The organism is Niastella populi (assembly GCF_002078015.1).
GTDB classification, from domain to species: domain Bacteria; phylum Bacteroidota; class Bacteroidia; order Chitinophagales; family Chitinophagaceae; genus Niastella; species Niastella populi.
In genome coordinates this window covers 57,672-112,567 of record NZ_LWBP01000189.1, presented here as the reverse complement: position 1 = coordinate 112,567, position 54,896 = coordinate 57,672, and the positions used below count along the sequence as shown (strand labels likewise).

The following is a 54,896-nucleotide window of genomic DNA, read 5'->3' as shown; positions in this document are numbered from 1 at the left end:
TGGCTACTGCTCATTAAGCACAATTTGTACTTATGGCAAAAAATTTAAAAGCACTGTACGACACTAAAAATTATTGATTATCTAAAAAAAATAAACTCTCCCGTTTCTTGATTAATTTTAACCAAGTCCTTTTTAAAAGAAAACAACTCTGTTAAACATTTAACTGTTATGTAAAAAACAATAGACGGCGTTGAATCACCTATCATAGTATGCAAATTTCTCACTAACACTGCAAACCCCTTATTTTCATTTTCTAAATAATGAAAATGAAAATATTTTATTCCAAAATCAATCGAAGATTTCCATTTAGGATCAACTCGAGAATCATCATATTCAATTATTAATTCTTTATCAAAATTCTCATCCACTTCTAATTCAATTAATGCATAATAATTATATCCATTAATTCTTTGTCTTATCTTAAAAGATTGATGCATCATCTGTTTTGTTTTTTTGCGGCTTCTTTATATTCATTCCGAACTTGTGTTTTTTCACTTTCACTTAGAATTTTATTATTGCGATAGAGGTCGGTTTTCTCCCAATATGCTTTATTATCCACTAATTGACCGAATTCCCAATCTGTATAACCTTCCGCATCCATTAGGCTTTTGCCTGCTGATTTTGCAGCACGATCTATTTCAAAAAATTCTAAATTAAACTTTATCCTACCGCCTCCATTAACCACGTGATCCATAACTGCTGTAAAAATCTGATCAAATCCCGTTTTGCCTGCTTCGGAAGCGATACCTCCGAACGGATTAGACCAGACATCATGAGGATAGGCCTTTTGCTCTGAAGCAAACTGTTGCAAGGCATTTGGCTTAGCCCTACCAGTTACAGGATCCCGCCCCATATATTCCGACACTCCTAAAGCAACATCAGGCACTGAACCTTTAAGTGTAGGTCTAAACTTAACAAAAGCCCCTATCATAAATGCAGCCTCTCCCCATAACAGCTCGTTTCCTGGGTCCTTTTTTAGTTCCATTGCTAGTGCAACAGGAGAAATTATTATACCCATTGCTACATGCCCAATATTGTTATTGGTCAGAGGGAATTGTACCTGATTTACATATTTATTTTCAAGATGCCCTGCCAATGCCGCTTCAGAAAAAGCACCAAACGTCATACAAGCCGCATTCAAAATACCCACTGCAACTTTCGCAGCGCCTTCAGGTTCAACCTTAGGTCTATGTAAGTTTACGTTCTTATATTTAGGATCAACATTAGGAGCATCTGAATTAATATATTTATTTGGATCAAACGGTTCTAAGCCATCGAGGTCAATAAACTTTATGGGATTATTTCCCGTAAATTGGTATGGTGTATACCATGGATAAGTCTTCGTCAACGGATCCAAACTCAAAAACTTACCCACTCTCGGATCATAGACCCTCATCCCATAATCCTGCTGATTTCCCTCTCCCTTCACTTCATTATCATATTCTTTTCCATTAAACCCATACCTATATCCACCCGAATTAAACACCCTTCCTACCTGTAACATCCCAAATGGATAATAATCCTGCGCACTCACCACCTGCGGATTGAAATAATCAACAGTATTATTATTTGATGACACGCCGAGCTTTTTATCGTTCAATGTCGCCAACACGTTGCCCAGGTGATTGCTTAACTCAAAGAGCTTATTTCCCCGGCCAAAGTTATGACCAAGACCAGTACCCAGCAAGGGCATGGTGGTATCGGCTGGATTGTACTCTTCAGCCACATCAAAACTCCGGCGTAATAACCCAATCCTGCTGCTGCCATACAAGTGCAGCTCCGATTGCGTTAAATGACCTTCATTTACCGATGGCTTACCAGCCTCATATACACTCATTACATTCCCCTGTGCATCCCGCACGTACCATGTCCTGGCAGTATCAGTGGAACCTGACTTAATTATCGCTTTACTAATCCTGTTACCACTGGGATCATAGGTATATGAAATCACAACACTATCACCTTTTACAATCTGCCTGATCTTTCCATATACCGTCCAGCTAATGCTCGTAATGCCTTCTGCATTATCTTTTACCAGGTTACCAATAGCATCATAATCATAATTACCCGCTGTCTGGTTATCGATATCCTCGGTATAATTTCCTGCAGGCACATTATCACTCACATGATCAAGCCTATTGGTCCCCATTACATAACTATAATTCAGGCTGTCCATACCCAACGGTTTACCGGCAAACGTGTTGTTACCATTCCGTTTATATCCTAAAATATTTCCATTGGCATCATAACTGATCCGTTCCTGGAAGTCATTTCGTGGTGTTAAACTTCCCCAGTTAGCGCCTTTTTGCCACGCATCCATTGCCACAATGCGGTTCAACTGGTCATATTGGTAATTATACAACAACGGATTACCTAACTTCTCAATATTCACCGCCATACTGCTTATATTACCATTGAACAACGGACGGTATGCGCCTCCCAACGCCAAATCTAACCCATTATCCATCGGTGTGACCCCGCTGATTGCCTTGTAGTCGCCATTGAAATAATTCAACATTACCTGGTAAGCCGGCTTGCCTACAACACTTCCTGTACTTCCGTCAGCCTTCAATGTGTAGCCGCCGCCAGTTTGCACATCGGGATTAAAGGTTTTTATCCAACCCTGCAAATTATAAGCATGATTAATACCCTGAACCTGCTGCTCTCCCAATATCGTTCTTGCCAATGGTCCATGATCATAATACTGGTAGAATGCATCATTATCCCAGTTGATACTATCGGCACTGGTAAGCACATTTGTAATACGGTTCTCTGCATCATACACATACCTGTGATAGAACGCATCGGATTGCCCGGGCTGATAACTTACCTGGTTTACTTTACCGCTTACCAGATCAAAATCATAAGCGATCTTCTTAAAGCGGTTGCCATTGGCGGCCATCACACCGAACCGGTAATCCTGCACCAGGGTGTCCACATTGCCTAAAATATCATAGGTGTAGTAGGTAGCAGTCGCCGCTTCATTATTACCCAGATCGGTAGCCGTGTTATATAATGCCGTCCACGATACCCGGTTGCGCAGGTTGCGCGTTTTCAGCACCGGTTGTAATGGCGTGTATTCAACATCGTACGTCGTCTTCGTTACCTGCTCTGCCGTTCCCGCGGCATTCGTGAGCCAGGTCTCCAATGAACCCTGGTCCCTGCTGGTGGCATCAACCATAGCCGTACTGCTGGCCAACTGTCCTACTTCGGTGATCCGGCCAATAATATCATATTTCGTATAACTATATTGTATACTGTCTTTTTGCTTCGCATTCTGAGATATGCTCAACCTTCCCAACCTATCGTACCAGAAAGCACTTGTTCCACCGTCAGGGGAATGTTGCGCCACTACCTGGTTCAGCGTATTGTAGCGGTAATCGGTGTAGAGCGTATGTACCGGTACTTTTTCTGTACCTGCAGACCTATACGCCTTTACCTGTTCCAACTCCAATGAATCGGTTATTGGGTTTACACCAGCCGGCGATACCGTACGAATAAGATTACCTGCCTGGTCGTAGTAATATAATGTGTAATGATATTCTTTTTTAGTATAAGTAACCGTAAACGATTCGTAGCGGTAAGCCTGTAAACACTTCTCTATATAGTTCCGTTCAAAAGCGCCGGAAAGTGAATCGGTATACTCCTTGTACAACTCTGTGCCCTTGCTTATCGCAAAGAAAGTACTGTCTGAACAAGCGGTAAACTCTTCTTTATACGGCGGCAATACGGGTTGCGATTTACCGCATAACCTGGGCCCTTCGTAATAATCACGGCATGGCCCCTCGCTCGAACATACCAGCATGGAATCTGTAAGCGTATAAGCAAACCCTGTCAATGTGGTATCAGTATACAGGGGCATTACCTGCTCATCTACTCCTGTGGCCCAGGGCACCCGGTTTACCGGTTCGTCGGTTGCCCCCAGCGTTACATCCTGGTCAAAACAACTGTTGCCGGGATGCAGCGCCAGCATTAACATCTGTTGGTTGTTATCTCCGGCCAAAGTAAACCTGCCTTTATCGTTCTGTGCAATGCGGCCAACGGTTTGCGTTCCTGCCAGATTGGTTTCGCTCGACCACAGCAGCGATCCTGCCGCATCTACCCGCTGCCAGGTAATATGCTGGCTGTTATTACCGGTTTGGGCCACCATATAACCGCCGCCGGCTGCCGGGAATACAGAGGATGTAACCATTCTGTCGCTGCCGGCCGGAATATTGAATCGCTTGTAGGATACTACTTCTCCTGCTTTTGTTAAATGGATAACTCCTGCCTGCGCATTGGTGGTTCCCAATTGCTGCGCACTGTTCACCATGATCATATACCCGTTTTCGGTAGAATATATATCCCTGAACCAGCAACTGCGGGTCGTATCCGCTCCATCGGCATAATGCCAGGATCCCAACAGGCTGCCATTGTCTTTATCCAGGCGGTGCACCACGCCAAAATACCGGTCGCCGAGGTTAGGATCATAAGCAGCCCCACTTACCAGTAAAGTATCAGCCTGTTCTAACAATCCATAGGAAGAAGCTGCATTGTAATTAATGGAATCTGTCATACCGGGCAAACATGCTGTGCTGTTTACCTGTAAACGGCTGGTGCCGAAACGCCGCACCCAGCTAATGTTTCCATCGGGTTGCAGCCTGCTCAACAAAAACTCTCCATGCCCCGCATGCTGGTTATAAATGCCGAGGGCCGCATAACCGCCATCGCTGGTTTGAATAATATCGTAGCCATGTTCGCCAAACGGTGTTCCAAAACCGATCCTTTTTGTCCAGCTTACTTCACCGGCTGCATTTGTTTTTATCACCCACATAGCCCCGGTAGTATAATGGCCCGAATGCGTTGTGCCGATCGCTATATACCCATTGTCGCTGGTACGGCGAACCCGTAATAAAGTATCACTGTTGAGGCCGCCATATTTTTTGGCCCATTGTACATTCCCCAGGCTATCGGTTTTAACCAGCGTTCCATCCCTGGAGGTTATGCCAACACTGCCCGCCATAATATAACCGCCATCCGGCGTTGGTTGAATATCCTGCAATTTACCGGGCTCATTGCCTATGGTATAATACAGGTTCCCGATATGTTGGTCGTCGCAATAAGTTACATTCCCGATAATGGCGGCCGAATCGGCACACTGTTTCAGGAACTGCAGGTACTCCTCCGTCTGCAGGGAATAACCGAGGCGGTTATTCATATAATTCCGGAAGAGATTATTCCGCTTTAGCTGCATAGTATCAGCTGCTTCGGCTATGCGTGGGGTATCGTTAGGGTACTGTTGTTTAAAGTTCTGATATAATTCCTGTACTACCGTGCAGGTGGTACATACTTCTCCCACATTACACTGAAGCGCCGGTGGTAAATAAATGGGACTGGGCAGAAAGGTACAGGTCACTTCGGCATCCGTAGGAATGCCCGGATCGTTACACAGGCTCCTCAAGGTTTGCAGATCGCTCTCGGTCATGGTTACGCCCTGCGTTCTTTGTATATAGGCGGCAAAGTTGGCATCGCCGCTTCCCTGCAATCTACCCACTTTATACATTGAATAGTGATCATTGATCAGCTTACATTCACATTCACGAGGTTTGCTAATTACCGGTTCATAATAATAAGCCGGGCGTTTGTCATACGGCGCCGGCATCGTGATCAGTTCGGCATTACAGTCTACCCCAACGGTAATATTATTATTGGTGTTATAAGTATCCAATATCTCCTGAAAACTGTGGTAGCCCTGGTAGTCAGTTCCGGCTGGCAGGGTGCTCGCCCCGAAAATATGATCGCCATCGCAAGCCTGGCGGCACAAACCTTTTAATAAGGGGAGGATCGTATTTAAAGCAGTTTCGTTATAACAGCCTGACAATTGCGCTCTCCATTGCTCTACCAACGCCGAACAATTGTCATCATACATTTTATTCAGCGCCTGTTGCCCGCCGGCTTTGGCTTCATTCACTTTTTCGGGATCATTGACAAAATCAAGTTTATTTTCAGCGATCGCCTCTTTAATTTCCTTGGTAAAATGTGGCTGGTGGCCTTCATCCATTAGTTCCTTACGCGTAGGTATGCTGGTATAGGCCGGGCTTACAGGGGTACAATCAACCGGATTATTGACCACCTCGTTCACCAGTTCCTGTTTGGCGTTCAGATACATTTGCCGGAATGTTTGCCAGGCCTGGTCAAGGTCGCCATCGCACCAGGTGGTATCAAAATTATGGGCGTGCGTATTGTTGTAATAATTTACACAGGTAGCATTACCCGAATCGCATTTTACCACGGCATTGGCCATGCTCCACATGTTCACCTTAGTTGTCAAAAATCCCTTTTTTAAGGTGATATACTCTTTCAGTTTATTCTCCAGGGCAACCTTCAGTTCCGGACGTAAAGATATTAATGGATCAAGGTTAGCGGCATTAATGCGGTAATGGCTGCTATAGCCGGCAAAGGTGGCATTGCCTGTTGGGTTCAGGTATCCCGAATCACGGGCGTCATAAAAATTTTCCACCTTCTCCATTCTGCGGTCCCACACATTGCTGGCCTTTAACGACTCCAGTAGCTGAAGTTTACAGTACTCAGGGTGATAGGGTAACAATGCTTCTGCCCAGCTGGTGCGGAAGTTTTGGGTGAACTCCGTTTTGTTTAACGTGTTTGGCGCTACCATCATGTCAAACTCGAGGTCATACACTTTGTCAGGCTGACCGTTCGCATCGCGGTAGACTAAATTGCCCAATTTAAATACAGGTACATACAACTCGTCGTTGGGTTTGATATAAAAGATCGAAAACTTATCATCATCGGAACGTATTAACGTATCTGCATACTGTCCATAAGGCGGCGTAAGGTCCTGCAGCATCGCAGCCCGGATGTCATTGTCGGTAGATGCGCTGTCGCCACAGAGGGCATTACAGGCTTCCAGTGCATTTTTATAGGATTGCGCTATTTGCGGTTCATAAAACGCTACCTCTTCCGGGGCAATACCCGTTTGGCTAATAAACTGGTTCCTGTACTGTTCCAGCGTGCCTACACTGGCCCGGCAGCTTTCGCAATCGGGTGCACATTCAGTGTTCTGCTGTGCAATGAGTGTGCGCTGTTCGCTGATAAAATCCTGCAGTGATCTGCAGGTATTATTTGGCAGGTACACACTGTCGCGGTAATAGTTAAAGGCATCCCGGCTTATGGTAAGCCGTTTGGTTACCTGGTAACTGCCGGGGAGGAGGTTTAAAGTAAAATCGAAGTTCACCGGCGAGGGGGTGCAGTTGGGTGTAATAGCTCCCAGTGAAAAATTATGCAGCACCGTATCGAAAGCCTTGTTGCCTGGCAGTAACTGGTTGTTGCAATTATCGGTGATCGTTATCTGCAGATCGTACAGGCAGGAGTAACAAATATTCTGCGTATCGCAGTTTTGCTCTATCAGCGACGCCGGATCTAATTTATATTTAAAGGTATGGTCGCCCGCTTTTGACACCACCAGGGACTTCTGGCTTAACAGGTCCCAGTTCTGAATGAACCTTCCTGCGGAATCGACCAGGTTTTCGGTGACCTGCCGGCTGGTGTTTGACGCTAATGGCGTCATACCGGCCGGTTCTTCGCCGGCCAGTCCGGTAGCAATGGTGCGGCCATGCATATCTACATAACTGATGCTGAACTGTCCATTGGCATCCTGCACCATATTTTTAAAATAATGTGACGCATCGCCAACATCGGTTCCAAACAAGGCATCCAGCTCTTTTTGATCGGGTGTACCATAAAAATATTTTGTTTCGTGTCCGTTACCCAGTTGATGAGCAGCCCCCACCCCGCCCTGGCGGCTGATGCGGCCGGTATTATCGGGGGTATATTCGGTTTCGGTAAAGGGATAATTTTCCGCATCGGGAATGAACTGGTTCATGCCGATGGTTTTCTTTGGGTTGTTGGGTGAATAATACAGGCTCGCCCCTGAGGTTGAACTCAAGGGACCGGCATGGGCATTACAATACAGATCGGGGCTGATCAGCGTATCAAAATTACTTTGAGTATATTCCGGATTATTGATGCTCACATTAAACCCGGCCGTATATTGAATTACGCTACTGAGCGAAGGCGCCGGCATCACCTGGATGGCCGGCCGGCCCTGGTAGTCATAAAAGGTTTCTGCAACAATTACATTATTATTGGTATTGTCTTTTGTCACGGTCTGGCGGCTGCGCAATCCGCCGTCAAAATACTGCACCACCACTTTGCGTTTTCCTTCTTCGGCAAAACTGATGTTCGATTGCCAGTTCAGCGGCCGTTCATGGCCGGTAAACGCGTACTGCCCCATTACTGAACTCCAGTTGGCAGCCAGTACCGAATTAGATTCACCGATCTGAACCGGACGCACGCGAATGAACAATGTTCCATTATTATCATACATCAATGGAATATTGTAGGTATTACCAGAGGTACTAACGCGGGTGGCATTGTGATAGAAGATCAATGCCTGATCAAATGTGCCACCGGTCTTATAGCGCTCATAAGCAGATGCATCTACATAGGTCCACTCCAGGTCATACTGATCGGCGCCGCGTATGGCTGTCCAGCTTACCGGCAATTCATCGGCAGTATCGGCAACAGGCGTAACCGTGATACTGGTTACGGTATTGGTGCAGGAGAAAATATATTTAGGTTTAGCGGTCAACTGATTCTCGACCATGAGCACAGACGATACATTCCAGGTAGCGCCGTTTGAATCAACCTCCAGTATCTTAACCGTTACTTTTCGCCCGCCGTAAAACACAAAGTTATTCCGGGCGTTATACACATTTCCCGTATCATAGGTAACTGTAAAATCCTTTATAACGGAAGCCGTATCGGAACCGTTACTATAAGAAATTAGCAGCTTCACTCTTACCTCAAAAGCCGTACGCATATATACGTTCGAAGCTTCATTTATTTTCAGGGTAATTACGTTTTGTACCGAATACCCGGTATCAACCCCAATAGCGGCGGCATTGAAGAAAGCGGAATCTTCCACAGTGACCGAGGAATCTTTATGCACCTGGTTTTTACTGCCGTCGAGTATAGCTTTTGCCACTACGCCGCCGCCATCGCCGGCGCGGGCAATAGCAGCCATACAAACAAAGCCTATAAGTAATAATATGCGGTAAAAGGAATGGGTCTGCATTTGGTTGTCTTTTGTATTCTATGTACTTCTTCCAATTCTTGTATGGCTCTTCATTGATTCTCTTGCCACACGGGTAAGGCTACAGTTTCGATGACGCCAGAAATACCTGGTAATCTTTATACTTTTCCGATGGCTCATATTGTCCCTGCCCAAGCCGGGTAAAATACCCGCCTTCATTGAACAGCGCATCGGAAAATTGTCCCTGCCGGTAATCAGTGAACAGTATCTCTATACGGCCTTCGGCCTGGTAAATTCCATTTCCGCCCTGCCCTATCACCTGGTCTTTTTCAACAAGGCCATCGGTATACAACTCATACAACACCCTTTGCACAAAGCCTGTTTTCTCGTCTATGACCATTGTTATATTCTTATAAGGTTGACCGGGCGGAAAATTCAATACCAGTGTAGACTGCGATTTGTTATGCGTCACCTGTGCTTTGATGCCTTCAAAATGAGCCAGGGCACTGTCAAGCATCGCTAATGGATCGGCCATTTGCGCAGGCTGCGGTGTAGACAAATAGATCAGTTTCTCATCATGGTCAACCCGTATCGTATACTTATCGTTGGTTACCGTCTCCACCTCTTCTATTATAAACCGCATGCGGTTCTTATCCATTGCCACTTCGCCCTGAATGGTATCGATATAACGCTGCGGATTATCTTTATTCGCATACCGGTACTTTACATGAAAACTCAGGTATGCGGCCGACTTGTACGCCTGTTGCACTTTCTGCATAAACTGTTTTACCGCACCGGCGGTATCTCTCTCATAGCGCGGCGCTGCTCCTCCCGCTCTGCCTGACAGTAGAAAAACTGCTATCGTTAATAATGCACAAAGCTGTTTCATATAATGAGTTTATATAGTCAATTAATTCTTACGCATTGCCAATTGCCCATTGCCTATTGTTCTTCCTTCAACAATGCGCTCCTGCTTTCCTTAATAGTTTGCACACCCCGCTCTGTTTCCTTCTTCACGCGCACCAGGGTACCATCGTCATCATATTCATACATGGTGGCGTAATTGTTCTCATCCAGTTCTGCCATCAGCCGCAGGTTCACCGCGTTGTATACAAACGATTTCATTTGTGCATTGTAGGGATGAATACGGATATCGTCGAAATAAGTAGTGGCCGAATCCGATGCCTGTAACGTCAGGGTCATTTGGGTGGCATTCACCGGAATATCTACAACTGCTTCATACCGTTGCCAGCCTTCAACCAGGTTGCCCGAGGGACTTAACTGAATGGTATTGATATTACCTCCTACCATAAAGCCAACCAGAATATGATTGCGGGTATAGCTTTTACACTGGCAGCTATTCTCTTCTTTTACCCAACCGCCAACGATCACTTTTTTGCCGGCTATCGGGGCAAAGTTTGGCAGGATCGTACTCTTTGAAGCCAGCATACCTTTGAGCTTGCCGCCGCAGGCGCCTGATTCTACAGAAGACGCCAGCGTGGCAATCACTCCATCGGCTGCCGGTTGCAGACCGGCTGAAATACTCACCAGGTTATCCTCTTCTACTTTCAAACTATACAGTCCCGTATGCGACTGTACTGTAGTGAAATCTGCCTTGTGGGCCGACCAGTCGAACGACCTGGCAACCGGACAGGCATTATCACAATTATTTGTTTCAAAGTCATAATCTTCAAACCCCTCGTATGCGCCTTCCTGGAAATGGCTGTTCTGTAATACCGCTACCGGCAATGTTAAACCGTAACCATAGATACCGGCATTGTAACGGCCGAGCGGATCTTTGTTTTCCAGCTCAAAACCTTTTCGGTTAAAGAGCGTGGTTTGCGCATTCCATACCCAGCGGGTGGTGTCATATGAAGGCTGCCAGTTATTGTTTTGCAGTATCCAGAAGGGTGAAAAATCTTTTATCACTCCATTAGTACGGGTATTTATTGGTTGTAATGGATCAGATTCCATGCGGCGGCTGTAATACACAAAACTGCGCAGTGGGCGGTAATTACCCAATATACCGTATTGATAGGGGTTAACCGTAGTATCTGTAACAGCACTGTAACACAAACTGCTGCTGATATTCGTACATTGTAACGTAGCATTATAAACAAGTTTCGCACCCATGGTATCTACGTCTGGCGGATACACCACATAAGTCACTTCCATCACCGGCCATTTCGATTGATCGGGATACCGTTGCGAATAAAGGGTTGAATAATAATTTCCATAACCGCTTTGCATGTATCCCGGCGCTTCTTCGTAGCCTTCACCGTAACCGGAAACATTTGTATGAAAGTCCTTCGATCCCTGCGCCAATATGAATGAGGTGGATGAATAGAGATAATCCCGGTAGCCTTCGAGATACTCTTTTACATCTATAGTATCATTTTGAAATGGCACCATCCTTCTTACCTCTCTATGCCAGGGACTGGTGGTCAATTGATCGTGGAACGATTCCAGTGATACCGTGGGGAACCAGCCTGAAGCGGAAAGCGACACACTCAGGGAATCAACCGGGTTTACCGAGTTGGCATTGGGCCATGACGAATGATGCCCGCGCTGATCGGCCTGTAAAATAAGCCGGGCGGCTAAAATTTCGGCGGTTTCCGGGATCTGTCTTACATTGTTGAACCGCATAATTGAAATGGCATTGCGCTCAAGCCCGCCAATGTTGAGATTGGTTTCAACCAACAACCGGTCAGATGTTGAGTCGATCGTCGTAAGCGAATCCCTGAACGTTGGACAGTTCTGGTTCGACAACAGGCTGGCAGAAAAATCAGGCGCTATACGAACAGTTATCGTATCAGGTTCGGGGATCACTACATTGGGCTTTTTAAATACAACTCCTTCCGAAGTACAGGCACTGGCCGTCATTTCATTGAATGATGTATTGGTATATGGGTTACGGCGTTCCAGTGTTATCAGCACGTCGCCGATCAAACATTTATACTCCGGGCCGTTAGGATCATCCGTAACCGGTTTGAACACCCTGTTCAGGTTATCCTTTAAGATGGGACAATTGTCTACGTTAATAGATGTTCCGTTTAATAACTGGCTTATCGTTCGCCTTTTTACAAATAGCTGGTTCGTAGAAATTAAATGTGCAAAGAAAGGCTGCAGGCAGGAGCAGGCCTCATTGGCAAACCTGGCGCTGTCTGCCGATGTGGGGAAACAGTCCTTCACAAGATCCATTTTTCTTCTATCGGCCACCTTCCAGTATTGCGCCATTTCACTGGCGCCTGCATTTACAACACGGGTAGCGGTATCGAATACCAGCCTGTATTTTCCGTCACCCCCCCGCACCAGCGGACTGCGCAATGACATTACCGAACCTACGGCCCCATTCATATTACGCCGGCCCGAACGGGTTACTTTTATGGTTACATCGTTGCCGGAAAATGGTGTTCCATTCCTGTCAACCAAATACAGCTGCGGCGCTCCGCCATGAACCGTATTCGTATCGACTACCCACAACCTGTAACTATCGGGGAAACTGGCGGTATCACCTACATTACACCCGGTTGCGCCAATGGATTCTTTACTGTACACCAGTAATTCATCGCCACCGGTAAGGATCGTATCCTGGCCCACGCTCTGGGTTATTTTACCATTCTTTATTTCCAGGTTCTTTAAAATAGCGCCGATATTGCGGTAGGCAGGCCCCATGCCATTGTACACCCAATGCGCAGGATATGTAAAATTGTAAACCGGATCATTGAACTCGTTTTGTGTTCGCGTAAGTAATGGATCACCGGTTTCTGCATCGTACATCATATTTTTTGTGGAGATCTTGCTGCCTTTGTCAATGACCACCACGCTATCGATAATTCCATACCGGTAGATCACTTTTGTCATGGCTGCAGAGCGGAACTGGTTGGTCTCTTTCTGGAAGAGATTCAACAGCGCAGGAACGATAGCAGGGAAATTCCCCACGGTGAACATGTCGGTATTCACATTGACGTTGGCGCCGATGGCAACAGAGGTCTGGTCGCGCATATCGGCCATCAGTTCAACGTCCTTCCCAATAGTAGCCGTTGTATCAATATTTCCGAATGGATCGATGGTTGTAACCACATTGTTCAAACGCTTCGAGGTTACAGCTCCATTGTCGACCCGGTAAAAATTCTCGGTATAGGACACCGGGTTTTTGGGATCGTTCTCGGCATAGCTGGCTTCCGAGCGCAGCTTTCCATTCATATCGTTCAGCTCCACTTTAAAGCCCTGTGAAATGGAGAGAAAACTTTTTGAATCTATACGCAGGAAATTCCTAAGCAAAGGTTTATATCGCTTCTTGGTATCGTTATCGAATACCGTCCAGTCCCAGCGGGTTGGAAAATCATATGTCGTATAGAACCTGGTTTCTGCATACCCATTGGCTGAGCGGGTTTTATCGGTGTGAATACTTCTTACGCGCACTTTGCTATACCCTACGGATGCACCCGGGAAAAACGCCTCACCCAACGGCTCTTCACTATACTGGGCTGCTGTAGGAGCCAGTACCGACATCCGCTCCTGGTACTCGATGGGCAGGTGGAAAGGATTTTCTTCCGCCCCGATCACAGGTTCCCAGGAAGCTACCCCACTGCTTACCCGTGTTTCTTTTCCGTTTATGGTTTGTACTGTTGTGTAATCATAGTTTTGTCCGTATACTGTTTCTTTCTTCTTCGTCATGGCATTCCAGTGGTCATAGATCAGGACGGTCTTAACGCGTAACCCGCCGCCTAACTTCTTACCGGTGGGGCAATTCAACCGTACGTATGAACGTTCGGGTGAGGTATGAGCAGCTACGTTCTTCAATCGCACTGTTTTATTGAAGCCGAGCAGCATATTTGATATTTCGGATAAAGAGGGAACCAATGCCCGCACGGCATCCAGGGGATTCAGTTTATCGCCGGGTTCTGAACGGTAATATGCTTTGGAAGGCAGGTTCAACCGCAGGTAATTAATAGCAGCCTGGGCCAGCGGGCTCAGGGAACCGCCACCATCGCCGTCATTGTTCACACCGGTCACTTTGATCCAGATAATGTTCGGATCGTCGGTAAACCCGTACCATTCGCCGGAAGCAACATCAGGTTCCGCATAGCAAGGCACATATTCAGAACCGGAGCCATAACCATCATTGGCCGGCATGGTCACAAATAACCTGAAGTATAATTTGGTCAATCCTTCCAGGTACCGCGCATACAGCTCCTGTTTGGTGTTTACGGCTACGGGGATCTTTACATACACAAACTTATGATCATGGATACTTAAGTCGGCATCCACTGAATATAACCTATCGCTTATATGACCAGGGCCTGTTCTTCCAAACCCTGCCAGTTGCATCATCTGCGTTGCACGCCTGTTCTGTACAAAGGCATAATCATCACTTTCGTATTTCACTTTTATGCGCCCGCCGGAAGGCATTTTTATAGAGTCCAGCATCCAGGCGGCAGCATTAAAGGCAGCCTGAGCACTGTCTTGTATGGCATATGGATAATCGGCATTGCTTAACGGTCTTTGTGCCGTAGCATTCGGATTTTGTGCCGGATCTTTATAGGTCCCCCATTTATCGGTAGCATTGGAAATGTACCGGGGATTGTTATTATGATAGTAAAATACGTATGGGTTCAGCTTTCCTTTATCATTACCATTATAGGTAAACCAGATCTTTTTCAGGGTCAATTTTCCCGAGTCGTTGCCCGCGCCGTTACCATATTTATTAATGCCCCGGCACAACTCATAACTATATTCAAAATGAACAGTCTTAACGGGCGTGGGATTGAGCGGATTTTTTAAGAAATCTGCTTTTGAATACAGATCGATCTGTTTAAGACAAAAAGCTTTTCCACTGTTCGATTTTACGCCTTTTTCACTGATCGCCTGCAGGTCTTCGCGGTGTTGGAGGGTAAAAGTGGCGATCATGGTCTTCGATTCAATGGAATGCAGGTACCACATTTCTTTTTTGCCACTGATATAATGCGCTTTATCATCGCGGTTATAGGTCTTCAGCCCTTCACTGTAATTGGCACTGTCGTTATAAGGGGCCCGCCATTCGTAGGGATTTGCAATACCGGCGCTTTTTGCGTAATTGAATTTAACCGCATCTCCCTGGTCATCATCGCTTATGCCATTACCGGTTATGTCAACATAATCGGGCGATAATATACCTGTTAGTAAAAAAGAATGCGCATAGGCCGGTGTTTCGGTTCTGCTATAATAACCCGATTTGGGAACGTCGTTTTTGACGCTATTTTCCTCGTCAGAGAACGCCGTCATGCCGGTAAGGTCGTTCTGCCGCTCATCTTTTTTAACAGAGAAGCTTACTTCCTTCTGTTGAATATTATATACCGGGATGCCATATACATACCGGCGGCCATCAGGATTCAATACATCTATCTCAGAGATATGACTGCTTTTACGGAAATTATTCACCCGGTCTTCCCGCGTAATAACCTCGTCAACAACGGCCGTATCGACAAATATGGGTGGATACAGGTATTTCGTTGGCACCGGATCATGATGTTCATAACTAAAAGGTCGATTGGGCACATCGGGTCTTCTCCATGCGAGGTGCATGATCGCCTTTCCGCCAATCTCAATGAAGTCTATCCGGATCTTATAAAAATGGCCTTTTACCAGGTTGAGCTGAACACCCTTCCAGCCGTCTGAAGGGCGCTTCCACTCGTCGATCACCAGAGTATCATTTACCCACAAGCGATAATAATCATCGCCCCTGATGCCAATATCGTATGTGCCGGATACCGGAGCCTTCAGGCGTCCCAGCCAGCGGGTTGAGAAATTATCACCCGGAAAATTTTTAAACGGAGTTTTTTTATTCTCTACATAAAAAAAGACATCCTTGTCCAAACCTGATTTCCAGGCTGGTCCTTTAAACTGGTTATTGTCATAAAAATAAGCCATCAAACCGGTACCAATGCCCCCGGTATCTTCAACAGAAATATCGTCGCAATGGCGGGAACCAAACTTGTTTATGGTATGATGATAAATGTATTTATCCAACCCGGCCACACTTGCTTCCTGTGCCGTGAGGTATGAAATAACCTGTGTTCGTTTATCGCGGGTATTCCGTACCGCATTTGCCGCATTGAGGTCAACACTACCCACTTCTTTTTTTCCGCTGTAGCGGTTAAGGGTATTGGATGCAACGATCGTGGGTGTGTTTCTGCCGCTTTGCGCCAGCGCGGGCGCCACTACATCATCGCCGCCAATGGCATCATAAAAAGCGGTTGTATTGATCGCTTTTTCTGCCGGATTACGGAAATAAGCCGCTTCAAAAAGCCGGTTGCTGCTTTTAAAATTGATCGTATTCCCCAGCGTATTTTCCGCTTCCCAGGGGCCTGTTTGCGTGTAAGAATAGTTTAAATTCAAATCAAACCCGGCATGAACGGTTTGGCCTATCCCAACATCAACACTCATTCTATCTGAACGGGTTTTACTGCGGATCCTGTGGTCAGCAATAAATCCGATATCGCCACGATAAGGCCTGAAGCTACCCCCCGTACCTTCACCTGCTATAGAGAACACATCGTAAGTGTAAGAAGGAACTGCAATATGTGGAATGGCAGGTTTTTCCCGGTAGATCAATTCTTTTTCCCGGTTGAAATCGGTTAACGCGTCGCGGTTACCCACCATATTCTGGTAATTGAGATAACCAAATACCGGAATTGACACAGAGGTATCGGCAGATGCTACATATTCGCTCCCCCAGTATCCGCTTACGAATACAGATTTATTCAGCCCATTAAATTCCTTGCCAACTTTTATAGTTACACTTTGATTATAATTGGTCATGGGCATGGTGATCGTTGGCGAATAGGTTGGCCAGGCAAACGTTATTCCCCCCGGTATTTCTTCACCATGTCTTTTGATCCTGGCATTTGCACCAAGTCCTAATTGAATAGCTTTAAGACCAGTCCTTGAATTATATGGAGCAGATAACGAGATGCCACCACCGGCCATGATATTCTCATTTTTGGTATGCGCCAGATATTGGTACGACAAACTGGGGTTTATAGAAACGCCATCCTGGGTATTATTGGTCATTGAAAGCCCGCCGGCCAGGGTACCGAATGATTTTGTACCCGCATTTATAGAAGCATTCAATGCCCGTTCAAATCCCCAACCTTTGTAAGTGTTATGGAAAATCCCGAAACTGGCGCCAAGGCCTATTTTAACAGTATCGCCGCTTTTCATCTGGTCTTTCGACAACCCGAATAATTCAATATCTCCTCCCACCGTTACCCCCCAATTCTCATTGGCCCTTATATGCGACACTTTCTTCATAGTATCACTCCCCCCATTAAAATCATCCGGCACCCCGCGCATATTACGGGTAATGGAACCCGGGTTAATATTCCAGCCCAGCCCTACCCAGCTTGCTTCCTCATCCATGGTAATACCACTGTGGTAAGCAATATTCACCGGGTAACCGCCTACATCGAGCAATGGTATGTTATAACTGAAGTCGCCGGTGAACAGGTCAACCATATTGTTGCTGTTGACCGAACTGAACGACTGGCTCTCGGGTTGGGTTGGGCCGCCGATGAAGGCAGCCTCCCCCCGCCGGCCTCCCCCATGCCCTCCCGACAAGTCGGGACAAGCTCTCCGGTGGAGGGGGAATTGGGCATCCCTCTGATTAATCTTGTCAGATTTCACTAAAGCATTAGTCCATAGCTGTCCGTAATTACCACTATACATTTTAAGCGTTGGCATATTTGTATTAGCTCCACGCTTATAAAAAGAGATTCGCTCTGCTATCGTCAGTTGAACAAATGAAATGCTCAACAGGAATAAGGCTATGTGCTTCTGGTACCTTAATGCTAAACTCAATATCATAGTTCGGGGAATATTATAGTTCTACTATTGTTATGCAAGTTCTTTATTTCAAATCCGCTCGCACTGTTTTCAATCGCCTACTTGTTCACTGTGAATTTTACCGTCCAGGTTTCATTTCGGCTGTTCGTAAACTTTAACAGGTAAACTTTACCTGATTGTATTTTCCTGTTATTACGCAACGGCACCTGTAATTGATTGGGACCAAACCGCAAAGCGAGGTCACCTTCCTGTACCACCGGGTTACCGGCTTCCTCAATACCGGTGATGGTATATTTTACCGCAGAATCAGCCGCTGCATTATCATAAGTTATACGCAGCACATTACCTGCTGTCGCGATCACGGCATCCTGTGCACGCTTTACTTCTACAAATGGCGTTTCTATTACTTTGCCGGGCTCCGGTATTGTTTTCGTTACGCGGAACGTCCAGATATCGCTCAGGGCTACTGGTTTGCCACTGTTCATAGCCACCACCCGCCAGGCATATACTTTGCCCGTATCCAGGGACCTTGTTGATGCCGGATAATTCCAGAAAAGGTCTTTCGTATACACCGAAGCGTTTAGTGGAATATTCTGTTGTATGGCATCCGCTTTGCCCTGTCCGGGCAGTACTTCAACAATTGCAATGGCATATCCCAGATCGTTGAATAAACCAATAGGCGTAGGCGGCAGCCAGGTGAATTGCGGGTAAGGCGTTATCAGGTTATCTTCATTGGCAGGTGTATTCAGCAGGGGCGGACTTAACGGGTCTACATTAACCGGAATACAATTTTCAACCAATGTGAAATTTCCCTTATCGGCGCTCACTACTGTATAACAGGCCAGGTAGCGGCCTGCAGGCAGCATGCCGTTGGGATCCATATCTACTTTTGCGGCAGGAATACTATAGGTATACTGAACCGGCGAAACATCCCGGGCCTGCAATTGCCGGGCGCCTTTACTCAAAGAAACGGGCGCAGTAGTGGCATTCATTACAGGCTGGTTCGTTTGCACATCGAGCAATACCAGGTTTACCCTAACCAGTTGTGTGGTATTGCCGGCGTTTACCAGCACCAGGTTCCATAACTGGTTCTTTACTAAAACGCCTGCCGGCGGCACCTGTAGCGTCATGCTTATCTGTGCATGCGATGTATACATAACACCCAATAACAGTAAACAAAACAGTATCCGATTTCTAAACATAATATCCTGTTCAAAATGTTTTAAAATAAGTTGCCCGGCCGGTATTGTTCGGCATAAGCTGTTTATTCATGCCGGGAATAAATCCCTTTTCGGCTGAAAATTGAATTTGTCCAACTTTAGGTATCTGTAACGAAGTCTCGGCAGAATAGCCCAGTTGCTCTATATTGAATTCCGTTTGATAATTATATTTTATACCACCCCCTACCGCTATATATTTATTGATATTGTACAACGCTTTTCCTTCCAGTGTATACAGCTTATAATCCTGGTTGAACGCGCCGGAGGCATTGGCCTGCAGCGTCAGTTGCTGCAAGAATGCAGACTGGCTCAATAACAGGTTCTTTGTATTGAAGTATACAAAGCCGGAATCCGTTGAACGGTTATAGAATTGTGTATACACCATTGCTGAATTCATCATCAGTTGACGTACTTTATAAGAATGGGTCACATTGCCGGTAAGGGTGTAAAAGAGATTTTCCTGGTAAAGCCCATCACCCAGTTTTGTGATCTGGCTGCTGGGGAAATAACCCAGCGATATTACCGGCCATTTATTTTTTCGTAAAGTTGCCTGTACGCTTTTAAACACAGTGGTACTTTTATACTGGCTTCCGATGAAAGGATTACTGAAGTCGTTGGTATTGGCGCCCAGCGTCAATGTCAATTGTCGTTTAAAAAACAATTGTTGTATACTGGCGCTCCAGGCGGTTTGGGCCGAACCATCGGTAAATGTGCTGAACGATTGAAAATTTGCGCCCAGTCTTTTAAAAGTACCCCTTACCGTGGTTTGTGTTTTCGGGAAGAAGGCATCGGCCTTTAGTGAATAGGCTTCATTGTGCCGATTGCTTAATTCAAGCATCTGGGACGGCAGACTGCTTTTACCCGATGAATCTTTTGCATATACCGGGTAAGATGATTTGGCCACCTCGGCCGTGAACATAATATTTTTTGTAAGCCGGTATGTTCCTTCAACGGTAAAACCCATTAATGCCGATGAAGGTGTTTGTGTTTGTACCTGTTGCGAATCTACCGTACCGGCATTGTACAACTGCCTGCGGCCCCCAAACCAGGTAAATATTATATTGTTTCCATCTTTCAGCCCCCGGCCATACCGCAATACGGTAAGGTATTGATTGGACTGCTTAGGCCCTTTCACAATAAAATCGCGAAAACGATAGTCAACGCTGCCAGTTGCCACTGCGTAGTAAGCATCCGGATTATATTCGGCCTGGAGGCCATTCACGGAAATATTCTTTGCCGATAGTTCGGAATAATTCACCACCGTTCGGCCAATACCAAAAGAACGAATAGCCATTAATGTTTTATATCCTTTGGGAAGAATGGAATCGCCGATCTGGTTTTCTACCATGATCTCCTTCAATTTCGCCGGGCTTTTAGCCTGCTCAATATCGCGGCATACTTTATTGATTGTTTCCCGGGATTGTCCTTTGGCCGATTTGATCATTTGCTGCAAAACAACCACACGTGCACGTAATGAATCGGCCTGTTGTTTCTTTTGGGTATACTGTTGATAAATAGATAAAGAATCAAGGCTTAACCAGGCCAGTCCAGTATCTTTAACCGTGTTGGTTTCCGGCGCCTGCAACTTAAGTGTTGCCTTTACAGAATCACGCCAGGCTTTTTCTCTTGCCTCCACCATCTTTTGAATAAGTCCGGGATTTTTAATCCATCCATCCAGCACTTTTAATTTTTTTATTGTAGCGACCAGTTCATACTGAAGACTGTCAGGCACTGCCGGAGAAGGCAAAGAAGCCAGGAATTTTTCCCTTATCTGTGTTTTTATCTTTTGCGTGAATTGGGTATTGTTATAATTAAAATTGAGATCGGAAAAATTCCGGAACAATTTCGAATTGGTAAAGCGGTTAGTAAGATAGATCCGCATAGGGTATTGTCCTTTAACGGTTACATCGAGATACGTTTGCACGGTATGCTGGTAAATATCCTGCTCGTTATATGGCGTATCGATATTCGAATAATAATTCACGTTGTACATTACATTGCCATGCACCTGCAGAAATGGAATTCGCTGCGGCTTTGCCGGTTCAACCGGCGCCATCTTCTTTACCGGCTCTCTTACCACCGGCACATATATATAAGCATAAACAGGAACATTGACCACCGATTTGCAATTGCGCTGTTCGGGTAACCACACGGAAGGTTCATCATCTTCCGGTTCAGCGATTGAATCGGCGGCTGCAAGCCGTTTAGGAACCAATGTATCAACCGCATATATTGCTGCACCTTCACCCTGTTTAACAGGCAGGTGCTGCAGCACATTTTTAGTTGATGTAAGAACGGTATCCTTCACAGCGTTTATATTATCTCTCGCATTTAACAAAAGCGGTTTGCCAAGCCTGTTAATATCAGGCTTCCGGAGCTGACTATACGCCGTCAAACTGTTATACAGTATAAGCAATATGATCCCTATCCACTTTTGCAAACGAAAAGTTTATACAGTTAATAAAAGTCAATACAATATCATGCTGCTGTCTTCAACAGCAGTTTACTGGAAATAAAATCCTTGATATAAGCAATACAATGCTTACGGTCACAAGCTCTAAACCTGAACTAAAAAGTTGAGGCAAAAGGTTGCAGCTTACTTAAAACAGTGGCTTTAAGCAATAACTAAAATAACACCATTGATTACGGCTAATGCTTATACATAGCAGGTTACCTGAAGAAGTAATTGTAAATGGAATGATAATAATCCTGAAATATTACCAGACAAGATCGAAGTTCCATACTACAAATCATAAACAGGTTTGGTTGGGTTATTGAAAATAGTTTCCGGGTTCTTTTGGAGAGAGTGCTATGTTGCAAATATAATATACGAAATGATCCGCTAATAATTTTCCTGTTAGATTTTAGTTACCAAGTTAAACACATTTACACATCCGGTATGCATAAGTGTTAATAAACCGGAGCGGTTATTGACGGGAAAAAATAGCGCTAAACAAATAGCCGTGTAGATTTTGGCGATAGACGTGTTGATTTGACCGATAAGCGTGCAAGACGCAGGTACAACTAAACAATGTACCTGCTTCAAAAATTATCTAAAAATTTATTTTCTACAACCTCAGATCCGACACCATACAATCTTCTCCCTTCTCATATAAACTCAGAATCGAATCATACACCGATTTACCACCAGGCCCTTTTATTGATTTATATGCTTCCGTAATTACCCGCATACCCTGGATCACATCTTCGGGCGTTTCCCCTTCCATCCACTTCAACTGGATGATCTCATTGCTGGCCAGTTTTATTAAAAGCATATCCTCCGGCGCTTCAATACTCCGACAACCTGTTATGGTGCCTGAAAAACTGGCCCCTTTATCAGCTTTAAATTCTTCAAATGTCTTAAAACCGGCATCAAGCACGCTGACATAATAAAGATCAAAAAGAGAATAGAGCAGGGCTGCTTTCGGCTGCTTTTTATTTACAAACGCCACCTGCAGGTCACTTGCTTCCTCGCTTTCCCTTGTATAAATATTAGTGAACTCAAATTTGTCCATATGTATATAGTTATTTCTGCCGCCAAATTAATTCGTGCCGGCCATAAAAACAAGAACCCCCGACGTTAAGTCGGGGGCCTTCCCGTTTAGCTGTCCCGCTTTGCGGGACTAAAAAGCATTCATGGCTATATGAATAAAGGATAAAGGTTGTAATGGTTTAAACGCCGGGTTTGAGCATCTGCTACGCCCTCCGGTTTATGAACTTAATTATGCGTTTCCCAATAGGTATAGTCATACGTGTCGAGGTAAGCGCCGTCGAAACCTGCATTGGTAAATCGCTTTATGTAAGAAGCATCGTTTCCATAAACGATATTTTTCCAGTCCTGCATCCAGTAACGCACCATGTAATTTCCTTCCCAATCCGGGTCTTCGGCAATATCTAACCAGGCCGGGGGATTGGTAAACCAGTCGTTGTTCCAGTAAGCCCGGTAATCTTCCGCATGACCGATAGCCACATACGCCAGCACAATTCTTTTGCCGCCATTAGCTTTTGTTTTTAACGACTGCACGTCATTGTACGTTAAAGGCGCCGAATCATCGTTAAAGAAACCATCGAGAATGAGTACATCGAAATTGGTAGCCCGCAACTCATTCAGGAACTGTGTTTTGCTGGTATAGGTGTGCGGATTGATCAGGTACAAAAAGTTCTTTGCATCGCTCAGGGTGTTCACATTACCTGCATGTACATTATACGGCGTGGCCGTGGAAATAGTGTCAAGCTCACGTTGCCTGGCAACATAAGAAATAAATCCCTGGTTGAAGTTGTTGGTGTAAGAAGCGTTGACCTTTGTGCCAGTGGTGCAATAATCGGTTACCAATGCGCGCTTGCCATGCCGTTGCGCGAACCGCAACATGCGTAAATAAGCATTTCGTGCACTGGTGGGCGTAGTGGCATCATCTATATTATTATACCCATAATACACTTCTTCCTGCCCTACCCCATCGATCGCATTCAGATAATCGGTATCCGGCGTTCCGGCTGTGTCACCGGTGCTGGTCATCAGCGGCAGCGCATCCTGCGATACGATCAGAAAGCCTGGCTGCTGCTGCCGCGCATAAGCACTGAGGCCTTCAATAAAAGTTCTCATTTCTTCTTCATGATCAATAGCGGCGTTGATCTTCGAATATTCTTTTTCTTTTAAACCGGCATCATCACCTGCACTCTTTTTACAGGCTGTGCCAAAAACCAAAAAAGCGGCTATCCACAGATAGCGGGTCCGGATATTGTTCATATTATAAGGATTGGTTTTCCAATGTGATAATGTGATAATATGCTAATGTGATAATGAAATACAGGGCCTTGTGAGTGCTTACGCAAGTGCTTTTTATGTTAATATCATAACAGAAAAACGCACTGACTGCTAATTAGCGAATATATTAATATGGGAATTTGGTAAATCGATACAAAGAATGGCCAGCGTTATTAATAAGAGAACGCAGGCAATAATTATTAATGAAACCGCCCACGTGTAGGTACGTTTATGCATAGCTGAAGGTTTAATTTTCAACAGCCCCTTCATTCAATAACTATACCAGCTACTACTGATGTGAATAAATCGTGAACCGGCAGTCGCCAATCGGCAATATGCAAACGTAAATAAATGCGCGTTCGCCGATATGCCAGATGAATCATAAATGATCGATGAAAAATATCCTGGTATATTTCGGAGACCAAAATGAAGTAAACAATCAATGGTTGATCGTTGAAAAGGCGTACAAAACCTTCCACAAAAGGTTCAGCCTCTCTTCACTTTTTAATAATCATTTCGTTGCCGCGCGCTTTATATAAGCAGCGGTCCTCTATTGCCCCGGGGTCCTTCTACCTTGCACCTTGCTACCGCGCCGCCTTTCTGCATCGTTGCCTCGTTGCCTTTTTTACTTAAATTGCAGCAGTTATGCGACAACTTGCTGCTATTTTATTTGCCGATATGACCGGGTATACCGCCCTGATGCAGGAAAACGAGCAACTGGCCCGTGCCAAACGCCAGCGGCTTAAGGAAGTCCTGGAGCATACTATTGCCCGGTTCCATGGGAAAATTTTACAATATTATGGCGACGGCTCACTGAGCATTTTCAATAGCGCCATCGATAGCGTACATGCCGCCATAGAAATACAGCAACAATTATTACAACACCCCAAAGTCGACCTGCGCATCGGCATCCATACCGGCGATGTTATCATAGAAGAAGAGGCCATCTATGGCGATGGCGTAAACCTCGCCTCCCGCATTGAATCGCTGGCAGTGCCGGGCGGTGTATTCGTATCGGAAAAAGTATTCGATGAGATCCGCAACCAGGAACATATTCAAACCCGTGAACTGGGCTATTTTGAACTGAAAAATATTAAACAACCCATCAGGGTATTCGCCATTGCCAACAATGGCATTATCGTTCCCGGCCGAAGTGAAGTGCGCGGCAAAACCGCCGCCCCGGTTAACCGGCTGGCTGTACTTCCCTTTGTAAATATGAGCGCCGACCCCGAAAATGAATACTTCAGCGATGGTATTACAGAAGAATTGCTGAATACGCTTACCCGTGTGGATGGCCTGCAGGTGACCTCCCGCACTTCGGCTTTTGCATTCAAGGGAAAGAACGACGATATTCGCGACATTGCCATTCAACTTAATGTAGATAAGATCCTGGAAGGAAGCGTGCGCAAGGCAGGTAACCGGGTACGCATCACCGCCCAGCTGATCAATGCTGCCGATGGTTTTCATATCTGGAGCGAAACCTACGACCGCAAACTCGACGATATTTTTGAAGTACAGGATGAGATCAGCGGTATCATCGCCAATAAGCTGAAGGAAAACCTGTCAGGCGCAGATCGGCCTGCAATAAGATCAAGCGTAAAAAATATTGCTGCCTATACCCATTACCTGAAGGGATTGCATTTCAAGAACAAGATAACACCCGCAGATACCCGCAAAGCCATTGAATGTTTTAAACAGGCCATTGCCATAGAACCAGGTTATGCAGAAGCGCATGCCATGGTAGCGCAGTCTTATTGCAGCCTGGGCACCATGGGACAAATGATCCCGCATACCGCCTTCGAGATCGGTCATCAGTATGCCGATAAGGCCCTTGAGCTGGATGACAACATCGCCGAAGGCCATATTGCAAAGGCCATGGCCTTTTTATATTATGAATGGAAATGGGATGAAGCGTATGCTGCGCTGCAAAAAGCCATCGAACTGAACCCAAGCCGGGTGGAAGCCTATGACCTGCTTGGTTTTTATTATATCGCCAAAGCGCAAAAACCGGAAGGCGTGAAAGTACTGGAACATGCCGAACAGATAGATCCCCTTTCACCCACCATCATTCGCTCGCTGGGTACCATGTATATTTTTGAAGAAAGGTTCGATGATGCCATTCGCCAGGCCGACAAGCTGCTTGAGATGAACCCTGAAATGCGCAGCGCCATCGAGTTGAAAGCATGGGCCATTGGCATGAAGGGCGATTGGAAGTCGGCCCTTGTATTGTTTGAAGAAGTACACCGGCTCACCGGTCATCCGCTTAAAGGGTTGATGGGCCTCGGCGTTTGTTATGCCCGCTGCGGCATGATGGATAAAGCACTGGAGTGCGTTCACAAACTTGAATTAAGACAACAGCAGGAACCCGACTCGGTAGTCGATGGCGACCTGGCAGCCGTATGGCTGGGCATTGGCGATATAGATAAAACTTACTATTACCTCAACGAATGCATCGATAAACGAATGGGCCCCGTTGCCTGCTTTATTGAATATCCGCCTTACAAAGTGGTGAAAGCCGATCCCAGGTTTCATGACCTGAAACAACGGATGGGGATTTGAATGGGTGCCGATTTAAGCAGTTAAGCCATTTTAATTACTTTTGCCCCTCAACAAATGGCATTTTTCCATAATTCATGCTTCCCCGTCTGAATTATTCAACAATACCCGGGCAATATGGCATTATTAAAAGTTTCAGGAATTGGCAAACAACTCAATGGCAATGTGGTGCTTCAGGATATATCATTCTCCCAGAAAAAGTTCCGGAAACTGGCGATTGTTGGCGAATCGGGCTCGGGAAAAAGCACCCTGCTGAAGATCATTGGCGGATTGATACAGCCCGATAGCGGTGATGTGCTGTTTGAAGATAAACATGTGGAAGGGCCGAATGAACGGCTGATCCCCGGGCATCCGCAAATGGCGTATTTGTCGCAACACTTTGAACTCCGCAACAACTACCGCGTTGAAGAAATTCTTGAATACGCCAATACCTTACCGGAATCGGAAGCGCAAAGCCTGTATGAGATCTGTCACATAAAACATTTGCTGAAACGCAAGACCGACCAAATTTCGGGGGGAGAAAAACAACGCATTGCCATGGCACGCCTGCTGACCGGCGCACCCAAACTGTTCCTGCTCGATGAACCGTTCTCGAACCTCGACAACCTGCATCGGAATACACTGCGGTCCGTTATCCGCGCCATGGGTGAAAAACTGGGCATCACTTTTTTGATAGTGTCTCACGACCCCGCCGATGCGCTTGGCTGGGCCGATGAGATCATCGTAATGAAGAACGGACAGATCATTCAACAGGACATACCCGAAACAGTATACCGGCAACCGGTTAACGAATATGCGGCCGGCTTATTCGGCACCTATAATGTGTTCGCCAAAACAGAAGCGGCCAGGTTTGGCGAAATACCAAAGGCATATGGCAACCGCAAGCAATATTTTATAAGACCCGAAGCCTTTACGCTGGCGGTCAAAAAAAGTAAAACGGCTGTTGCAGGAAAAGTAACCGACGTGGCTTTCCTCGGCAGCGGTTATGAGGTGGAAGTGGCGTTGCCTGAAAGCATGGTAATTGTAAGAACGGATAATGGCGATCTGAAGTTCGGCGATGATGTGTATGTTTCGTTCAGGAAGCATTCTTAAAAAAGCCGCGATGCTGCGCATGATGTTCTTTGTTGAAAGCCTTCCTTATTGGCGATAACGCGCAATCAACAGATCAAAATTGCAGAAAGGCCTGTACCTGGTCTACTATAAAACCCGGGAACACGCCAAGCCAAGCGAGCAAACACATCAACACAACGAGAGACGTATACGTTGCCGCATAAAAGAAAGGGTGAAGTGTTCTTTCTTTAACGGACGTTAAAGGCGGCGCGGCAAACAGCGTGCTGATGATACGCAGATAATAATACAAACCGATCACACTGCTTAACACCAGTACCACGGCCAGCAGCCACATATTTTGTTGTACGCCGGCGGTAAGAATAAAAAATTTGGCAGGAAAACCGGCCGTTAAAGGAATTCCGGCCAGTGAAAATAAAGCGATCGTAAATATGGCTGCCATCAATGGGCTCCGCCAGAACAATCCGCGATAACCACTCAAATCATCGGCATCGCGGCGGGTGGTTGATAATAAGGTTATAATGCCAAAGGCAGATAATAAGGTTATAGAATACGCAAGCAGGTAAAATACCGTTGGCCCCACACCGGCATCGCCCGACAAAAATGCCACCAGCAAATAACCGAAATGCGCTATGGATGAATAAGCCAGCAATCGTTTTATATTTTGTTGCATCAACGCCAGGATATTACCCGTCAACATACAGGCGATGGCTAATACGGTAAAAACGGTAACCGCAAGTGTATTCTGCTGCAAATGCACCGCCTGTGCAAAACGGATCAAAACGGCAAAAACGCCAATTTTCGAAACCGTGGCTATAAACGCCGTCACCGGGGCCGGCGCCCCCTGGTATACATCGGCTGCCCATAAATGAAATGGCACCAACGCCAGTTTAAAACCAATGGCAACAACGATCAAACCTATACCCATCAGGAACAATACCGACGAGCCTGAGGTTTCGAGCGCGCGGCCAATAGCTGTAAATTCCATACTGCCGGTTTCCATATAAATGAGGGCCATACCGAATAACAAAAAGGCAGACGACAAAGCCGCCAGCACCAGGTATTTCATACCCGCCTCCACTGCGTTATTGCGGTTCCGCAAATAAGCGATGAGCGCATACAGGCTTACGCTCAGCAATTCAAGCCCAATGAACAACGACACAAAATGCCGGCTGATGGTCAATACGGCGGAGCCCAGCGTTGCCAAAAAAAGCAGGATGTAATATTCTTTGGGGTTCTCTTCCCTTTCTTCAAAATAAATGTATGAAAGCAGTCCGACAACCAATACGGAAAATATTATTAAACCGGTGAACAGGGCGGCAAACCCATCCACCACCAGCAGGGGCGGCACTTCGCGCGGCAGGGTATCGCGCACATACCACATAGCCAGTACAACACCGCACATCATTACAAAACCTGTGATCTGTATTACGGTATGACTTTGTTTGAATGCAATAAGCAGGATCACTACAATGGCAGCGGTTGCCAGTATAAGAAAAGGAAGCAATGCCAGAAATTGTAAATGTGTCATGACTCAAATATTAAATTCCAAATCACAGGAACCCCAAAATAAAATCCCCAATGCCCTCTTATAAACTGAACAACTGAATAACTGAATAACTAAATAACTGAAAATAGCGAACTATGAACTGTGAGCAATGAACTGTGAACTATGAACTATGAACTATGAACTATGAACGCACAATTCCTGTTACCACACCACCTACCATATCAATAACCGGCTGCGGATACAATCCCAGGAAAACGATAGCAACTGTCAGCGCCGCTACGATCACCCATTCGCGTGCGCTCAGGTCAGCGGGTGGCTGGGTAACGGTTTGTAACTGCCCCAGGAATACTTTCTGCATAATCCGCAACGAGTATAAAGCCGATAACACCAGTCCCACACTGGCAATAACGGTAAGCACCGGGCTCACATCGAACGTGCTTATCAGTACCAGGAACTCAGCAACGAAATTGCCGAGAAATGGCAATCCCAGCGAGGCCATCACAAACAACATACCTATGGCGCCCATATGCGGCATGGCCGTCCACATACCGCCCATTTGATCGATATCCCTTGTATGAAGGCGCTCTTTCAACATACCGGCCATTACGAATAAAGCGCCGGTACTGATCCCGTGCGTCAGCAACTGCATTACCACGCCCTGCAATGCTATTTCTCTAAATGCAAAAACGCCCAGCAACACAAATCCCATATGGCTTACCGAAGTATAGGCAATGAGCCGTTTGAGATCGGTTTGCGCAAATGCCAGCAAGGCGCCATATACAATACCAATAACACCCAGTAACATGGCCAGCCAGCCGATACCGGCCGATGCCTGCGGGAACATAGGTAATACAAATCGAATAATGCCATATGCGCCGGTCTTTAACAATAAGCCAGCGAGAATTAAACTACCGGCAGTGGGCGCTTCACTGTGCGCATCGGGCAACCAGTTGTGCAATGGTACCATGGGCAGCTTGATCACGAATGCGATCAAAAATCCCAGCATGATCCAGCGGGCAGCGGTATCATTCAATGTAGTATTAAGCAGGGTAAAATAATCGAATGAATAATTGCCGCTTTGCTGGCCATGAATAAAATACATGGCGAGAATAGAGAGCAGCATAAGCAGTCCGCCGGTTTGGGTAAAAAGGAAAAATTTATACGCCGCATACCGGCGGTTGAAATCGCCATAAATGGCGATCAGGAAATACATAGGCACCAGCATCACCTCCCAGAAGAAATAAAACAGGAAGAGATCCATGGCGACAAAAACGCCTGCAATACCGGCCAGGGTCCATAACAAATTGAAAAAATAAAAACCCGTTCTTTCCCTGATCTCATTCCAGGAACATAACACAGCCAGCGTTCCCAGCAAAAAAGTAAGCAGGATAAGAACAAAGCTCAATCCATCCATAGCCAAATGGAAACTGATGCCGTATGCGGGGATCCAGTTCGCCTGGTAATCGATGAGCCAGTTGTTACCGGCTGTAACAACAGGTTTGAACCGGAGGTACCAGCCCAGCGGAATAGAAAAAGCGGTCACAACTGCAATCAGGGCTATCCAGCGACAGATCAACTGATTGCGCTGTGCTACCAGCCAGCAAAGAACGCCGCCTGCCAGTAATACAACTATCATCCATACAAGTATCATAATAACAATTGAAGGGTGATAATAAACAGGATACCTGCCAGCACGCCTACGATATACAACCGCAACGAACCGTTTTGCGAAACCGAGAACCAGCTGTTCAATCGCAGGCCCGCCTGGGCAATGCCATTATACATTTTGTCGATAACGTCACTCTTATTGATGCGGGTAATAAATACAAAAGGTTTTACAAAAAGGAAATTGTACAGCTGATCGAATTTCCAGCCGCCGAACAGGAATTCACGTATACCTGCCAGTGCCGGCGACTGCTGCCAGCGGATACCCGGTTTGCCATAATACAGGATATAACCCAGGAACACCCCTGCCAGTGTTACCAGCGCAGCTATCAGTTGAAACAGCGACTCGGATGGCAGGGTTGTTTTTAACAGCGTTTCGGGCAATACCTTTTGTACATGAGCTGAGAACAGGGTCAGGTGCAGCATATTGTGCGGCCATTCTATGAAACCGGCGGTAACAGACAGGAATGCCAGTACCACCAATGGGATCACCATTCCCTGCCCCGGTTGCCGGTGAACGGGCGTTCGGGTTTCGCCCCAAAACACCACCAGCATTAAACGGGTAGTGTATAACGCGGTAATAAAAGCGCCGGCCAGGGCCATTAGCCACAGCAAAGGATTGCCATTCGCAGCGCTGAAGCTATACCAGAGGATAGCATCTTTACTAAAGAAGCCGGCACTTACCAATGGCAAAGCGCTTAACGCCGCAGCGCCGGCAAGAAATGTAATGAACACAACGGGCATTCGTTTGCGGAGCCCGCCCATCATAAAAATATTATGTTCATGATGCAATGCTTCTATCACTACACCGGCGGCAAGAAACAACAGGGCTTTGAAAAATGCATGGGTAAAGAAATGGAAAATAGCAGCGCTCCATGCGCCCACACCCAATGCCAGGAACATATAACCGATCTGACTGATGGTTGAATAAGCCAGAATTCTTTTTATATCTGTCTGCGCCAGCGCACTGCAACCGGCTACAAATAAAGTGAGCGCACCAATGATGGCAATAATTACCATCGTTACCGGTGATAACTGAAACAGCACATGCATGCGGGCAATAAGATATACACCGGCAGTAACCATGGTAGCGGCATGGATCAACGCACTCACCGGTGATGGACCGGCCATGGCATCGGGCAGCCAGGTTTGCAATGGCAACTGTGCCGATTTACCCATACCGCCGGCCAACAATAAAATAGTGATGAGCACAATATTGCTGCTGCCGGTAGCAAATTGGTCGGGCGCCTGGTGCAAAATTCCTGAGATATTCAGTGTGCCCACCTCTTTGAATAGCAGGAACAACCCGATCAGCAATGCCGTATCGCCAATGCGGGTGATCAGGAAGGCTTTATTGGCGGCCCGGCAGTTCGATGGCACTTCATACCAAAAACCGATCAACAGGTAACTGCACAAACCAACCCCTTCCCAACCCAGGTACATCAGTACCAGGTTATCGGCCATAACGAGCAACAACATGGAGCATACGAATAAATTCATGGAAGCGAAAAAACGGGCATAATCGCCATCGTGCCACATAAAGAAGGCGGAATAGATATGAATAAGCGCGCCAACAAAGGTGATAATAAAAATAAAAACAAGCGTCAACGCATCCACGCGCAGGTCAATATCAACCGATAAATTCCCCACAGAAAACCACGACCATAACAACTGATCATACACCCCGCCCGGTGGCTCGGTTTGCAAAAATGAAAAGCCCAGAATAATGGTAATGAGCGCCGACAGGCATACCGTTCCGGCGCCTATAGTGGCTATTACCGGTTTTGACAATTTCCTGCCAAACAGCGATAATACCAGGAAACCCAGTATAGGAAATGCGGGGATGTATGGGAGGAGTTGGTGCATAGTTGACGAGTTGACGAGTTAACTAGTTGACTGGTTCATAGTTCTCAGTTCATAGTTCTCAGTTCATAGTTCTCAGTTCATAGTTCTCAGTTCATAGTTTTCAGTTCATAGTTCTTAGTTCATTTATTTAAATTTCACAATTATTATCACAAAAGCAACAGTTTGACCCAATACAACCATATTAGTCCCTCAGCTCTTTCAACCGGTCTACATCCAACGTCTTATGCTGGTGATAGATCTGCAGCACAAGCGCGAGGCCAATCGATACTTCAGCGGCGGCCATTGCCAGAATGAACAGGAACATGACCTGCCCATCGGGTTGCTGCCATTTTGAGCCGGCGGCAACAAATGCGAGACCGGCGGCATTCAGCATGATCTCTACGGAGATCAGCATAAACACCACATTCTTCCGGGTGAGCACGCCCACCAGCCCCAGTGCAAACAGCACCGTGGCGACCATCAAAACCATATGTGCGCTATCGATCATGTAAAACAGTTTGTTCGTTTGATACCGGCTCCGGCGGCCGGGTTTGTTTTGCTTTTTCCTTCTCCCCATGCCCGTTTTGCAAAAAACGATGCATCGGCGTGTGCATGTGTTTACCAATATGTGCGGCGCCCACAATTCCGGCCATCAGCAAAAAACCGGTCAGTTCAACCGCAATAATATATTCGCCATATAACGAAAGCGCCAGTTTTCGCGGATCAACTACGGCTACCTGCATGGGTTGTTTACTATCTGTAAACAGCAGAATGATCATTTCAGCCAGCAGTACCAGCACCAGCGCCGATGGCAGCAGCCATACTTTTGGTTTTAACCATTCCTTTTCCTGATGGGCCGTTTCGCGGCCGAGGTTCAGCATCATTACCACAAAAATGAACAACACGATAATAGCGCCTGCATAAACGATGACCTCAAGCGCTGCCACAAACGGCGCGCCCAGCGACAAAAAGATCATGCCCACCGACAAAAATGACACCGCAAGGTAAAGCAGCGCATGTACGGGGTGGAAACGCGTGATAACCATCACCGTTGACACAATGGCTATTATCGATGATATGTAGAAGAGTGTTGACAAGTTGATAAGTTGACAGGTTTACAAGACAGTTCGCAGTTCACAGTTCACAGTTCACAGTTCACAGTTCACAGTTCACAGTTCATTAATTTAAAACTCGCTATAAATTGCAGGCATCATAAATTATCAAAAACTGTATTGGCTTGAAGCTTGCAGCTTGCAGCTGTATTTGCCTTCGGCTTTTAGCTTTCGGCCTTAGGCTGTATTTGTATTTGCTTGCAGCTTGAAGCTTGAAGCTTGAAGCTGTATTCACGGTAATAAACTATGTACATCCACCGGCGGTTCCTCATTCTCGCCCTCCCCTGTCTTCTTCACACCAGCATCGAGGCCGGCCACCCGATAAAAATTATAGCCGGGATACTTTCCCTGGCTGTCGATCAACAGGTCTTCTTTCTCAAATACCAGGTTCTGCCGGTTATACTCTGCCATTTCAAAATCGGGGATCAGTTGTATGGCGTAGGTGGGACAGGCTTCTTCGCAATACCCGCAAAAAATACAACGCGAGAAATTGATGCGAAAGAAATCGGGGTACCGGCGGCCATTCTCATCTTCGGTTGCCTGCAAGGCAATGCAATCGACCGGACAAGCCACCGCACACAAGTAACAACCCACGCAACGCTCGCCGCCATCGGGGTCTTTGGTCAATACAATACGGCCACGATAACGCGGGCGCAACTGCACTTTCTCCTCGGGATACTCGATGGTTTCCTTTTTTTTGAACAGATGGATGAAAACCAGCCACATTGTTCTTAAATGACTTATCATAGATCCTGATTTTTAAAATTCAAAAACTTCACCCCCTCAACCATAACGCAACCGCGCCGGTGATCAGCAAATTCGCCAGCACCACCGGCAAAATGATCTTCCAGCCGTAACCGATCAGTTGATCGTACCGCGGCCGCGGAAGCGATGCCCTTAACAGGATAAACAACCCGATAAAGAAAAACAGTTTGATCGCAAACCAGGCCAGCGGCGGCAGAAATGCCGGCCCCAGCCAGCCGCCAAAGAAAAGCGTAACGATCATAGCCGAGATCAATGTAACACCGAGGTACTCGCCGATAAAGAACATCCCGAACTTCATACCTGAATACTCGGCATGATAACCGGCAATCAATTCACTCTCCGCCTCAGGAATATCAAAGGGCAGGCGATGTGTTTCTGCAATACCGGCAATAAGAAAAATAACAAAACCAACGGGCTGCGTTACCACAAACCAAAGATTCTTTTGTGCAGCAACAATATCACCCAGGTTGAACGAACCCGACAACATTACCACACCCATCAACGACAACCCCATAAATACCTCATAAGCGATCATTTGCGAAGCGCCGCGCAGCGCTCCCAGTAAAGCATATTTATTATTGGAGGCCCAACCGCCCAACACAATACTATACACGGCAATAGATGACATGGCCAGAAAGAAAATGACCCCGATATTGAGATCCGCTACCACTATACCGGGTGCAAATGGAATGATCACAAAACTCATGAGCACGCTGGCCACCACAATGGCCGGCGCAAGAATAAACACCCACTTATCGGCAAATGGCGGGATCCAGTCTTCCTTGAAAAACAACTTGAGCGTATCGGCAAGAACGATCAACACCCCCAACGGCCCGGCGCGGTTGGGGCCCAGCCTGTCCTGCCACAAAGCAAGCATGCGGCGTTCTACCCAGATCAATCCCGCTGCAATATTCAGCAGCACGAATAAAACGCCAAAAACGATGAGTATTTGTTCTGTTGTCATCTTTCTTAAAGTTATCTATCGTTACTAACTGATCTTTTTCCCCTTGAACTGCGAACTATGAACTATGAACTATGAACTATGAACTGTGAACTGTGAACTATGAACTGTGAACTATGAACTTACAACTTAACACTCATTACCTGCACCCAGGCATTCCAGTTCATCGCCGGCATGCCCTGCAAACCGGCCGGCATTAATGCCACACCATTCGGGATCAACATATTGGTTGCTACCGGCAGTTCATATGCCTGTTCAAATACTTTTATGGTTACAAGCGATCCATCTACCAAGCCTAACTGATCTGCATCACGAGAAGATATAGCCAGGTATGGTTCGGGCGACAGCTCGCCAACCCCTTTGGAATAAGCACTTAATTCCTCAGAACCGAAAACGTGATACTGCGGAAACAACAGCCATTTATCCTTTCGAACCATAAATGCTTCGGGAATATCTTTAAAGTAAACCGCTTCGCCATCGCGTTTATATTCGAACAGTAGTGTACCGGCTTGTTCATTGCGTAATGCCCCACCCGGCTCCTGCTGGTATTTATTAACCGCCTGTATCGAATTCCAGCCCGGCCGCCAGAAGAACGGGATCAACGGTGACGGCGGCATACCCGAATACCCTTCCATGGTAAAGGTGAACGGTGAATCATTATCCTGTTTGGGTTTGGGCTCGCTCACCGCAAGGTTGGCCAGTATAGCGGTGCGCCCGCTGTAGCGATGCGGCGCCCTCGGCAATGCCTGACCGTTTATTCGAAAATCATGATGCGGCACGGCGCCGGCAATACCGGCAAATTGCGGCATGAGCCGTTCACACATAACCAGCAGGTCTTCGGGGTGGTATACCTGTTCAGCCGTTTGCGCCGTTCTTATTTCCTCCATCTTCTGCAGCCACTTCCAGCTTTCCCGGATATTTTTATTTGCCGGCATATATACCTGGTAGAACCGTTGCGCGCGGCCTTCATAATTCACCAGGGTGCCATCACCTTCGGCAAAGGTGGCGGCAGGCACCAGCACATCTGCATTTTGTGTAGTTGCGTTGTTCAACGAATCGAATACAATGCAATGCTGAACGCTGTTAAAGAACAGATCGGCAATATGTGCCGGTACGTTCCGGTACAGATCGTTCTCCAGCACAATGGCCGTAATATTCTCTTCGCGCGTAGTGCGCAGTACAGCATTTTCAAAACCGGCCGACTGTGTCATGGCCAGTCCCATACTATTACATTCAGGCATTACATACGCCAGCCGCACTTCATGTTCCGGTGTATTTAATGCTACGGCAATATCAAAGGCAGCCCTTATCAGGGCTTCATTGTAACAACCGGCGCCGCTGATGATGACGGGACGCTTTGCCTGTTGCAATGCAGCAGCAATGATCGCCGCCTGGTTTTGCGTATTACTGTCAAGCTGAACAACCGGCACCGATGTATGCAACCGGCCGGCGATCGCAAAACCCAGCCGCGCCAGGTCATCGGGCGCCAGGTGCACCGTACTGCTGCTTAATTCATCGAGTGGTGAAGCTGCTATTGTACAATTGGCCAGAAAACCTTTTTCCTGTTGTACCAGTTCGCGCACCGCTGCATCGTGCCAGCCTGGGAGCTCCCGATTTTCCAATACATGATGGGCCGCGGTTTTCATTACCCCCTGCCGAACGGCCAATGCCATTACCGGCGCAGTATTCCAGATGTCTTCGCCCAGCACCAGGATGGCATCTGCCTGCTGTATATCCTGCAGGGAAGCCGGCTGCACTTTTCCGGACTGCATTACTTCCACTATCCGTTTTTGAATAAACCGCAGCGAATCACTTATGCCCTGGTAGAAATTTTCTTTCCCTACCAGTTGCATCAATGCCGCATTGCTTTCAACCGATGCCCGCGCCGATCCGATACCGATCACGGTATGATTGTTCATCAATTGCTTCAGGTGATCCATCACCACTACTTCATCCACCGCTTCAACAGCGCGGTTGCGGATGATGGGTTGCGTAATGCGATTGGCGCTGTTCACGAATTCATAACCAAAGCGGCCGCGATCGCATAGGAAATAACCATTCACCTCGCTGTTGAAACGATTGGTTATACATCGTAACTGGCCATAACGTTCGCCCGCAATGGTATTACACCCTACACTGCAATGATTGCAAACAGAGGGCGCGGTAGTAAGATCCCATTTACGGGTATAATGTTCGCGTAATGTTTTGTCGGTAAATACACCGGTGGGACAAACCTCTACCAGGTTGCCGCTGAACGGACTTTCCAGCACGCCGTCCTTCTCGCGGCCAAAATATACATGGTTGTGCGCAGAGAATACATTCAGGTCTTTCCCGCCCGCATAATCATGATAGTAGCGCACACAGCGGTAACATTGTATACAGCGGTTCATTTCATGATGAATGAGCGGGCCGAGGTATTGATTGGTGTATGTTCTTTTTTTATAATGAAACCGCCGGTAATCGTGACCCGTCATCACGGTCATATCTTGCAAATGGCAACTGCCCCCTTCATCGCAAACCGGGCAATCGTGCGGATGATTGGTCATTAACCATTCAATCACCTGGCTGCGGAACGCTTTGGCGGTTTTGTCGGCCACCGACAAATGCAACCCATCCTTTATATTCTCCATACAACTCATTACCAGCCGGCCGCGGGTATCGTTCTCATCTTTGAAAACCTTTACGGCACATTGCCTGCAGGCGCCCACACTGCCTAATGCCGGATGCCAGCAGAAATAGGGCAGATCGATGCCGAGGCCAAGACAGGCTTCAAGAAGATTTTTACCTTCCTTTACGTTGTACTGTTTGTTATCAATGTAAATGGTTGACATGTGCGGTCAATGTGCTAATTTGATAATGTGCTAATCCCGACTAAAGTCCGGGACAAGTTGTGCTAATAAAATACAGCTGAAAGCCAAAGCCCAGGGCAACAGAAAACGCAAAACTCAGAACTTAATGCCACCCTGTTAACGCGTCAACGCGTTAACCTTCAACTTCCTTCTAAATACAACAACAAACCTGCTACCCGTACGGACACTTGTGTAACTCAACATGCTTCTCGAAATCTTCCCTGAAATATTTCAGCGCGCTTTGTAACGGTTCCATAGCGCCGGGCGCCAGGGCGCAGAATGTATTGCCGGGGCCCAGCAACTGCGTATGCATTTGCAGCATTTCCACATCTTCCGCGGTTCCGTGCCCCCGCTCGAGGCTCAACAACATTTTCTCCACCCAGGGCAATCCCTCGCGGCAGGGCGTACAGAAACCGCAGCTTTCCTGTGCGAAGAAATGTTGCAGGTTATGAACAAACCCAACAGGACAGGTTGCATCGTCCATCACCACCATTGTACCTGTGCCCAGCCTGCTGCCGGCTGCGGCCACAGAAACAAAATCCATTTTCACATCGAGGTGTTCTGTCGTAAGAAAATCGGTAGAGGCGCCACCCGGCAATACGCCTTTGAACCGGTAACCATTCTTCATACCGCCGGCATGTTCTTCTATCAGTTCGCGAACGGTTACGCCTATGGGTAATTCCCAGCAGCCGGGTTTGTTTACTTTTCCGCTTACGCCATACAATTTGGTGCCGCTGTCTTTGCCGTTACCTAAGCCTTTGAACCATTCGGCGCCGTTGTTCACTATATGCGGAAGATTACAAAGCGTTTCCACATTGTTTACAATGGTGGGTTTGCCATACAAACCACTCACCTGCGGAAATGGCGGTTTTGCCCGCGGTGTGGCGCGTTTACCTTCCAGCGCGTTCAGCAAGGCGGTTTCTTCGCCGCACATGTAACGGCCAACGCCGGTATGTAAATGCATTTCGAGGCTAAAGCCGCTGCCAAGGATGTTCTTTCCAAGGTAACCAGCGGTATATGCTTCATGTATGCTTTTGCGAAGCAGTTGGGCAGCTTTTTTATATGCCCACCTTAAAAAAATATAGGAGATATCGGCCTGTATGGCATAGGCGGCCAGGATCATGCCTTCGATCAACTGGTGGGGATTGCCTTCTAGCAGGAGCCGGTCTTTGAATGTGCCGGGCTCCATTTCATCGGCATTGGCAATAAGATATTTCGGTTGCGGTGCGTTTTCGCCCATGGGCACAAAACTCCATTTCATACCGGTATTGAACCCGGCGCCCCCACGGCCTTTCAGTCCGCTTTCCTGCACCAGTTTCTGTACTTCCTGCGGCGACATGCTGCCGATCACTTTCCGCAAGGCGGCATAACCGCCCGTCATCTCATACTCGCGGAGATCGAACGGCGGACAGCCCGGATGAATATATTGAGTTAACGGACGTTCCATAGTACGCTAAGTATACTTTTTTAAAATACAGTCAAGCATGGCAACGGTTACATCTTTGTACAGATCGTTATCGATCATTAACGCCGGCGCATGATCGCAACAACCAAGGCAGCAGTTGGGCAACAATGTAAAACACTGGTCGCCGGTAGTTTCGCCGAACTTAATATTCAGTTTTTCCTGCAGCGCGGTATAGAGGTCGCCATACTTCATTACATAACAGGAAATACTATCGCATAACAGGATCACGTGGCGGCCAACCGGTTTGCGAAAAATGAGATTATAAAAGGTGGCCACACTATCTACTTCGGCGGGGCTCATTTGCAGGTAGGCGGCTATTGCACCTACGCTGTCATCGCTGATCCAGCCGCGATGCTGCTGCACAATTTTCAGTGCTTCTATTACTGCCGCGCTTTTATACGGCACCTGCGCCACTTCATGATCGATGGCTGTACGCTCCAGATCGGTCAGGTACGGTTCGCCGGCAACTCCTGTCGTGTACAGAGCGGTGTTGTTTGCTTTACCTGTATCCTTTGTATTTAATTTTTGCGCAATCATCAATATTTATCATTTGGTTTACGGCAATCGTGAAACGGCAAACGTGAAAATCACTACAAGCTACAAGCTGCAAGCTGCAAGCGAATACAACCGAAAGCAAATACATACCTGCACTTGCATTTTGTATTTCCTTTATCAACTATATCACCTTTATCAACCATTCAACGTAACCCTGTCGACCGGTCAACTCATCAACTGATCAACTAGTCTCCCTCCTACCTATCAATATCTGCCAGCACAAAATCAATACTCCCCAGGATGCTTAAAAGGTCCCCAACTGTATATCCTTTGCTGATATAGGTCAGCATTTGCATGTGCGGGAACGACGGCGTGCGGATGCGCACACGATAGGCGGCCGTATTGCCATCACTGATACAGTAATAGCTATTGGCGCCCTTGGTGGCTTCAATACAACTCATGGCTTCACCGGCCGGTATCACCGGTCCCCAGCTCACATTCAAAAAATGCGTGATCAGCGTTTCTATATCCTGCATGGTGTATTTCTTCAACGGTGGCGTGGTCAACGGGTGGCTCGATTTATAATCACCTGCCGGCATATTCTCCAAACATTGCTTTACAATACGCAGGCTCTGGCGCATTTCTTCCACCCGTACCAGGGCACGGTCGAAACAATCGCCATTCTGTGCGGTGGGAATATCAAAATCAAACCGGTCGTAGCCGCTATAGGGTTGTTTTTTGCGCCAGTCCCACTCAAAACCGCAGGCCCTCAAACCCGGACCGGTTACGCCCCACTCGATGGCTTCTTCAAGCGTATATATGCCAATGCCTTTGGTGCGCGCCTTGAACAGGCCGTTCTTTATAACCATTTTTTCATACTCGCGGATCTTGGGCGGGAAATAATCAACAAAGTACTGAACGAGCTGTTGCCAGCCATTGGGCAGGTCCTGCGCTACACCGCCAATGCGGAACCAGTTGGGGTGCATACGGCCGCCACAGATGGCTTCTATTATATCGAATATTTTTTCGCGGTCGGTGAACATATAAAACACCGGCGATAACTGGCCCAGGTCCTGTGCAAACGTGCCAAACCAAACGAGGTGACTGGCAATACGGAACAGTTCGCATAACATAACGCGGATGGTCATCGCCCTATCGGGCATTTCGATCCCGGCGAGCTTTTCAACGGCAAGCAGGTAGGCAAGATTATTCATTACGCCGCCGAGGTAATCAACCCGGTCGGTATAAGGAATATAGGTATGCCAGCTTTGCCGTTCGGCCATTTTTTCGGCGCCGCGATGGTGAAAACCTATTTCAGTAACGGAGTCCACAATATTTTCTCCATCTAGTTGAAGAATGATACGCAGCACGCCATGGGTGCCGGGGTGTTGCGGACCAATATTGAGGAACATATAATCGGCATCATCGCCATGCTCTTTCAGTCCCCACTCTTCGGGTTTGAACCGCAGGGATTCCTGCTCGCGGTCCTGCATTTCATCGGTCAGCCGGAATGGGCCCATTTCGGTTGCCCTTGCCGGGTGCTCCTTACGTAAAGGATGGCCCTGCCAGGTGAGCGGCATCAATATGCGTGTTAAATGCGGATGCCCGTCGAACCGGATGCCGAACATGTCGTACACCTCACGTTCGTACCAGTTGGCATTTTGAAAGATGGAAGTAATGGAGTTTATGGAAGGGTATTCGCCACGCAGCGCAACCTTGATCCTGATGAATGCATTTTGTTCAAAAGAGAACAATACATACACTACGGTGAAATCGGCCATGGGGAGGCCATTAAAGCGATTGCGGTTGCGTTCATCGATACCAAAAAGATCGTACAGCATTTTAAACGACTGCGGTATTTCAGTCTTCAGGTACTGTATAACAGGTACGATCCTCTCCTTAGACACCCACAAAGTGAGTATTTCATCAACGGTTTGTTGCTGGTACTGAAGATCCGTTCCCAGCCGTTGTTTCAATTGTTGCAATATGGCATCAGCGTCGTCCATATACAGGTTTCTTGTTTATTGTTTTTTGTTTATTGTTTCTGAGATGCAGGCTCTCCGAAATAAATGGGACCGCCGCACAGAAAGAACTATAAACTACAAACCATAAACTTTAAACTCTTATATTTCATCTACTCCCTTAAAATTCACCATATTCATTCTTTCTTCCCGTTTGGTTTCCTTCATGGAAGAAAGCGTTGGTTTTATGATACCCTGTTCGCCTATGACCCAGCTTAGCGGACGTTTTTCTTTACCGACCGAATCGGCCAGCAATGTCAGTCCCTGAATAAACGCATCGGGCCGGGGCGGACAACCGGGCACATATACATCAACGGGCAGGAATTTATCAACCCCCTGCACTACACTATATATATCATACATACCGCCGCTGTTGGCACAACTGCCCATTGAGATCACCCAGCGCGGTTCCATCATTTGTTCGTGTAAGCGCTTGATGATGGGCACCATTTTTATAAATACCGTTCCGGCGATCACCATAACATCGGCTTCGCGTGGTGTACCACGGATCACTTCGGCGCCAAAACGGGCCACATCATATTTACTGGTTATACTGGTAGCCATTTCAACAAAACAACAGCTTAACCCAAAGTGAAATGGCCACATGGAATTTTTACGGCCCCATGCCAGCAATCCCTGCACCGTAGTAAGCATAATGCTTTGCCGAACGGCTTCTTCGAGACTGCCATTCCCCGATATATTACCGGTAGTATCACCCGCCTTGCTCAACCACCATTTCATAACTTTTGTTTATGGTTTATTGTTTGTAGTTTATGGTTGCTGCCGCGGTTTTAGGCTCGAAATTAATTTCGGGCTCGCGATCTAAAGAACAATAAACCATAAACCAAAAACTATAAACTTGTTTTCAAACTATAGTTTGTGGTTGCTGGCGCGTTTTGAAGCTGGAAATTAATTTCAAGCCTGCGCCTTAAAGAACAATAAACCATAAACCACAAACTATAAACTTTTCAAAAAGATATATTTAGCCAGTCAACTCCCTGTACCTCTTAAGCAGCTTCTTCGCGTTAATTCCTATATCCAGCGCGCCTATTCCCCATTCGTAGATCAATACCACTACCAGTTGAGCGATAAAGATAGCCGCGCCTATATACCCATACCAGCCGAGCTCGTAAAAGCCAAGCGCCCATAGAATAATGAACACTGCTTCAACGTCGAAAATCACAAACAACATGGCAACGAGGTAAAACTGGGCAGAAAAACGGAGGCGTGCAGATCCGGTTTGTTCTATTCCTCCTTCGTATGGTTTATTGGTAGCGCGGTCATGATGGTGTTGGCCCAATATATATGACAGGAACAGGATGGCGACGATCAGAAAGAGCACCACACCTGCGTACAATAGCAATGGCCATAATTGATTACTATGGATATCTGTTTCCGGCATAAGCATAATAATTCCATGAAGGGTGCCTATATAATTATATAAGCCTCCCTTCCACATCAAATAAAATCCCAGGCACCCGCCAAACAGCCACAACAGTACGATCAACAGATTGATTAACTGGTAATGTAATGTTCAAGACACTGAATAACGAAATCCTTCTGATCGATGATATATTTCACCAGATCACCGATTGAAACCAAACCAATTAATTCATTGTCTTCGAGCACAGGTAAATGACGGATATGTTTATCTGTCATCAATTGCATGCAGTATTCGATCTTAGTATCAGGAGTAACAAACACCGGGCTTTCGGTCATAATGTCCATAACCCTGGTCTCTTTTGAGGATCTGCCTTTTAATATTACTTTGCGGGCGTAGTCACGTTCTGTAAAAATACCATCCAGTTTACCGTTCTCTTCCAAAACAACCAGGGAACCGAGATTCTTCGTTTCCAGTGTTTCTAAAGCTTCGTATACGGAGCTCTCCGGACTTACCGTATATACCACATGTCCTTTAATTTGCAGTATATCTCTTACCGTATCCATGGTAATAGTTTTAAGAGCTATTATACTGTTAAGTTATCCATTTTTTATTAAATAAAAAATTAATCCCGGATTCCGGTTGGTGCCCGGGGTTTTGAGTTCTCTGCTTCTGGTTCCCCGGTTCATGGTTGTTCAGCGCCTGAATTACTGAACCTTTGAGCCCGGGTTCAATTTTGGGTTTGAATGCAAAAGGGTGAGCCACCCGCCAGTTGACGGGTCACTCACCCTTCCGGAACACTGCCAGACACAGTTATTGTATGGCGTGAAGCTGTAAGTCCGAAGCTTTCCCACCAGCCCTTGCCTCTACCACTCAGCTCCCGCGCTCTTGTATTCATTATCACATCATCAAATTATCACATTAGCTCTTACTCCCGTTTTACAAACCTCCGCACCGTATTGCCCTGTCCAATATTTGCAACAAATGCCAGGTAGTAAGTGCCGGCGCGGTAGTTTTGTAAACTGATCCTTACACGACTGGTATTTGGCGCCGGTGAAATGGTTTGCAGCAACTGATCGGCACTGTTATATAACTTTACTTCGCGCCATGCACCGCTGGCAAATGCAACGTCAACAAAATGTACTGCGGGGTTGGGTCCTACCCGCAATGCGATCTCCCGCACCTCAACTTTCCGGGTGCCAAGGATCTTTGACTGGCCGTCGCGATCGAACTGTGTTAAGCGGTAATAATTACTTCCCTGTTCAGCCGCTTTGTCGGTAAACGAATAATCAACCGGCTGGTTATTATCGCCCCTGCCCGCCACTGTGCCGATCACCGTATAATGCAGTCCGTCACTGCTTCTTTCCAGTGTAAAATGATCGTTGTTCACTTCCATGGCTGTGCTCCAGCTAAGTTTAACGATGCCGGCCGTTGCTTCTTCTGCTTTGAATTGAAGTAAGGTAACAGGTAATACAGAGAATACGTTACCGGGGAAAACGCCACTGCCTGCTGCCAGATTGAAAGCAGTTGCATCACTGCCCAACCAGTTTGCCGGATTGGCAATGGCAGTAAGCAATGTACTCTTAGTACCGGTAGTTGTGCCACCGTAAGCCATGTTATCGAATCCGTAATTGGCCGATCCCAATAAACCCGTGCCAACTGAAAGATTTAAAGTATTGGCTGTTAGGGCAACCGCCGTTACACCGTTTGTTAATCCGGGCGGAAGGTAAGACAGTACATCTACTGAAATGGCAGCGCCGCCTGTATACCAGGCGCCATTCGCGCCATAAGCAGTGTTCTGTCCCGTATTCAATGCATAAATAAATGTAGCCCCGGTAGCGGTACCTGAAGTTCCCTGGTATACAATTAGCTGGTCGCCAAAATTGCTAAATCCAAAAGGTGTTGAAGGGTTTCCCAATTGCCCCGATACGCCTGCTGTGGAGCCATTGATTGTAGTATTGGTTCCATAAACAACCGTGCCTCTTGATATCAAAGACTGTACTATATAGGTCAGAAAGCCATCACTTGAACTTGGGGCTCTGAAATTACCGGTAGAAGCATCATATCCATTATCAGTAAAAATGATGCTGGTACCCGCAAGAATATCTGTCATTGCCAAAAAAGCCCATTTCTGGTTCGGATATGATTCATCGGAATTCCAGCCTAAAACAACAATATCCCCGGGCGTTAAAATGGTTTGCGCCTTTAAGCCAGGCCAGCAACCCAGCAAGAGCAAACAGGTACATACAATGTATACATTGTGTAATTTCTTTATCATAACCTGATGTTTTCAAAAATTATTTAAATAACCGACCTTTCAAAAAGCCATATTTCGCTGCAAACCGGCCGGGCATTAAAACACCATTAAGCATAAGGGTATGTATGTGCAGGACCTCGTTATTGATGCATGAGATCAGAAAATTGGTGGAGGTGTCGAGTATAGTGCCGGGAGTATGTGGCATCAGTCCATTCGGTAGTGCGGGCTCGGCATCGGCGATCCGCACTTCGATACCGTTGTAAGAAGTTATTGCGCCATTGTTCCAGGGATTACAGGCTTTAACCAAATTGCAGATAGCAACGGAGTTCATTGCCGCCCAGTTAATACAAAGATCACCAGCCGCCGGCCCGGAAAAATATAAAGCCTGCTGTTCATCCTGCTGTTCTACGGCAACAGCCTTGTTCTGCCGGTGCAATGCCAGCAGGTGTTCCACCCCTTCTACGAGGTAATGGCTCATTAACTGATGCACATAACCGAAACTGAAGAATGGCTCATTCCTGTATTCTTTTATCCAGGCAATGGCGCCTGCATCGATCCGTTCGCTGATGCAGTGAATAGTGATAGCCAGTGAAGGTGATCCATTCTTCAATTGCCAGAATACAGGGTTGGGTCCCCTGTACTCCGGCAAATGACCAAAATGCACATTATAAAGAACGGGTATAAAAGTATCGAACCGTTTAAGACGAATGATCTCACTATAGCCGATTACAAAAATGACATCAGGGCGTTGTTCGTTTACCCAGTCGTACAATAACCGGCCACTGCTCTTTTCATGTGTACAGGGAATTCCTGCACCTGCACAAAAAGCGGCAACTGTACCTTTTTCATTAACGGTCTGTTCTGCAGAAAAGACAACGATATCCCTCCCGGCAGATAGCAGGTAATGCAAAAGCGGTAAACAAATGGTAGAATTTGAAACAATGCCTGTTCGCATATTTTTTTACAGGCACAAATCAGATCATCCTTAATTCCGGGATGGGAATAAACCCACTAAGCAAATGATATAGTTCAAACATAACGAGGGCTGGCGGTTTTCATGGGGCATGCTGCTGCCGGCAACACTAATGCTATTTACGGCCAGTGTTGCCGTAGGCGTACCATTATAAGTATTTACGGGTATTGTGTCACCGCCGTAGGTGGCATTTGACATGGCCAGGTAATTGTTGTTTGCGGTATCCGTATTGGCCGTACTGCCACTTACTTCAACTAAATGGTTGTGAGCAGGCATTTGACTCTGGATCAATGAAACGGTTTCTACACCCAGTGACTGCCCTAATGGCCAGGCACTCAACCCAGGGCCCTGTCCCTGACCAACAGGTACGCGGCCCCGAAGATCGGGCAATGCAAATGTAGTTCTCCCATCGCCACCATAGGTAGTACCGAGAATAGAGAACAAAGCAGTATTCTGTGCAATATTCATTAGTTGTCCCTGGCAAAGGGCCCAGCCGCGGGGAGCGAAGTTGCCGGCAAACAATATAATGCTGCCGATGTAAGCATTGTCCATGAAAGGAAGTTTAATGGTGAGTAAATATGGTGTTTAAAATTAGGACAATTTAATATACAAACTCCACCTGGAAACTTGATAATGGTCATGTTTTCACTTATCTGTTAGTGTTTGAACGGCAACAACCCAACAGCATATTTGATCTTGGTCAAATTCGAATACACAAAACGGCTTTGAATCATAAAGCGTATAACTTCATACAAAACCATCAACATGAAAAAGTTTTGCTCACTACTATTAATTGCCGGCGCAATAGCTTTTATTACGTCGTGCCAGGATGCCGCTACTGAAAAAACCGGCGACAATACAATAGCCGATTCATCCGAAGCATTCGATATCGGCAAGGCAAGGTCATGGATAGACAATGACAATGCGAAATTTATGGATGAAGTAAAAAAGGGCGACTCCAACGCATTGGCCGCACACTATAGCCCTGATGCCTGGCTGATGTTCGACAACGTTGAACCTGTTCAGGGTGCGGGTATCGCTTCAGCCTGGGGCGGCGCCATAAAATCAGGAATGAAAGAGTTGAAACTAACGACCCAGGACCTTACCGGTAATGCCGAACTGCTGGTTGAAACAGGCATGTTTGAAGTTATTGGCAACGGTAATAAAACGCTCGACAAAGGCAAATATATTGTGGTATGGAAACCGGAGAACGATGGCTGGAAAATTTACCGCGATATCGGTAACAGTAATCTGCCGGCGCGCAGGTAGTTATAAACAAACAGCAAGAGATCAACGGGCAGCCGGAAACGAACTGCCCGTTTTGTTTATCCGTCAACTTGCCAACACACCTCCTAATTATTTAGCAAAATCGTTTTTTATCTGGTAAAAAACCCATACTTTCAAAGTAAAATAAGAACGAACCCTTTCCTTATAATGTATGTTTGCCGGCGCCGGTTCATATAGCGACAATGATTTGTCCCTGCAACGGGATGGTATGGCTGCGTTTGAAGCGCTGTATAAAAAGTACTGGTACCAGTTATATTGTGTAGCCTGTAAATACACCGCTTCGGGCCCCGACGCAGAAGAACTTGTACAAAACCTGTTCGAAAAGATCTGGCGAAACCGCGCCAGTTTGCAGGTGAAGAACTGGGGCGCTTTTCTCACCATTTCACTCAGAAATATGGCCGTAGACTTTCATCGCCAGCAGGCGGTAAAAGACAGGTTCATTCAAAACTATCAACAGCCGGCAACCACCAGCGATGGTGAAACCGGCATCGACCAGGAACAACTGATGGTACTGATAGAAACGCACCTGCATGAACTGCCCGAAAAAACGCAAACCATTTTCAAACTAAGCCGATACGAACACAAATCGGTAAAGGAAATTGCCGGTCATATGCAGCTCACCGAAAAAGCGGTTGAATACCACATTACCCGTTCGCTCAAACTGCTGCGCCGCCACCTGCGCAATTATCTAAACACTTATTTCTCTTTATTATAAGCTGCTTTAGGGCCGCACCCGAAAAAATTTCTTTGTCAACCTTTAGGGATACGGTAATTCTTCCCGTCATATAATAAACACCGTAATTGAGCCAGTCGAACTTCGATCACTTATTGCAGCAATACCTGGCAGGCGAATGCACTGAAGAAGAAGAAATGCTTGTGCTCGAATGGTACAAAAGCCTGACCGCCAACAGCGACCTGCACTTATCACCAACTGAGCGGTCGCTGATAGAAGCAAGACTGTGGCAAACCATTAAAAGCAATGTAGCGGATCAGCCGGCCATGCAACCAGCCAGGGTGAAACCAATTACCGCCCGCAACTGGTTCAGGACAACCGCCGCCGCAGCTGTAGTAACGTTGATCGTCACCGCCATTGTATTGTATCGCCAACCATCTGGTAAAAACAACCAACTGACAATGGTGCTGCCACAAGTGGGTTATGACAGCCTGGTAAATTCAACCGGCACAGAACGTAAGTTCATGCTGGGCGACAGTACCCTTATCACCCTGCAACCCGGGGCCGTAATATATTACCCCGCTGCATTTACCTTATCAACCCGTGATGTGTACTTACATGGAAGCGCCTTTTTCAACGTGCACCACAACCCGCAAAAACATTTCAAAGTGCACATGAACAACGAGCTTACCACCGAAGTGCTTGGCACCAGTTTTAACATCACACAAAACAAAACCGACTGGAATGTGGAAGTGGCAGTTGTAACCGGAAAAGTGCTTGTGTACAGGGGAGCGCAGGATGATAATGCCGAAGCAAACAGTACTGGCCGCGTGCTATTGACCCGTAATAAAAAAGTAACGTTCAACGCCGAACTGAATCAACTGATCACGAGCATTGTAGACAATCCCCTGCCCCGCCCGGATTCAAAAATACAGGCAGGTGCAGGCAGTCAGCCAATCAAACAGCAATTTGTATTTGAAGAAGCATCATTGCTGAACGTATTGCAAACACTGAGCGATGCATATGGCATAATGATCACCACCAACAATGCACAAATTGCAGAATACCATTTTACCGGCGACCTGTCAAAATACAGCCTGTTCACCCAACTTGATATCATTTGTAAATCAACACAAACTACATACGAAATAAACGGTTCACAAATAATCGTAAAAGAAAACCAAAACCAGTGATCTAAAGGCGCTGCGATTACAATAAACAAAAGCTGTTAAACCGGAAATACCGGGCCTCGCGCGGTATGCGCTATGCTGTATCATGCGGCCGGGCCTGCTATTGCCTTCATTAAACCAACTACTGCAAACCTAATTATTGAATGAAAAAACTGTCACTATGAGAAAAGAACGATTGCGATTGCCGATCATCGCCCGCTTCCTGCTATGGCAACTGGCATTGGTAATTATCTGCAGCAATACGGTGCAGGCCAATGCGCAGAACATCCTCGACAAAAAAGTAAACCTGAGCATGGACCAGGTTGAAGTAAAAAAATTGCTGCGGGAAATTCAACGCCAGACAGGCGTATCCTTTATTTACAGCAGCGACATCATTAACCTGAACAAAAAAGTGTCGTGCCGGCTGGTAAATAAAAAGCTCGCCGAACTTTTCAGCAACGTGTTATCGCCCGTGGGCATTTTATTCAGCATCATTGACGATAAACAGATCCTGCTGTACAATGCGCCCACCGGTCAAAAAAAAACAATGGAACAGGCCGGTTATGGAACACCAGCCCCCGCCATAATCGTAGAGGGCCAGGTACTGAACGACAAATCGCAGCCAATACCGGGTGTAACGGTAATGGTACGCGGGGCGGCAACAGGAACGGTTACCGATCGCGAGGGACGTTTTTCATTGAACGTTCCTTATGCAGAAGCAACGCTGGTATTCTCTTTTATCGGTTACCAGTCGCAGGAAGTAGCCCTGCAGGGACGTAATACGGTAACCATAACGTTAAAGGAAGATGCGCAAAACCTGAAAGATGTGGTAGTGGTTGGCTACGGAACGCAAAAAAAGATGACGGTCACCGGCGCGGTAGCGGCAATTTCATCAAAAGAATTACAGCAAAGCCCAACCGCCAATTTAACCAATGCGCTGGCAGGCCGCCTGCCGGGTTTGAATGTAAACCAGTTTGCCGGTGGTGAACCCGGCGTTGACATCAGCGACATTTACATTCGGGGTATCGGTACTTATGGCAATGCAAGGCCGATCGTAATTGTAGATGGGGTGGAAAGATCATTGAACTACCTGAGCGCCGATGAAATAGAGAGCTTTACCATTTTGAAAGATGCGTCGGCAACCGCTGTTTTCGGTGTACGCGGCGCCAACGGCGTAATAGTAATCACTACCAAACGCGGAAAGGCATCGGAAAAAGCGACGCTGAACTTCAAGATCAGTGACGGCATCAACACCCCCATTCATTTTCCCAAATACCTGGGCTCGGCCGATTATGCCATGCTGTTCAACGAGGCCAAAATAAACGATAACCCGGGTGTATCGCCCGGTAACCTGAACCTGTTCACCGACGAACAAATAGAAAACTACCGCAAAGCCAAAGGCGATAACAGCGATGGCCTCGGTTACAATATAGATTACTTCGATTTTGCCTTTAAACCCGGTTTTCAGCAGGATTATAGCTTAACCATTCAGGGTGGCAGCAACAAAGCCCGCTACTTTATAATGGGTAACTATTTTCAGCAGAACGGGAATTACCGGCAAACCATCAGCGATCCTTATAAAACACAAGCCATCTTCAAACGGTATAATTTCCGTTCGAATGTAGATGTAGACATTACCAATTCCTTATATGCCACATTAATTTTGGGCGCCCGCCTTACCGATCGCAATGCGCCCGGCACTACGGCCAACCGCGTAATGGAGATCGCCAATACGCAACCGCCCATTTATCCCATCGTTGTGGAGTCGAACGACAATGCCGCCAATCGCGTACATAACGTAAACTTCCCGAACGGGATGCTGTTCGGTACGCAAACCTATCGGTTCAATATGCTGGGCGAGCTGTCGAAAACCGGTTACCTGAACCAGCGCGTAAACTATCTCGATGGAACGTTCATTATGGGTTACAAACTCGATGCGCTGACCAAAGGATTGAAGTTTGAAGGCATGTTCTCCTACGACCGGCAGGGAGGCTATTGGGTTACCCGCTCAGTACCTACCGAATCGCAGGGTTACCGCGTTTATCCCGGTTATGCTACATTTTACCCAACAGACGGGGTGGATGTTTATATGAAAGCAGGCCATTACACAGGAGCATACAGCACGCCGCGCCGGTCGACAGACAATACACTCGGCAACAGCTTTTCACGTGATGATGAAATTGGCCGTACCTATTACCAGCTCAAACTCGACTACCTGCGAACATTCGGCAAACACAATTTGTCGGGACTGATACTGGCCAACCGCTCTATCAGGATCAAAAATAATGAAGTGCCGTTCTGTTACCAGGGTATTTCGGGCCGCATAACCTATAACTACGACCAGCGCTATCTCGCCGAATTCAATATGGGTTATAATGGTTCTGAAAACTTTGCGCCTGGCAGCCGTTATGGTAAATTCCCCGCAGCCTCTATTGGCTGGGTAATAAGCAATGAAAGCTTTATGGAGCGCACCCAGGGCTGGCTCGACATGTTAAAGCTGCGCGGCTCATTTGGCCTGGTAGGCAACGACCAGGCTGGTTCCAACCCAAGCGATAACCGTTTTGGCTACCTGCAGTTCTATAACAATTCAGGCGACGCATACAATTTCGGTACGCAGAACAACCAGAACCCCGGCGGTATTCGCCCGGGCCGGCTGGCCAACCCCATTCTTACCTGGGAAAAAGCACGCAAGATAAATATGGGTATCGATCTCGAGCTGTTACGCAGACGGCTTACCATCACCGTAGATATGTTCCATGAACATCGTTACGATATCATAACCGATCTCAGCGGGGCCGACAAACAGGGTTTCCCTTCGCTTGTAGGAACAAGCGCCCCCCTGCTGAACGTAGGTATAGTGAACAACCGGGGAATCGACTTTGAAGTTTCCTGGAGCGACAAGATCGGCAGCAACTTCACCTATACGGTAAGACCCAACTTCTCATTTGCCCGCAATAAGATAGCATACCAGCGCGAAGTAATGCGCAGCTTTCCCTGGCAATATCGTACAGGACTGCCGGTGGGACAACCTTTCGTATATCTTTTCGATGGTTTTATCAACAACCAGAAAGAAGCTGACGACCTGAATACCATGAACAATGGAACCGGTTTTCAGAAATGGGGCACTGTAATGCCGGGCGATGTAAAATATGTTGATATAGATGGCGACAACCAGATCACCGATCTGAACGACCGGGTGGCAAGAGGGTATCCCCGTGTTCCGGAAATTCAGTTTGGTATTCCCATCAGCTGCCGTTACAAATCGTTCGACGTGAGCATCCTGTTCCAGGGAGCTACACATACTTCATTATTGCTGGGCGGTCCGGCCACCTACGACTTCCCGTTATATCAGAATGATGAAGTAGGAAAAGTAAAACCCATGCACCTGCAGCGGTGGACCCCTGCCACAGCGGAAACAGCCAAATTCCCGGCACTGCATTATGGCAAATACGACAACAATAAACAATACTGGAGCAGCCTGTTCCTGTACAACGCCCAATACCTGCGGCTGAAAAATTTTGAGGCAGGTTATTACCTGCCAACGAAGTGGATGAAACGGGCCGGTTTGCAACGCACCCGTGTATACGTACAAGGTATGAACATGCTCACCTTCGACAATTTAAAAACGGTTGACGTTGACCCCGAAACCAACGACCCCAATGGCAACTGGTACCCAATTATGAGAGTAATAAACTTTGGAGTAGACATTACTCTTTAAAGAATGTAAGAAGGCATCGAGGTATACACAGGCAGGTTGAAAAGTTAACAAGCCGACATATTGACAAGGGGAAAACCACATCATGCCATTACAGTCAAAATCAAAAAGTTCAGCACTAAAAATTGAGAACTAAGAACAAACTCATTTTTATGAAAACAAAAATATTCAATCCATATATTTTCATCGTAATACTCCTGTTGGGTTGCAAAAAAGATTTCCTCGTTCGCAAACCCGATGACCAGATGACCGAAGCACAGGTGTTTGCCGATTATGAAAAAGTGAACAAGCTGGTTACCGACCTGTACAGCGATCTGCATTCCCGCGCGCGCGGGCTGGCATTTCTTCAGCACTTTTCATTAAGCGCCATTACCGATGAGTGCCGCGGCTCTACTGTAGAGAACGGGCAGTCGCGCACATTCAATACCGGTGGCTGGAACCCCAGCGAACAACCGGGCAGCGGTTATAAATGGGCCGACATTTATTCCACCATCCGCATTTCGAACCTGATCATTTCGGGGGTGAGAAAATACAGTACGCCCGATAATCCGCTCAACAAAGGCGACCTCGACATCAGACGGGGTGAAACCTATTTTATGCGTGCCTGGTATCATTACCTGGCAGCGCGGTTGTATGGTGAGGTTCCCTACATCGATTTCATTGTTGACCCCAATGGCGATTTGGGCATTGCACAGGAAACATTTCATTCGGTGGTAGAAAAGATCAGCGCCGATTGCGATTCAGCCATCGCCCTGCTACCGGTTAACCAAACCGATCCGCAATTTGCCCGGGCAGAGAAAGGAACGGCGCTGGCATTGAAAGCGATCGTACGTTGGATGGCCGCCACCCCACTCTACAATGGCGGCATACTGCCCAATGATACGCGCAAAGGAAAAAGCAGTTACCACACACGCGATAACAAACGCTGGGAAGCAGCCCGCGATGCGGCCAAAGCGGTGCTTGACCTGCGATCGGAAAACGGACAACTTCGTTACAACCTGTATACCGGTTATGGCACCAATGATTTTGTTTCGGGCAGCAACAACAAGGTATACTCACGTCTATTTCAGCAGTTCTACGATTTCAATGCATTCAAACAGGAAGGCATTTTCATGAATATGAACGACAAGTGGGAAGCCTGGCAGGGTGATAATTATCCACCTTCAGAGGGCGGCGGTTCGCGCCAGCAACCGGCGCAGGAGCAGGTAGATGAATACGAATATA

32 protein-coding genes (1 of these 32 only partly in view) are annotated in these 54,896 nt (G+C 46.8%); 7 read left to right on the top strand and 25 right to left on the bottom strand.

Annotated features, from left to right (window positions below):
* Positions 1-77 precede the first annotated feature (77 nt).
* The 8 genes from A4R26_RS19150 to A4R26_RS19115 form a co-directional block, all read right to left on the bottom strand.
* Positions 78-440, bottom strand: coding sequence for a hypothetical protein (locus A4R26_RS19150; RefSeq protein ID WP_081166642.1), 363 nt, complete (start codon positions 438-440; stop codon positions 78-80).
* A complete protein-coding gene (locus tag A4R26_RS19145) occupies positions 437-9,136 on the bottom strand; it encodes an RHS repeat-associated core domain-containing protein (protein WP_081166637.1) in 8,700 nt (2,899 codons plus the stop codon). Before A4R26_RS19145 ends, A4R26_RS19150 begins: the two co-directional genes overlap by 4 nt.
* A 79-nt stretch (positions 9,137-9,215) precedes the next feature.
* The gene (locus A4R26_RS19140; RefSeq protein WP_081166633.1) at positions 9,216-9,983 is read right to left on the bottom strand and encodes a LolA3 family protein; all 768 of its coding nucleotides are present in this window, start codon (positions 9,981-9,983) and stop codon (positions 9,216-9,218) included.
* A 53-nt stretch (positions 9,984-10,036) separates the two neighbouring features.
* Positions 10,037-17,593 carry a PA14 domain-containing protein gene (locus A4R26_RS19135; protein WP_165760333.1) on the bottom strand — a complete coding sequence of 2,519 codons (7,557 nt, stop codon included), beginning with the start codon at positions 17,591-17,593 and terminating at the stop codon, positions 10,037-10,039.
* Between the two features lie 425 nt (positions 17,594-18,018).
* Positions 18,019-19,077: a hypothetical protein gene (locus tag A4R26_RS19130; RefSeq protein WP_165760332.1), complete on the bottom strand. Its 1,059-nt coding sequence runs from the start codon at positions 19,075-19,077 to the stop codon at positions 18,019-18,021.
* A 55-nt stretch (positions 19,078-19,132) separates the two neighbouring features.
* Positions 19,133-21,448 carry a hypothetical protein gene (locus A4R26_RS19125; RefSeq protein WP_133054730.1) on the bottom strand — a complete coding sequence of 772 codons (2,316 nt, stop codon included), beginning with the start codon at positions 21,446-21,448 and terminating at the stop codon, positions 19,133-19,135.
* A 760-nt stretch (positions 21,449-22,208) separates the two neighbouring features.
* Positions 22,209-22,655 carry a hypothetical protein gene (locus tag A4R26_RS19120; protein ID WP_081166615.1) on the bottom strand — a complete coding sequence of 149 codons (447 nt, stop codon included), beginning with the start codon at positions 22,653-22,655 and terminating at the stop codon, positions 22,209-22,211.
* Between the two features lie 203 nt (positions 22,656-22,858).
* The gene (locus A4R26_RS19115; RefSeq protein ID WP_081166612.1) at positions 22,859-23,887 is read right to left on the bottom strand and encodes an endo alpha-1,4 polygalactosaminidase; all 1,029 of its coding nucleotides are present in this window, start codon (positions 23,885-23,887) and stop codon (positions 22,859-22,861) included.
* A 663-nt stretch (positions 23,888-24,550) separates the two neighbouring features.
* On the opposite strand from A4R26_RS19115, the gene A4R26_RS19110 reads away from it, so the two are divergent.
* Both A4R26_RS19110 and A4R26_RS19105 read left to right on the top strand, forming a co-directional pair.
* Positions 24,551-26,464, top strand: coding sequence for an adenylate/guanylate cyclase domain-containing protein (locus A4R26_RS19110; RefSeq protein ID WP_081166608.1), 1,914 nt, complete (start codon positions 24,551-24,553; stop codon positions 26,462-26,464).
* Between the two features lie 114 nt (positions 26,465-26,578).
* Entirely contained in the window at positions 26,579-27,553 is a 975-nt protein-coding gene (locus A4R26_RS19105) for an ABC transporter ATP-binding protein (RefSeq protein ID WP_081166605.1), read from the top strand.
* A gap of 73 nt (positions 27,554-27,626) precedes the next feature.
* On the opposite strand, the gene A4R26_RS19100 is transcribed toward A4R26_RS19105, so the two are convergent.
* The 17 genes from A4R26_RS19100 to A4R26_RS19020 form a co-directional block, all read right to left on the bottom strand.
* On the bottom strand, positions 27,627-29,060 hold the full coding sequence (locus A4R26_RS19100; RefSeq protein WP_081166602.1) for an NADH-quinone oxidoreductase subunit N: 1,434 nt from the start codon (positions 29,058-29,060) through the stop codon (positions 27,627-27,629).
* Between the two features lie 160 nt (positions 29,061-29,220).
* Positions 29,221-30,675 (bottom strand): complex I subunit 4 family protein, encoded by a 1,455-nt coding sequence (locus A4R26_RS19095; protein ID WP_242674956.1) that lies wholly within the window; start codon positions 30,673-30,675, stop codon positions 29,221-29,223.
* Between the two features lie 11 nt (positions 30,676-30,686).
* On the bottom strand, positions 30,687-32,570 hold the full coding sequence (nuoL, locus tag A4R26_RS19090; RefSeq protein ID WP_081166595.1) for an NADH-quinone oxidoreductase subunit L: 1,884 nt from the start codon (positions 32,568-32,570) through the stop codon (positions 30,687-30,689).
* A 181-nt stretch (positions 32,571-32,751) separates the two neighbouring features.
* Positions 32,752-33,057: an NADH-quinone oxidoreductase subunit NuoK gene (nuoK, locus tag A4R26_RS19085; RefSeq protein ID WP_081166590.1), complete on the bottom strand. Its 306-nt coding sequence runs from the start codon at positions 33,055-33,057 to the stop codon at positions 32,752-32,754.
* Positions 33,047-33,646 (bottom strand): NADH-quinone oxidoreductase subunit J, encoded by a 600-nt coding sequence (gene nuoJ / locus A4R26_RS19080; RefSeq protein WP_081166587.1) that lies wholly within the window; start codon positions 33,644-33,646, stop codon positions 33,047-33,049. Before nuoJ ends, nuoK begins: the two co-directional genes overlap by 11 nt.
* A 246-nt stretch (positions 33,647-33,892) precedes the next feature.
* Positions 33,893-34,408, bottom strand: a complete 516-nt coding sequence (gene nuoI / locus A4R26_RS19075; protein WP_081166583.1) for an NADH-quinone oxidoreductase subunit NuoI — start codon at positions 34,406-34,408, stop codon at positions 33,893-33,895.
* A gap of 28 nt (positions 34,409-34,436) precedes the next feature.
* Positions 34,437-35,390 carry an NADH-quinone oxidoreductase subunit NuoH gene (gene nuoH / locus A4R26_RS19070; RefSeq protein ID WP_081166580.1) on the bottom strand — a complete coding sequence of 318 codons (954 nt, stop codon included), beginning with the start codon at positions 35,388-35,390 and terminating at the stop codon, positions 34,437-34,439.
* A gap of 119 nt (positions 35,391-35,509) precedes the next feature.
* Complete coding sequence (gene nuoG / locus A4R26_RS19065; protein ID WP_081166576.1) at positions 35,510-38,218, bottom strand: NADH-quinone oxidoreductase subunit NuoG; 2,709 nt, start codon at positions 38,216-38,218, stop codon at positions 35,510-35,512.
* 190 nt (positions 38,219-38,408) lie between these two features.
* Positions 38,409-39,683: an NADH-quinone oxidoreductase subunit NuoF gene (gene nuoF, locus A4R26_RS19060; protein WP_081166571.1), complete on the bottom strand. Its 1,275-nt coding sequence runs from the start codon at positions 39,681-39,683 to the stop codon at positions 38,409-38,411.
* A 6-nt stretch (positions 39,684-39,689) separates the two neighbouring features.
* A complete protein-coding gene (gene nuoE, locus A4R26_RS19055; protein WP_081166568.1) occupies positions 39,690-40,238 on the bottom strand; it encodes an NADH-quinone oxidoreductase subunit NuoE in 549 nt (182 codons plus the stop codon).
* A gap of 215 nt (positions 40,239-40,453) precedes the next feature.
* A complete protein-coding gene (nuoC, locus tag A4R26_RS19050) occupies positions 40,454-42,202 on the bottom strand; it encodes an NADH-quinone oxidoreductase subunit C/D (RefSeq protein WP_081166563.1) in 1,749 nt (582 codons plus the stop codon).
* Between the two features lie 117 nt (positions 42,203-42,319).
* The gene (locus tag A4R26_RS19045) at positions 42,320-42,958 is read right to left on the bottom strand and encodes an NADH-quinone oxidoreductase subunit B (protein ID WP_081166559.1); all 639 of its coding nucleotides are present in this window, start codon (positions 42,956-42,958) and stop codon (positions 42,320-42,322) included.
* 241 nt (positions 42,959-43,199) lie between these two features.
* On the bottom strand, positions 43,200-43,724 hold the full coding sequence (locus A4R26_RS19040; RefSeq protein WP_242674955.1) for an NADH-quinone oxidoreductase subunit A: 525 nt from the start codon (positions 43,722-43,724) through the stop codon (positions 43,200-43,202).
* 8 nt (positions 43,725-43,732) lie between these two features.
* The gene (locus tag A4R26_RS19035; protein WP_081166555.1) at positions 43,733-44,164 is read right to left on the bottom strand and encodes a CBS domain-containing protein; all 432 of its coding nucleotides are present in this window, start codon (positions 44,162-44,164) and stop codon (positions 43,733-43,735) included.
* 362 nt (positions 44,165-44,526) lie between these two features.
* The gene (locus A4R26_RS19030) at positions 44,527-45,876 is read right to left on the bottom strand and encodes a T9SS type A sorting domain-containing protein (protein WP_081166551.1); all 1,350 of its coding nucleotides are present in this window, start codon (positions 45,874-45,876) and stop codon (positions 44,527-44,529) included.
* Positions 45,877-45,895: 19 nt separating this feature from the next.
* Positions 45,896-46,810 (bottom strand): methionyl-tRNA formyltransferase, encoded by a 915-nt coding sequence (locus A4R26_RS19025; protein ID WP_081166540.1) that lies wholly within the window; start codon positions 46,808-46,810, stop codon positions 45,896-45,898.
* Between the two features lie 30 nt (positions 46,811-46,840).
* On the bottom strand, positions 46,841-47,380 hold the full coding sequence (locus A4R26_RS19020) for a phage tail protein (protein WP_081166536.1): 540 nt from the start codon (positions 47,378-47,380) through the stop codon (positions 46,841-46,843).
* A gap of 213 nt (positions 47,381-47,593) precedes the next feature.
* Between A4R26_RS19020 and A4R26_RS19015 the strand changes: the two genes are divergently transcribed.
* From A4R26_RS19015 to A4R26_RS18995, 5 genes are all read left to right on the top strand, one after another.
* Positions 47,594-48,097 (top strand): YybH family protein, encoded by a 504-nt coding sequence (locus tag A4R26_RS19015; RefSeq protein WP_081166532.1) that lies wholly within the window; start codon positions 47,594-47,596, stop codon positions 48,095-48,097.
* 226 nt (positions 48,098-48,323) lie between these two features.
* Positions 48,324-48,830 (top strand): RNA polymerase sigma-70 factor, encoded by a 507-nt coding sequence (locus tag A4R26_RS19010; RefSeq protein ID WP_165760331.1) that lies wholly within the window; start codon positions 48,324-48,326, stop codon positions 48,828-48,830.
* An 86-nt stretch (positions 48,831-48,916) separates the two neighbouring features.
* Complete coding sequence (locus tag A4R26_RS19005) at positions 48,917-49,981, top strand: FecR family protein (protein ID WP_133054729.1); 1,065 nt, start codon at positions 48,917-48,919, stop codon at positions 49,979-49,981.
* A 157-nt stretch (positions 49,982-50,138) separates the two neighbouring features.
* Positions 50,139-53,675, top strand: a complete 3,537-nt coding sequence (locus A4R26_RS19000) for a SusC/RagA family TonB-linked outer membrane protein (protein ID WP_081166521.1) — start codon at positions 50,139-50,141, stop codon at positions 53,673-53,675.
* Positions 53,676-53,824: 149 nt separating this feature from the next.
* Positions 53,825-54,896, top strand: partial view of a RagB/SusD family nutrient uptake outer membrane protein gene (locus A4R26_RS18995; protein WP_081166517.1) — the 5' portion only. It continues 806 nt past the right edge of the window; 1,072 of the gene's 1,878 nt are visible here — the first part of the coding sequence; it begins with the start codon at positions 53,825-53,827; its stop codon lies off the right edge, out of view.

Bases quoted from the DNA above. Each gene is read 5' to 3' on its own strand.
- nuoI (WP_081166583.1), bottom strand. From the start codon at position 34,408: ATGATAAGTCATTTAAGAACAATGTGGCTGGTTTTCATCCATCTGTTC.
- nuoE (WP_081166568.1), bottom strand. From the start codon at position 40,238: ATGATTGCGCAAAAATTAAATACAAAGGATACAGGTAAAGCAAACAAC.
- A4R26_RS19035 (WP_081166555.1), bottom strand. From the start codon at position 44,164: ATGGATACGGTAAGAGATATACTGCAAATTAAAGGACATGTGGTATAT.
- A4R26_RS19140 (WP_081166633.1), bottom strand. From the start codon at position 9,983: ATGAAACAGCTTTGTGCATTATTAACGATAGCAGTTTTTCTACTGTCA.
- A4R26_RS19010 (WP_165760331.1), top strand. From the start codon at position 48,324: ATGGCTGCGTTTGAAGCGCTGTATAAAAAGTACTGGTACCAGTTATAT.
- A4R26_RS19100 (WP_081166602.1), bottom strand. From the start codon at position 29,060: ATGACACATTTACAATTTCTGGCATTGCTTCCTTTTCTTATACTGGCA.
- A4R26_RS19020 (WP_081166536.1), bottom strand. From the start codon at position 47,380: ATGGACAATGCTTACATCGGCAGCATTATATTGTTTGCCGGCAACTTC.
- A4R26_RS19115 (WP_081166612.1), bottom strand. From the start codon at position 23,887: ATGAACAATATCCGGACCCGCTATCTGTGGATAGCCGCTTTTTTGGTT.
- nuoH (WP_081166580.1), bottom strand. From the start codon at position 35,390: ATGACAACAGAACAAATACTCATCGTTTTTGGCGTTTTATTCGTGCTG.
- A4R26_RS19110 (WP_081166608.1), top strand. From the start codon at position 24,551: ATGCGACAACTTGCTGCTATTTTATTTGCCGATATGACCGGGTATACC.
- A4R26_RS19130 (WP_165760332.1), bottom strand. From the start codon at position 19,077: ATGTATACATCGCATGCACAGATAAGCATGACGCTACAGGTGCCGCCG.
- A4R26_RS19120 (WP_081166615.1), bottom strand. From the start codon at position 22,655: ATGGACAAATTTGAGTTCACTAATATTTATACAAGGGAAAGCGAGGAA.
- A4R26_RS19135 (WP_165760333.1), bottom strand. From the start codon at position 17,593: ATGGTTGACCTGTTCACCGGCGACTTCAGTTATAACATACCATTGCTC.
- A4R26_RS19000 (WP_081166521.1), top strand. From the start codon at position 50,139: ATGAGAAAAGAACGATTGCGATTGCCGATCATCGCCCGCTTCCTGCTA.
- A4R26_RS19095 (WP_242674956.1), bottom strand. From the start codon at position 30,675: ATGATAGTTGTATTACTGGCAGGCGGCGTTCTTTGCTGGCTGGTAGCA.
- A4R26_RS19025 (WP_081166540.1), bottom strand. From the start codon at position 46,810: ATGCGAACAGGCATTGTTTCAAATTCTACCATTTGTTTACCGCTTTTG.
- nuoC (WP_081166563.1), bottom strand. From the start codon at position 42,202: ATGGACGACGCTGATGCCATATTGCAACAATTGAAACAACGGCTGGGA.
- A4R26_RS19105 (WP_081166605.1), top strand. From the start codon at position 26,579: ATGGCATTATTAAAAGTTTCAGGAATTGGCAAACAACTCAATGGCAAT.
- nuoL (WP_081166595.1), bottom strand. From the start codon at position 32,570: ATGCACCAACTCCTCCCATACATCCCCGCATTTCCTATACTGGGTTTC.
- A4R26_RS19015 (WP_081166532.1), top strand. From the start codon at position 47,594: ATGAAAAAGTTTTGCTCACTACTATTAATTGCCGGCGCAATAGCTTTT.
- A4R26_RS19145 (WP_081166637.1), bottom strand. From the start codon at position 9,136: ATGCAGACCCATTCCTTTTACCGCATATTATTACTTATAGGCTTTGTT.
- A4R26_RS19045 (WP_081166559.1), bottom strand. From the start codon at position 42,958: ATGAAATGGTGGTTGAGCAAGGCGGGTGATACTACCGGTAATATATCG.
- A4R26_RS19150 (WP_081166642.1), bottom strand. From the start codon at position 440: ATGATGCATCAATCTTTTAAGATAAGACAAAGAATTAATGGATATAAT.
- nuoK (WP_081166590.1), bottom strand. From the start codon at position 33,057: ATGATCGATAGCGCACATATGGTTTTGATGGTCGCCACGGTGCTGTTT.
- A4R26_RS19030 (WP_081166551.1), bottom strand. From the start codon at position 45,876: ATGATAAAGAAATTACACAATGTATACATTGTATGTACCTGTTTGCTC.
- nuoG (WP_081166576.1), bottom strand. From the start codon at position 38,218: ATGTCAACCATTTACATTGATAACAAACAGTACAACGTAAAGGAAGGT.
- nuoF (WP_081166571.1), bottom strand. From the start codon at position 39,683: ATGGAACGTCCGTTAACTCAATATATTCATCCGGGCTGTCCGCCGTTC.